Here is a 57,671-nt window from a genome sequence, read left to right on the forward strand (position 1 = left end):
TGGAAAAATATTCAAAATTTCAGGGGATAAGTGTAGCGCCCACGATTTTTTATCCACAGTGTCAGGTTTGATGCATGGCTAGTGCAATTTCTGAACTTAGTTACTAGGAATTGCGGCGGCACGCGGCGGTTCGCGACGCCTCTCAGCGGTTCGCGGCAGCATGCTGCGCCAAGCAGCGCCGCATCGCACCCGCAAGCGCCCATTCCCGCCAGAACCCATTGTACCATTTCTCGCCCGCATACGCCGCAGCTGCCAGCCAAAAGTAAAAACTTCCCTCGCGATCGAGCCATAAGTTTATGCTTTCGGACCGTATGCTCTCTGACCGTGTACATTCGGACTGTATACCTGCGAACGTTCGAGGTGAATGCCTGCAATCGGCCGGGGCGCAAGCCGGCGAACGATCCGGCCGGCTAAGACGACAGCGCCCCCTCGAGCCGAACCAGCTCCGGAGGGAGCGGGGCGTGCCACTCCATCCGCTCGCGCGTGATCGGATGCGTGAAGCCTAGCGTCTCCGCATGCAGCGCCTGGCGGCCGGCGGCCTCCTCCCACGCCGCGACCGCGCCCTCCTCCGGCCCGTACATCTTGTCTCCGATGAGCGGGCAGCCGATATGCCGCATATGCACGCGGATCTGATGCGTCCGGCCCGTCTCCAGCTTAAGCCGGACCGCGGCGGCCAATTCTCCGTCGGCGGAGACGAACCGCTTCGCCGTCTCGTAATGCGTCACCGACGGATAGCCCGCCGGCGTCACGATCCGCACATGCGGCCGGTCCGGGTCGCGGTCGATCGGCGCGTCGACGGTGCCGGCGGCCGGGTCCGGCGCGCCGTACACATACGCGCGGTACAGCTTCAGCACTTCGCTTGCCTGCATCTGCTCCGACAGCTGCTGGTGCACGTAGGACGTCTTCGCGACGGCGACGAGGCCCGACGTCTCTTCGTCCAGGCGGTGCACGGGACGGAAGCGAACCCGCTCCCCTTGCCGCCGCCAATGGTAGACGACGCCGTTGGCCATCGTATCCGTGTAATGGCCATGCGTCGGATGGACGATCATGCCCGCCGGCTTATTGACGATCAGCAAATGCTCATCCTCGAATACGACTTCGATCGGAATCGGCTGCGGCAAAATATCGTCCGATTCCTCCCGCAGCATCCGGACGCGAATGACGTCCCCCTCCGAGACCGGGGCCGTCGTGTAGACCCGCTTCTCGTTGACGGTCAGGCCATGCTCCGTCAGCTTCACCTGCGACAGAAGCTTGCGGGAGACGCCGAGCTGCCGCTCCAGCACGGATCGGACCGTCTTCCCGTGCTCCGCCGCGGAGACGACCGCTTCAAGCGGTTTATAGTATAAACGGTCTAGCGATTCGCTCATTTTTTCTTCTTACGAAATACTTCCGCGCTCCGTACGTATTCAATGTCCGGCACGCCGAGCTTCGCGTTCGCCGCTCTGGCCGCCGCGAAGAAGAAGTCGGACAGGCGGTTCAAATACACCTGCACCTCCGGGTTCGCCGGATGCTCCGCCGCCAGCGTCACGACGCGGCGCTCCGCCCTGCGGCACACCGTCCGGCATACATGCAGCAGCGACGCGACGGAGCTTCCGCCGGGCAATATAAACCGCGTAATTTCCGGCGCCTCCGCGATGTAACGGTCGATCCAGCCTTCCAGCCGCACGGCCGGCTCTCCCGTTATTTTCAGCGGCGCGCCTTCCTTCGCGTACGCGAGATCCGAACCGCAGTCGAACAGCTCCTGCTGGATATCGACGAGCCAGCCTGCCAGCTCCGCGAGCTCGGCGTGCTTCGCCGCCTCCGCCGCCGCTTGCCCGACGAAGCAGTTCAGCTCGTCGATCGTGCCGTACGCCTCCACCCGGATATCGTCCTTCCGGACGCGCCCGCCGATAAGCGAGGTTTGTCCTTTGTCGCCTGTTTTCGTATACAATCTCATCGATCGAATACCCCTTTCCCCACCATCCGTTATTCGCCTTCCTTCATGCAAACAGCAGGCCGGATGCGCTCCTGACCTGCTGCTGCTTGCCGGCTTCTAGCCTTCTTGCTTCACTTTATGCACGAACTGTCCGATCCGCTCGAGCGCCTCGGTCAAGTTCGTCACCGAAGTCGCGTACGAGCAGCGCAAGTGCCCTTCCCCGCCGAGACCGAATACGTCGCCCGGCACCGCCGCGACGTTCGCTTCGTCCAGCAGCCGCTGCGCGAACTGCTCGCTCGTTAGCCCCGTCGACGCGACGGACGGGAAGGCGTAGAACGCGCCTTGCGGCTCGTGGCAGGTCAGCCCGATGTCCCTGAATCCTTTGACAACGAGACGGCGGCGCTGATTGTACGCCTCCACCATCCGGTCCTTCTCCTCCAGCCCGTGCTGCAGCGCTTCGAGCGCCGCGTGCTGCGCCATGATCGGCGCGCACATGACCGTATACTGATGGATCTTCAGCATGGCGGCAATCAGATCGGTATGCCCGCAGGCATACCCCATCCGCCAGCCGGTCATCGCGAACGCCTTGGAGAAGCCGCTGACGAGAATCGTGCGGTCCTTCATCCCGGGCATCGCCGCGAAGCTGACATGCTTCGAGCCGTACGTCAGCTCGGCGTATATTTCGTCAGAAATGACGATCAGGTCGTTCTCTTCGACGACTTTGGCGATCGGCAGCCAATCGTCGTAAGTCATGATGCCGCCCGTCGGATTGCTCGGATAACAGAGGATAAGTACTTTGGAACGCGGCGTAATCGCGGCCTTGAGCGATTCCGCCTTCAGCTTGAAGCCGTCCTTGGCGTACGTTTCGATGCCGACCGGCTTGCCCCCGCTGAGCGCGGTAATCGGCGAATAAGAAATATAGCACGGCTCGGGGATGAGAATCTCGTCCCCGGGAGCGATCAAGGCGCGCAGCGCCAGATCGATCGCTTCGCTGCCGCCGACCGTGACGATGACTTCATTCGCGGGATTGTACTCGACCGAGAACCGGTCGCTCAAGTAGTGGCCGATCGCCCCGCGCAGCTCGGGCATGCCGGCATTGGACGTGTACTGCGTCTTGCCCGTCTCGAGCGAATAGACGGCCGCTTCCCGCACATGCCACGGCGTGACGAAGTCGGGCTCGCCCACCCCGAGCGTGATGACGTCCTTGCGCGTGCTGACCAAATCAAAAAACCGACGGATTCCCGACGGTTTGATGCCCCGCACGAGCGGCGACAAATAATCGGCCATCGATTGACGCCGCGAAGATGCGGAGGGTTGCTTCTGTTCGTCTTTAATCATATGCGATCACCCTTCGTTACGGCGACACCATCAGCCGATGGTCACCTTCATGCTCTTCGAAGATAATGCCGTCCTGTTTGTATTTTTTCAAGATGAAAAACGTCTTGGTCGAGAGGACCGCGTCGATCGGGGACAGCTTATTCGATACGAACGAGGCTACCTCTTTCAAATTTTTGCCTTCCACCTCGACCAGTAGGTCGTAAGCCCCCGACATCAAATAGACCGATTTCACTTCCGGATATAAATAAATGCGCTCCGCGATCCCTTCGAATCCGCGTCCGCGCTCTGGCGTAATTTGCACCTCGATCAGCGCCGTCACCTTCTCGTCGTCGACCTTGCTCCAGTTGACGACCGTGGCGTATTTCACGATAATATGCTCCTGCTCGAGCACCGCGATGGCCTGCTTCACGTCCTCGATCGGCACGCCCAGCATCGTCGCGATCAGCTCGGCATCCCTGCGCGCGTCTTCCTTCAGCAGCTCCAATACTTTCAATTGCAATTCGTTCATCGTAAAACTCCTTCCGGTTCGCCTCGCGATTATAAAGCATATTTTACAACTTTTTCGCCTATCCTGCAAAGAAAAAAACGGAAGGCCGTGGTGGTCATCCATGCAAGTTGCGGCTTCGTTTCGGCCGGCTATTCCTCCAATTGGCCCGTGGTCAAATCGAACTTTCCGGAATGGGTAAGCTCGAATTTCACGTCAACCGTCAATTGATCCGCCCGGGGCAGCCACTCGCCCGAAGCCGCGAGCCGCTTCCACTTCGAATGGTGATACCGGTATAAGTGATGCTCCAGATCGAGCAGATCCAATTCGCGCGCAAGGCCCGTCGCGTACGCGTCCTCGATTTGCTCCTTTACCTGTCTCTCGATGCTTGCGGCGATCTCGGCTTTGCCGATATTCCCGTCAAGCTCCGCCACATCCCCCTTCAAGCGGACCGTCATCGCGAATTTCGGCCGCCCCCCTTCGAAGACGACTCTCAGCTTGTCCCGGGACGACTTGACGCCGACCGTCGCCTTGCCCCGATCGCCCGCCGCCTCGACCATGAAATGTTTAAAATCGGGATCGGTCCAGCGCAGCCCCTTGATCGAGTCTTCGGGAAAATAGCCCTTGTACTTCAGCTCCTTGAAGACGAAGACGCCGGATACGATTTGGATTTTCATCGGCTTCTTGCCCTGCTTCCAGTAGGCCTCGCTGAGCTTCAGCACAGGAAGCTTCGTCGTCATCGCCGGCTCCTTCAAGGTCTGCACCGCGAGCTGCATTTCCCGCGGCCGTATGAAGGTGTACTGCGCCTCATGCGGCAGCGGCGTATACAGGATACTGTTAATCGGAGACTGGTCGAAAAACGTTTCGCTGTTAAAGATGTCTTCGATCGGGTCCTTCGTTCCGAACAGCCAGGTCGTATACCGGGCTGCCCGCTGCCGGTTCAGTCCGTCAAGCGCCTCGTCTAATCTGCCCAGCGCCCGCTCGTGGACGACGATCGTTTTCAATTGCTCGATATTGATGCTGGCTTGACCTCCTCGCGTCATATCGTGCAGCGCAAGCAGCGCCGTGTCGCCCGTCCCCTTCCCGATCCATACCGGAGAAGGCTTCTGCTCGGGCGATTCGTTTTTGGCCACTTGCGCAAATTTGATCAATTGCCCGTACAGGTTGAATTTCCCGTCCTTGTAGTCGATCCCGATCGCGGACACGTAGCTGACGTCCTGCAAATTGACTTCGTCCCAGCAGCCCGCAATCAGACAGGCGGACGCCAGCGCGGCAAGCAGCATCCCTCCCTTCCGCAGCAGGCGCGTAACGGACCATCGGCGTTTCATGGCCGTCCCCTCCTGCCTTTTCTAAGCGCCCAAGGCTTCTGAAGCAGGGCCGTCACGAGCCGGCGCGGCTTGATCGGGGCCAGCGGCTCCAGGTAGGAACGGCCGAACGATTCCATGCTTGACAAATAAATGATAACGGCAAACACGCCTACGAAAAATCCGAATACGCCAAGCAGCGAGGAGGTAAGCAATATGCCGTACCGGATGATGGTTACCGAACCGTTCAGTGACTGGTTAACCAGGGTGAAGGTCGCCACCGCCGATACAGCCGCGACGACGAGCATCGTCGGCGAGGAGAGTCCCGCGCGGATCGCCGCGTCTCCGACGATGAGTCCGCCTACGACCGACACCGTCTGGCCGACGGGACGCGGCAGGCGCACGCCCGCCTCCCGGAACACCTCGAACAGCGTCAGCATAAGAAACATTTCCATCGTCGCCGACATCGGCAGCCCGATTCGCGAGATCGTTACCGTCGCGAGCAGCGAGAACGGCAGCTGATCGGTGTTGTAGGAAGAGAGCGCGATCCAGAAGCCGGGCAGGCACAGCGACAGAATGAGGCCCAGAATGCGGAGTATCCGCTCCAGCGCAACGAAATAATAAGGCAGATGCGCATCCTCAGGCGATTTGATCAGCAGCGTCAAATTGCCCGGCGCGATCAGTGCCGCCGGCGTCCCGTCGACGATTACGGCGACTCTGCCGTTCATGAGCGACTGCACGACGTAATCCGGCCTGCCGATATAGTCCAGCTGAGGAAACAGCGCGTACGGATGGTCGGCCAGCAGATCCTCCAGCTCGCCGGCGCCGTGAAGCGCCGGGACCCGAACCGCCTCCAGCCTCCTGCGCGTTTCCTCTACGAGCTCCGGCTTTGCCTGTCCCGCCATATAGAGCAGCGCGATTTCCGTCTGCGACTCGGTGCCGAGCTTGCGGTACTCGACGTGCAGATGGGGCGTCCGCAGACGCTTGCGCACCAAGGCCAGATTAATGGCCAATTGCTCGACGAAGCCGTCTCTCGGCCCTTTGAGCGACAGCTCCATCGTCGATTCCTCCGGCTGCCTGCCGGGCTGGTCGGCGATATCGTATTCGTAGAAGCCGGGCCGGGCCGAGAACGCGATCACGACGCTGCCCGCGAACAGGCGGGCGTACAGATGGCGGTTGTCCGGACCGTTCTTGATGCGCATGAACAAGTCGACCGTCCGTTCCGACTCTTCGCCATCGCTTTCCGATAGCGGCGCGGATTCGTCGCTCCATCTCTTTAATTGCGGAAGCAGCCCGAGATGGAATTGCTGGTTGTCGACCATCCCGTCGCAATAGAACAAATGAGCCGTCACCCGTCTATTCTCGCCTGCGGGCACGCTATACGAGTTAACGTCGTTGCATCCGCGCAGACTTTCCTGGAACTCTTCGAGCGTCAGCTCGTCATCCTCTTCGTGATCGCGAATCAATTCATGTTCCCTTTCCTTGCCGCTGCCGCGAGTCATCCCTTCATTCCCTCCTCCGTGCCGCTATGACGGCGCTTCTTCCCGCCCTTGCCCCTGGCCTTGAGAAAGCCCGCCGCCCACACCAGGACGACCAAGCCAAACGCGATTAATCCGACCTTTTCGAAATGCCATTTCAATAGATCGCGGTAAGTCATCATGTTATTCAAGCCGAAATATGTAGGTACGATTAATAGAACGCCCAGGAGGGAAGGAAAAATCCAATTTCTCTTCAGCCTGCGAAGCGGTCCGAATTCCTCTAAAATTTGCAAGCAGAGCGAGAGACGGATAAGCGCTCCCGCCAGCCACTGGAACACGGCAAAAAAATCGACATGCTCGAAATAGCGGCCGATCGAAACGAGCCTCCATTGCGTGAACGCGGGGTATCGCATCTTTTCGGCTTCGATCGGACCGAATTCCGCAACCGCCCCGATAACGGGACCTATCGAAATAAGCGCAAGAAACAACGCCAGCAGGACGAGATTCGTTCTTGTCAGCGTACGTTTCATGTGATGTTGAATAAATAACAGGACGAACAACTCGCTGAAGGCGGTAACCGAAGTGAGGGACGCTTGGATCACCGGGCGCACGCCGCGCTCGAGCATGGGAAGCAGATAGCGGTAATCTTTATGCGGCATATTCGCCGACATGACGAAATCGCCAAGCAGGACGACGAGAGGCAGGAGGATGCAGCTCGTGTAGGCGATGGTCCGAAGTCCCGAGACGGACGCGAACAAGCATAAAGCCAGAAATACGGCCGCGATGACGATCGGAGGCGTATTCGGCAAATACGTCGTTGCCGTCCACGACGACGTGATGATTAACGTACTGAGCGCAATTATAAACAGGATAAGCAGAAAACAACCTAGCAGCGCCCAGGCAATTGCCGGGTGCAGCCGCTGCAGCAGCCATTTGTCGATGGGCATCCGGTTCATTTTTTTCAAGACGCCGTACAACGGGATCGCTAGCCATGGCAGTATGAACAGTAAAGCGGCCAACACGCTCATCCAGGAATCGCGGAAAGCGACGTCGAGCAGCAGCGGACCGGCCAGTACGTGATTGATAAGTCCGACCGATAAGCACATGATGGCGATAGCCGGCAGTCTGCCGAACGGTTTGATGATCATTTGTCATTCACTTCCTCGCTACCTAATGTTTCCCGAAACCGGGATCGAAATGCATGAGGCGCGAGCCTAGGCTGAACGGACAAAAAAAGACCGACTCCAAGCTTCCAAGGCAAGCTAAGAGGCAGTCCGGCCGGCTTAAGGAATGTGCACCGTCTTGACATGATCAAAGTGCAAAAACACGGAATTGCCGTTTGCGTTCGCAAGCTCGATCATGCTTTGGCCGACGTTTTTGAGCACGCCGATTTTGTTCGGATTCTCGCCCAGGTCCAGGACGACGAATTCGCCGATCAGCTTGCGGAGCTGCTGGTCGAACGTTCTCGACAGCGTAAGAGGCGAAGGCTTGAGGGGAAATTGCTCGGGCGTCAGCGTGTACGGCGTTGCGTTCGGGTTGTAGGGGATCAAATATTTCAAGTGCTGAAGCGAAATAATGACGGTATGGTAGACGGGCGAATAAAAAACGAAAAAATCGTTCATGACGGTCGTTAAATATCCGTGAACGGATTGGTTGCCCGTTATATAAATCTCGGAGAACATGCCTTTGGCGTTCATTAACATCTTGCGGTAGGATACCGGTTCGTTATACGGCTCGAAGGGCATCTCGGGCACTTCGATCATTTCCCGATCGTTCGTCGAAATCCGAAGCTGCTGCATATGAATGAGCGGAACGTACAAAAACTGCGTTCCGTTATGCATGACCAGAATATCTTGGCCGATCTCGATCAGCTTGCCCCGGATGGGCGCCGACTTTCCGGAAATCTCGAGTTCGACCTGCGAGTCAAGCAGCGGATGGCGATTTTTCATGCTTCCTGCCTCCTTTCATCCGGTTATATAGTAGAACCGGGCAACGGCCTGCACCTTTGCCCGGCAATGGTCTAACTGTCACGGGGGACGATAGGTAATATATTTATATGTATCCCATTCGGCAGCGGTACTAGATTACTATCTATTTAATGGAGATTGCGCTTTTAACCCGTTGCGGGTAATAGAATCGGCTCATATCTTGTAATATCTCATACTGGGAGGGGTAAATTTGGCCAATAGCAAAAGCGGCAAGAAAAAATCCGGGAAAGGAAGGAAGCGGATGCAGGCAGAACGGATCGGGGACAACCGGATGGGCGGCAACCAGACCGCCGGCAACCGTACAGCAGGCAGTCGCTCACCCGGAAACGATACGGACGGCAACCTCACCGCCGGCAAACGCACCGCCGGCAACCGTACAGCAGGCAGCCGCTCACCCGGAAGCGGTACGGACGGCAACCTCACCGCCGGCAGCCGATCGCCCGGAAACCGTACGACTGGCAACCTCACTGCCGGCAGTCGCTCGCCCGGAAACGATACGGACGGCAACCGCACTGCCGGCAGCCGCACGGAAGGAAACCGCTCGAACGGCGGCGTGCCGATCGCCGGGCAGATCCCGGTCGCCTGCATGAGCGGACCGGTATGGCAGTTCATCCTCGAGAGCCGGAAGTAACCATCTGGGCTATAGCCGAATATCGTAAAGAAGATCGAAAGCCTACCGTCTAACGGTAGGCTTTATCTTTTGCCTCGGGAGATGGTGAGATGGCTTCTATTACATTGCCTGTCCGGTCGATTGCCATTAACGCTACGGATTTGCTCGATATTCAAGGCAACGCATGGGGAAAGGACTTCAGGCCTGCGGAGCTGACGCTCGAGGGGCAAAGCCATAAAGCGGTATTCGGCCTGAGAGGCGGCCATACGCGCAATTATTTCAAAAAATCGTACGAGGTGCGGCTGGACGACGGAAGAACGCTTCATTGGAACGCCGAGTATGACGATCCTTCGATGATGCGCAACGCCCTATCCTTCCATTTTCTGAATCGGATCGGACTAACTTCTCCGGAAACGAACCATATATGGCTCGTCATTAACGGAACGCCGCAAGGCGTATACTTGGAAATCGAAGCGGTGGACCGGTTCTTCTTCCATCAGAGGAACATCGGCTTCCGCTCGCTCATCTACGCGGGAAACGACAGCGCCGACTTCAGTCTGACCGATCCGGAAACGAAGGGGCGCAAGCCTTCTTTGTTCGACGGCTACGAGCTGAGGAAGGGAGGCGCGGGGGCAAAACGCAGGCTGGTCTCGTTCGTTCGCGGCATTAACCGCAAATCCGGCCGAAGCTTCGGTTCGTTCGTCGCCCGCAGGCTCGACGTTCCGCAATATTTGCTTTGGCTTGCCGGCGCGGTGCTCACCGGCAATTACGACGGCTTCGATCAAAATTACGCGCTCTACGAGCACCGGGCCAGCGGGAAATACCGAATCATTCCCTGGGATTACGAAGGTACCTGGGGCAGAAATTGCTACGGCAAGCCGTGCGGCAGCGACCTGGTCCGCCTGCAGGGCTACAACGCGCTGACGAAGAAGCTGTTCGCGTTTCCTTCATGCCGGATGAAGTATAAACGCATGATGGAGCAGCTTCTGCGGACAGCGTTTACGCCGGACACGCTGGAGCCGGTCGTCAAGAAGATGCATGAGCGGCTAGCGCCGGCGATTCGCATCGATTATACGCGAAAAGCCGGCTACGATACGTTTCTATCGGAGCCGGCTTTTATCCAGAAATACATTATGGAACGACGTCAGCTATTGCTTGACGAGTTGCAAAGCTGGAAATGACCGCGAAAGCATTCCCTAGAAGATATCCATGCTCATATATCGCTCGCCCGTATCCGGCGCGATGCACAGCACCCGCTTGCCCGCGCCGAGCTTACGTGCGACCCGCATCGCCGCCCATACCGAGGCGCCGGACGACGGGCCAAGCAGCAATCCTTCGCTTCTGGCAAGGCTTCTCATCGTCGTCAGCGCATCCTCGTCGGATACTTGGATGATCTCGTCGTATACCGACGTATTGAGAATGGCCGGAACGAAGCCCGGACTCGTGCCGACAAGCTTGTGCGGGCCGGGCTTGCCGCCCGACAGGACGGGCGAGCCCATCGGCTCGACGACCGCGACATGCAGATGCGGCAGCAGCTCCTTCAATGTCTCGCCCGTACCGGTAATCGTGCCGCCGGTGCCGGCCGTCGCGACGAAGGCGTCGAGCTTCCCGTCCGTCTGCCTCATAATTTCCTTCGCGGTCGTTAACCGGTGAATACGGGGATTGGCTTCATTCTCGAATTGGTTCGGGATGAAGCTCCCGGGCCGCTGCGCCTGCAGCTCGAGCGCCTTGCGGATGGCGCCGGGCATCCGCTCGGCGGCCGGCGTCAGCACGACCTCCGCGCCGTATGCCCGCAGCAGCTTGATCCGCTCGGCGGTCATGTTGTCCGGCATGACGAGCACCATCTTGTACCCTTTGGCCGCCGCGTTCATCGCAAGCCCGATACCCGTATTGCCGCTCGTCGGTTCGATGATCGTGTCGCCGGGGCGTATAAGTCCCCGCTCCTCGGCGTCGCGGATGAGCGAATGGGCCGCGCGGTCCTTCACGCTGCCGCTTGGATTATACCGCTCCAGCTTCACGCATACCTCGGCGCTGCCTTCCTCCCGCATGCGGTTAAGCCGAACGACCGGCGTATCCCCGATCAGCTGCGTAATGTCCGTAACGATTTTTGGCAATCGTTTAAGCCTCCTCTCCCTTTATCAAGTCGGCTGCCGCTGCCTCTGCTGCTGCTCCAAAAACGGCCGGATAAACCACCAGCCCGCGATCGGCACGACGCCGACCGCAAACAACAACCACGTAATGGCGGCAGCCGAATGGTTCATCGGCAGCACGATCAAATACGACGTCAGGCCGACCAATCGCCCGATGACGAGCCCCGCTTCGCGCAGAACGATGAACTCCTCCCGCTCCCGCGCGCTTTCCTCCGATTGTCCGATCAGATCGAATACCCTCGACGTCATCGGAATCGTATACAGCGGAATGAACAGCGACGTCCCGATGCCGAACATGAGCAAGGTCGTATACGACACGTTCCAGAACAAGGGCAAAATAACGACGGCGATCATAATAACGCCGATCAGCATAACGATTTTGCGGTTGTTCTTCTTCAGAAGCTTGCCGACGAGCCAGAAGCTGACAAGCGCGACAAGCGACGTGATAAGCGAGTACGTGCCGAGCTTGCTCTCGTTCCTGGTCGCGGTATATACCGTCAGCCCGACCAGGAACATGAATACGCCTTCGCGCACGCCCTGCGCGGCAATGGCCGGGAACATGCGCCGCCACGGATTTCCCTTCTCCGCCAGCTGCCGCACGCCGTGCTTCCATTCATACGTGCCATGTCCGTGCCGTTTCTTCAGCCAGAAGCTTAATACGACGCTGATCGCGAAGATGACGAGCGATATGGTGAAGATGAGCCGGTAGCCCTTCTCGCCCTGCAGCGTCGTGATCAATAGGCCCGATACCCACGGCGCGATAATGCCGGCCGCCGAGCCGAGCAGACCGGCCCAGCCGTTGAACCGGTCCCGGTTGTCCGGATCCGTCGCTTCGAAATAAACGACATTGAACGCGAGCCAGAAAAATCCTTGTGCCATGCCGTTCAGCATGCCGAGCGGCACGCCGTACGATTTGGCCTGCTGGCCAAGCAGGAGCACGGTGAAATAAAAGACGCCCGACAGCACGATGCCGGCGCGCAGGCTGTTCATCTTGTTATGTTCCTTGACCCATTTTCCGGCAATCCAGAATGTAAGTCCGCTCATGACGTATTGGCCAAACGTAAACCAGCCGATCAGCGAATACGACTGGCTCGCTTTCCACAAATACACCGGTATGAACGTTCCGGACAGCGCGTTCGCAATTCCGTATAGAGCCTGGACAATAAGCAGTAGCACGCATTGTCCGCCTAGAGCCGCTTTTGCCAAAACGTTGTTCCTCCTGCATGATCATCGCAGCCGGCGCAACCATCCGCCGTTTGCGTAGTTAGCCGTTCGTTTTGTAAGCTTCCCCTATAAGCGGCGAGCCATGCCCGTCCAATATTACCAGCATAACGTCAGTCTCTCGGCGTAAGCCGCTTGATCATTTGCTCGCGGTCCTCGCGGCTCAGTACGGATGAAGTATGGAAGCAAGCCGGACATACGTACAGGACGAGCGTAAAAGGAGCCGTCAGCACCGGGCCGTTAAGCGACGGGGCGATTCTGGGCTCGAACTGCCTGTCGCTTACCGTCTGCGTGCCCGCTTCCAGCATGAACTCCCTGCAGGCCGGGCATTCCGGCGCTTCGGCCTGATCGTCAGTAATGCCGCGTACCGCATGCTCCACGGCGAACCAGGATCGGTCGGCGCTGCGATAGTCGCCCTGCTCCAGCCAGCTGCTGCGGCGGTCGCTTTCCTCCTCCTCGTCGTTCCAGGACGCCCGGTTCTCCGCGGCCGCTTTCGGGCGGCGATCCTCCGCCGCTTCCTCCTCTTCGCCGTAGCCGAGCTCGATCGTCCGGTAAGCGCTCAGCTCGTTCTCACAATGCGGACAATGCTTCTCCGGTCCGATCTCTTCATCCCATACGATTTCCGTCAAGCACCACGGACACATCACTTGCTCCTTCATGCCAAGTCTTCCTTTCTAATTGTTCATTAAATAAACGATGCCGAATATGAAAAAAAGCACGGATACGATCATCAAGACCTTCCATAAATACTTCATCGTGGCTTTCCTCCGCTAAATAATGACTGTCGCGCCGATCACGTAGGACAAGGATACGGAAATGATCATCGCGGTCAACCCCACCGCGCGGTTATCGCGAGCGATTTCGTCGTCGATCCGGAATACGGGCGTCAGAAACTCGAACAAAAAATAGGCGGCCAATAAAATAACGTAGCCATACGCGCCCCAAATGAGGCTCACGTACACCGAGTCGTTCGACTCGATCGAGAAGCGGAAAATATTGCAGATCCCGAATATTTTGCCGCCCGTCGCCATGGCCACCGCCAAATTGCCCTTCTTGATCTCGCTCCAGCATTTGTACTTGGTGACGAGCTCGAACAAAGACAAAAAAACGATGAGGGACAATACCGTAACCGATACGTAGACGAGCGATGCGGCATACGGGTTGCTAAGAAGCTTGTCGACTTCATGATCCATATCGTTAACCTCCATCCTCTAGCTGGTCCTGGTTAGGCGCCGATGCCCGCGGGCGTTACTTGAGCTCCGCTACCGTAACGCCCGCCCCGCCCTCGCCGTAGTTGCCCAGACGGAAGCTCTTCACATGGCTATGCTTCCGCAAATACTGCTGGATGCCCGTACGAAGCACGCCGGTGCCTTTGCCGTGAATGATCGCGACCATGCCGAGTCCCGACAGGAACGCTTCGTCGAGGAACCGGTCGACTTCCATGATGGCCTCCTCCAGGTTCTCTCCGCGCAGGTCGAGCTCCATCTTGACGCTGTCGTCGCGCGACCGCTTCAGGCTTGCCGCCTGCTTCGGCTGCTGCGCCTTGACGGCCGGCGCCGATTTGATCAGCTCCAGATCGTCCAGCGCCACCTTCATCTTCATGATGCCGAGCTGTACCGTGGCTTCGGAGCCGTGAAGGTCGACGACCGTTCCTTTTTGATTGAGGCTGTACACCGTTACTTCGTCGCCCGGTTCGATCTTCGCAGGCTTCCGGACCGTCCCCGCGCCCGTTCGCTTCGTCTTCTGCAGCTCCGGCGCCGCCTCGTCCAGCCTACGGCGCGCTTCGATCAGCTTATGCTCTTTGACCGAAGCGCCTTCTTCCATCGCAAGCTTGCGCAGATCGGCGATGATTTGCTCCGCTTCCCGCTTCGCCTTGGCGACGGCTTCGCGCGCTTCTTCCTGCGCTTTCTGAAGAAGCTTCTCCTTCTGCTCCTCGAAGCGCCGCCGTTCCGCTTCATGCCGGGCGCGCAGCGCTTCCATTTCCCGCCTAAGCGTCTCAGCGGTTTGGCGTTCCGTCTCGGCGCCGATCCGATTCTCCTCCAGGGAGGCGATCATATTTTCCACCCGCTGATCTTCCTCGCTGACTTCTCCGCGCGCATGCTCGATAATCGGCCGGGCTAGGCCGAGCCGTTCCGCGATGGCGAACGCGTTGCTTCGGCCGGGAACGCCGACCAGCAAGCGATAGGTCGGACTGAGCGTCGCGACGTCGAATTCCATGCTTGCGTTGATGACGCCTTTTCTATTGTAGGCATAGGCCTTCAGCTCGCTGTAATGCGTCGTCGCCACAATCCGGCTGCCGAGCGCATGGACATGCTCCAGGATGGCGATCGCGAGCGCGCTTCCTTCCGCGGGATCCGTACCCGCGCCAAGCTCGTCAAGCAGCACCAGGCTCTTGGAGGTCATCGAGCTTAGGATGCGGATTATGTTTTTCAAATGGCTGGAGAACGTACTGAGACTTTGTTCAATGCTTTGTTCGTCGCCGATGTCGGCATAGATCGCGTCGAAGACGCATAGCTGACTGCCGTCCTCGGCCGGAACGAACAGGCCCGACATCGCCATCAGGCTGAGCAGGCCGATCGTTTTGAGCGAGACCGTCTTGCCGCCCGTATTCGGGCCCGTCACGATGATAGCGGTATAGTTGTTGCCGAGCTCGACATCGATCGGAACGACCTTGTCCGCCGCGATTAAAGGATGCCTGCCGCGCTTCAGCTTGAGAAAGCCCCTGTCGTTCATGCGCGGAAGCGTCGCCTTCATTTCGTGTGCGAGCCTCGCCTTCGCGTATGCGAAGTCGATCCTCCCGAGCAGATCCAGGTTCAGAAGAAGATCCTCGACATCGTCTGCGGCAAGCGCCGTCAGCTTCTGCAAAATTTTCTCGATCTCGCGCTGCTCGCCCGCCTTCAGCTCCCGGAGCTTGTTATTCATGGCGACGATAGCCTCCGGCTCGATGAACAACGTCGCCCCGGACCCGGATTGATCGTGCACGATGCCGCCGAAGTGCGACCGGTACTCCTGCTTCACCGGGATGACGTATCGGTCGTTGCGCAGCGTGATGATCGCGTCCTGCAGCATCTTTTGCACCGAGGAGGAACGGATCATCTGCTCCAGCTTCTCGCGAATGCGCGATTCGCCGTTTCTAAGCTCGCGGCGAATGGAAGCCAGCTCCAGGCTGGCGCTGTCCATCACTTCCGCCTGCTCGTCGATGCATTCGAAGATCGCGTCCTCGAGCGGCTTATGCTCGAGGATTTGATCGGCCAGGCTTGCGAGCATCGGGATCGGGTGATCCTCGTGCAATCCGCCCACATGCTTTCTCACGCGGCGGCCACCGCGCGCCGTCTCGGCGATTTCAAGCAGCTCGGCTGGATTCAGCGTGCCTCCGATGCGCGCCCGATGCAGGGCGGCCTTAATGTCGACGATGCCGCCGAAGGGCGCGCTCCCCTTCAAGCGATCCGCCGCATACGCTTCATCCGTCAATTGCAGCGTGTCCTTCACCGTTTCCAGGTCGGATACCGGCTGAAGCGCTTCGGCCGCCGCTTTGCCGAGCGATGTAGCCGCGTGCTGCGACAATCTATATATGATTTTGGGATATTCAAGCGTGGCCAAAATTTTCGTGTCCAACATTTAACACTCCTCTCGCCTTCCTATTATAGCCGAACCGCGGACGCGTTGCACGGCTGCCATACATAAATCATGCTCATCTGGTCACAATATTAATGATCGAACCGCCTTACAAAGTCGCTTTTGCAATACCATTCGAAAGTTCACGTTAAGGAGGGTTTAAAATATGAATTTTTTGGGCCATGTCGTCCGCTTTATCGTTTCCGCTTTAGTTCTGATGCTGGTCGGGTTCATCGTACCGCAATTTAGCGTAGGCGGATTTTGGAGCGCGCTGTTTCTCGCTCTGGTCATCGCGGCGCTCGGATGGATCGTCGAAGCCATGTTCGGCAAAAGGGTTACGCCGTTCGGCCGCGGCATCGTAGGCTTTCTGGCGAGCGCGCTGGTCATTTGGGTCGCGCAGTTCATCGTAGGCGGCGTAGACGTCACGCTGCTCGGCGCCATCCTGGCGGCGCTCGTGATCGGGATTATCGACCTGTTCATTCCGGTCAGTACCCCTTATGAAGCCGGACGCCGCGATCGCGCTTAACGGCAAGCAGAATCGGCAGCCCTTGACGGCCTTCTTGGCCGTCAAGGGCTGCTTGCTGCGTTTGCCCATTTATTCATAAGTTTGTCATAGGCTCGTCAAACATTCCGAATCCGTATCGGTTACAATAGAATCGAGCTTTAACCTGTAAATTTGCGCCATCGCCATGCGTTGGCGGACAATCGAAAGGGGCAATCGTACCAATGAAGAAATGGCTACTCTTTGCAAGCGCAATGTGCCTGGTCATCGTCCTTGCCGCATGCGGGGCGAACAGCGCGAACAACCCGGCGAACGACGCGGAAGCGAACGCCGAGACCGGCGCGGCCGTCGACGAAGGCGCGGCATCGTCCGAGCTTGTCATTACGGCATCCAACTGGGAGTTCGATCAGAAGGAATATAAGATCAAAGCGGGCGAAACGGTCAACGTCAAGATCGACTCCATCGACGGCTTGCACAGCGCGAAAATCCAAAAAACCGACTATGAAGTCAAGAACGGCAAAGCCGTCGCCGTCAACATCGCCGAACCGGGCAGCTACGAGATCATTTGCAACATTCCGTGCGGCCAAGGCCATCGCACGATGAAATCCACGCTTGTCGTGGAGTAAGCGAATTCGAATGAAGGACCGCCCAGGCGCAGCCGCTGGCTGCCGAAGGGGCGGTCCTTTCCTGTCGTCAAACCGTCGCGTGCCGGTTATAATGGATTCTTTGCCGTCCTTTCAATAAAACTGATGAATGATTCGCTTCCCCTGCCGTCCCCGCTCTGTTAATATATTCACAACACCAAAGAAACGGAGGAATGAACGATGGGCGTGTTAGACAATCGGGTCGCCATTATTAGCGGTGCCGGAACGGGACTCGGCCGGGCAGCATCCATATCCTTCGCCGCGGAAGGCGCGGAGGTCGTTCTTCTGGGGAGACGCAAGCCCAAGCTTGAGGAAACGGCGCAGATCGTCAAGGAGCGCACCGGCAAGGATGCGCTCGTCCTGCAGACGGACGTCTCCGACGAGCAGCAGGTTCAGGAAGCCGTGGCCGCTGCACTCGGTCATTTCGGCGGGATCGATATTATGTTGAACAACGCCGCCGTATTCGAGCCGGGCACCGTCCTTGAGCTGACGAAGAACGAATGGCAGAACCAAATCGCCGTTAATCTCACCGGCCCGTTCCTGCTCACCAAAGCCGTCCTGCCGGCTATGCGCAAAGCGAAATACGGCCGAATCATCAATATTACGTCCGGTCTTTCCTGGAACGGCGCGGGCGGCTATGCCGCTTACAGCGCGGCCAAAGCCGGCCTGGAATCGTTGACCCGCACCCTCGCGGACGAAGAACACGAGCATGGCATTCTCGCCAACCTTTACAATCCCGGCACGCTCCGGACGGAGATGCATGCCACCGGCAAAGACCCCGCGATCGTTACGCCGGACCTCGTTCGTCTCGCCAGCCTGCCTCCGGGCGGACCGACGGGAACGATATTGTCGTACGGTTGACGGGGAGCAAAGAAAACGGCACCTTCCTTTTCTCGAAAGGACGGTGCCGTTTTCTTTCCCGCCAAAATCGCCTCATTCCGCCTAGCCCTCGCCTGGCGGCATCAGCTCTGCTCGATCAGCTCGATCCATTCGTTGTATTCGGTCTGAAGCTTCGAATACTCGTTCTTCAGCTTATGATGCTGCTCGAGCAGCTGCCTATGATCTTCGGCCAGCCGCTCGGCCGAACGGGCGGCTTCCTCTCTCTCGTACGTCAGCGCTTCCGCCGCGCTCGCCGCTTCGTCCCGCTCGGCGGCAAGCTTCTCGGCTCTGCGCCGCGCTTCATCGCGCTCGTCCGCAAGCTTCGCGGTATGCCCGTACAGCTCCTCTCGCTGCTCGGTCGACGCCGCCGCCTCCCGCATCGCCCGCTCAAGCTGTTCGCGCAGATCCGCCTCGGCCGTCTCACGGTCTTGCATCCGCTGCTCAAGCCGCTTCAAGTCGGCTTCGGTCTGCTCCGCCTGCCGCTTCTCCGTCTGCAGCAGCTCGCTAAGCTCCCGCTCCCGCGCCGCCGCCGCTTCGAGCTGCTGGGCCGCGATCCGCTCTCGCGCGGCCGTCAGCTCAAGCTGCTCGGTCAGCAGCCGCTCCCGCTCCTCATATTGCTCAAGCTTCGCCTTGAAGCTCTGTTCGCTTTCCGCGGCGGATGCCGCAATCTGCTCGATCTGGTCGAGCTGCTCCTTCAGCTTGCCGATGGTCGTCTCGTAATCGTGGCGCTGCTGAAGCAGCAGCTCCTCCTGATTCACCGCCAGCTGCTCCAGCTTCTCTTCGTGCTCGGCGGAGAGCTGGCTCAGCAGCTCCTCGTGCTCCGCCGCCAGACGCTCGGCGTCGGCTCTCCGCTGGGCGTCCGAACGGTTCCGGCTCTCGGACTCGGCCTGCTTCAGCTGCTCTTCATGCTCGAGCTCAAGCTCGATGAGCCTTTCTTCGTAACCGTCGGCTTGCCGCTTCAGCCGCTCTTCGCGATCGGCGGCAAGCTCCCCAAGCTGCGCCTCGTGCTCCGCCGCTTGACGCTCGGCATCGGATTTGCGCTCTTCTTGCAATTCCGCCATGCGCGCCGTGCTTTCCGCGGCCAGCCGCTCAAGCCGCTCTTCATAAGCCGCTTCCTGCTCCAATAGACGCTCTTCGTAGCCGTCGGACAGACGTTTCATCCGCTCTTCGCGATCGGCGGCAAGCTGCTTCAGCTGCTCTTCATGCGCCGCGGCAAGCCGTTCGGCATCCGCCCTGCGCAAGGCTTCCGACCGCTCCAGGCGCTCCTTGCTCTCCGCGTCCGCTAGCTGCAGCTTTTCCTCGCTTTCCGCTGCGGCCAGCTTCAGCCTATCTTCGTACTCCGCCGTTACTGACCTCAGCTTCTCCTCATGCTCTGCAGCGGCTTGCTTCAGCTTCTCCTCGTGCTCCGCGGCAAGCTGCTTGAACAGCTCGTCGCTCTCCTCTTCGGCCAGCTTCAGCCGCCCCGCCTGCTCGAGCTCCATCCTGCGCGCAAGCTCCGTCTTCTCCTGTTCGAGCGCTTGCAGCTGAAGATGATACAATTCGTCCATTTCGTCCCGCTGTTTCTCGAGCTCGGCCTGCAGCGTAATTCGGAATTGCTCCCTCTCGTTCGTACGGGCATGCTCCGCTTCTTCCTGCTCCAGCTGCAGTTGAAGAATAAGCTCCTCCTGCCGCTTAAGCCGTTCTTCGAGCTCAAGCCGCTCGGTCTGCTTCTGCTGCTCCCGCTCCTCCGCTTCCTTCAGCCGGTTCAGCAGCTCCGTTGCCCGCTTGTCCGCGGCCGATACATGACTTCGCTCCTGGGCAAGCTTCTGCTCCAGCTCGCCGACCTGCGCCGACGCTTCGCCGCCTGCCTCCCGCAGCTCCTCGAGCTCCCGATGAAGCTCGCCGAGCTTGCCGTTTGCCAGTTCCAGCCGGTGCTCATGCTCGATTCGCTCCTGCTCCAGCTGCGCGTACGTCGTCCGGAAGGACTCCTCCTGCTCCATCGCCAGGGCGAGCTGCTCGTCCGCCTCGGCGATGCGCCGCTCGAGCGTTTCCTTCTCGGCCGTCCAGCTTTGCTGAAGCTCGGCGATTTGCGCTTGCAGACGGCCTCTCTCTTCCAGCCAGCCGTTTCGCCTGCGCTCCAAGTCCGCCCGGTAAGCCTGTTCGGTCTCCGCCGCTTGCAGCTGCCAAGCCTGCTCCCGTTTCCCGTTCAGCCGCTCCTGCTCGGCTTTCGCCGCCTCGGCCTCCGCAAGCCAGGCTTGCTCCCGCTCGGCCCATTTGCTCCGCCAGTTCTCCTCCGCTTCGGCAAGGACGGCCTCCTTCTCGGCCGCCGCCGCTTCGAGCGCGGCTTCCCGCTCGGCCATTGCCGCCGCAAGCGCCTCCTCCCGCGACTCCGTAAGCGACGCGGCCAGCTCTTCCTTGCCGCGCTGCAGCTCGGCACGCTCGGCGTCGAACGCCTGCAGCCGTGCCGCCAATTCCTCTTCCTTCGACCGTGCCAGCTCATCCAGCTGCTCCTGCTTCTCCTTCGCCAGCTGTGCAAGCTGCTCGTCCTTCTTATTCCGCAGTGCGGCAAGCCGGTCGACATTTTCCTGCGTCAGGCGCATGATCGTCTCTTCCTGCGCCTTAAGCGCTTCGGCAGCGGCGGTTTGCTGCGCGGAAGCCTGCTCCGCCGCGAGCGCGAGCATTTCCGCCAGCTCCGCCTCCGCCGCGGCCTTCGCCGACGCCAGCTGCTCTTCCGCGGAGCGCCTCGCTTCGGCAAGCTCGTCCTGCAGGGCGGCAGCCCGCTGCTGAATCTGCTCATGCTGCCGCTGGATCAGATGCAGCTTCGCTTCCTCTTCCTGAAGCCGCGTATTGTCCCGCCGCAGACGGAACACTTCCTCCGTGATTTGCACGGCCGACAGCACCGCCAGCTTCGGCATGTCGAGGCGCGGATACCCTTTGGCGAGCTTCTTCATGCTCTCGTCGATCGAGCTGGCGACCCTTTTCATATAATCGACGTTGGAATGACCTTTCAGTTTATATTGAACCCCATATATATCAACCGTAACGACCGTTTGTTCAGCATCCATTAAGGCGAATCCTCCCTTGTCCGTGTAGAGCCAAGTGTAAACGGCTGGCGCCGGCCTTTGGCGGCAAAAGCTCGTTTCGCGATGAAATAGAAGCAAGTCTATAATGGCTGATCCTATAAGCGCTTCTATTTCAAGTGTAAACGGCTGGAGCCTGCCTCATGCGGCATAAAGCTGCGTCTCGCGGCGGTTTCCATAGCCTCGGCATCATATAAAAAGCCGCATCATAGCTCACTAGGAACTATTTCGATGCGGCTTGAAGGGTTTCCTGCCTACTTGCGCAATTCCGCCCCAAAAGATTGTTCGAAATTCGCGACGACTTTGCCGTGCAGCTCGGCGACCTCTTCATCGGTCAGCGTACGCTCGCCGTGGCGGTATACGAGCGACAAAGCGACGCTCTTCTTGCCCGCGCCGAGCTTCTCTCCCGTATAGACGTCGAACACGCGAACGGACTCCAGCAGCTCGCCCGCCGTCTCCCACGCCGCGCCGGTCAGCCCCGCCGCCGCAACCTCGCTGCCCACGACGACCGCGATGTCGCGCTGCATCGCCGGATAGCGCGGAAGCGCCTTATAGACGATATCCGAGTTCGCGAGTTCGTAGAGCAAGTCGAGGCCGATCTCGAGCACGTACGTATCCGCGAGATCCGCTTCAAGCTGAAGCTGCGGATGAAGCTGGCCGACGTAACCGATCACTTCCGGTCCGCGCGTCGTCTCAAGCACGACGGCCGCCGTCCGTCCCGGATGGAAGTGCTCCGGCTGCGCCGCCGCGTAAGATACCTTATCGGCAACGCCAAGCACCGCGAACACCGTCTCCAGAATGCCCTTCGCATCGTAAAAATCGACCGGAACCGCCTTGGCGTTCCACTGCGCCTCCGTCCGGCTGCCCGTCAGCAGCGCCGCGAAGCGGTGCTTCTCCTGCGGCAGGCGCGTCAGGCGCTCCTCGTCCGTATGGAAGACGCTGCCGATTTCGAAAATCGCCGCCGATTCGTTTTTGCGGTTGCGGTTATAAGCCGCCGTCTCGAGCAGCTGCGCGACAAGCGTCGTCCGCAGCACGCTGCGGTCCTCGCTCATCGGCATCGCGAGCCGAACCGCCCGCGCCTCCTCGGCGAGGGATGGGAACTGCGCCGTCCGGGCCGGGCTCGTGAACGAATAGCTGACGACCTCGTGAAGGCCCGCGTCCGTAAGCCGCTTGCGCAGCTCGCGCCTAATCGCCTGAGGCTTCGTCAGCGCGCCGGGCACCGCGTCGCCGTGGATGAGCGTCGTCGGAATTTCATCGTAGCCGTGCAGGCGCGCGACTTCCTCGATCAGATCGACGGGGCGCGTAATGTCGCCGCGGCGCGACGGCACGCCGACCGTGAACACGTCGCTGCCGGACACTTCATGGTCGAAGTTAAGGCGGCTGAAAATCGTCTGCACCTCGAGTCTCGACAGGTCGGTTCCGAGGAAACGGTTAATCCGCTCCAGCGATACGTCTACTTGGACCGGCTGGACGTCCTTCGTTCTCGCTTCTACGATGCCTTCCGTCACGAGGCCCTGCGCCAGCTCGGCAATCAAGGATGCCGCGCGGTCGAGCGCAGGAATGACGCGCGCCGGATCGACTTCCTTCTCGAAGCGGATGCTCGCGTCGGAGCGCAAGCCGAGCTGGCGGGACGTCTTGCGGATCGTGCCGCCGTCGAACCTCGCGGACTCCAGCAGGATGTTGACGGTCCCGTCCGTAACCTCGGTATTCGCGCCGCCCATTACGCCCGCAAGACCGATGGGAGAGTTGCCGTCGGTAATGAGCAGCATATGCGGCTCCAGCTTGCGCTCCTGATCGTCCAGCGTCACGAGCGTCTCGCCTTCTCTCGCCAGGCGCACGTCGATGCGTCCGCCGGGAATGCGGTCCGCGTCGAAAGCGTGCAGCGGCTGGCCGTATTCCAGCATGACGAAGTTCGTCACGTCGACGACATTGTTGATCGGACGCACGCCCGCCGCCATCAGGCGGTTTTGCAGCCATAGCGGAGACGGGCCGACTTTGACGTCCTTAATGTAACGGGCCGTATAATGCGAGCACTGCTCCGGCGCGCTGATCGTAACGGACACGAGCCCTTCCGTGCGAATCGCCGCATGGTTCACCTCGCCGCCCGGCAAGCGGACCTCGCGTCCGGTGAGCGCCCCGATCTCGTACGCCGCTCCCAGCATGCTGAGACAGTCGGAACGGTTAGGCGTCAGATCGAGCTCGAGCACCTCGTCGTCGAGCCCGAGCAGGTCGACGACCGGCGTGCCGATCTTCGCCGTCTCCGGCAGGACGAGAATGCCCTCCTGCTGCTCCTTCGGCAGCAGCTTCTCGTTCAGGCCCAGCTCCTTCGCCGAGCAGATCATCCCTTGCGATTCGACGCCGCGAAGCTTCGCCCGCTTGATTTTGAAGTCGCCCGGCAGGACGGCTCCGATGACGGCGACGGGCACGTGCTGGCCGGCGTCGACGTTTTTGGCGCCGCAGACGATCTGGAGCTCCTCGCCAGTGCCGACGTCCACCTTGCACACATTCAGCTTATCCGCGTCGGGATGCTTTTCCTTCGATTTCACGAAGCCGACGACGACGCCGCTTACGCCTTTGTTGCGGGATTCGACGGCGTCGATCTCGATGCCGCCGCGCGTCATTTTTTCCGCCAGCTCCGCTCCCGTGTAGCCGGACAGGTCGATATATTCGCTTAGCCATTTATAGGATACGTTCATGTCTCTCTTCCCTTCCTTTCCTCTTCGTTCACATTCTCGCGAATTGGTTCAAGAACCGCAGGTCGTTCGTGTAAAAATGGCGGATGTCGTCAATGCCGTACTTGAGCAGCGCGATCCGCTCGACGCCCATGCCGAACGCGAAGCCGCTGACCTCCTCGGGATCGTAGCCGCCCATTTCGAGAACGCGCGGATGCACCATGCCGCAGCCGAGAATTTCGAGCCAGCCCGTCTGCTTGCACATCCGGCAGCCGCGGCCGCCGCATTGCACGCAGGTCACGTCAACCTCGGCGCTCGGCTCCGTGAACGGGAAGAAGCTTGGCCGGAGGCGGATTTGCGCCTGCGCCCCGAACATTTGCTGCACGAATTGCAGCAGCGTTCCCTTCAAATCGCTCATGCGGATGTTTTTGTCGATGACGAGCCCTTCGATTTGGTTGAACTGGAACGAATGCGTCGCGTCGTCGTCGTCGCGGCGGTACACCTTGCCCGGGCAAATGACTTTGACGGGCGTCTTGCCGTTCATCGCCTTCATCGTGCGGACCTGCACGGGCGACGTATGCGTGCGCATCAGAATCTCGTCCGTGACGTAGAACGAATCCTGCATATCGCGCGCCGGATGGTTCTTAGGCAAATTAAGCGCCTCGAAGTTGTAATAGTCCTCCTCCACCTCGGGACCCTCCGCGATCGAGTAGCCAAGCCCGATAAATATATCCTCGATTTCCTGCGCCACCTTGTTCAGCGGGTGAACCGCCCCCGTCGGCAGCGGCTTGCCCGGCAGCGTAACGTCCAGCGTCTCCGCCAGCAGGCGGTTGTTCGTCTCCGCTTGCAGGAACGCCTCCTGCTTCTCGTCAATGACCGCCTCGATCGCCGAGCGGACGTCGTTGGCCACCTGCCCGATCAGCGGGCGCTCTTCGACGCTAAGGCCGCCCATGCCGCGCAGAATCTCGGTCAAAGCGCCCTTCTTGCCCAAATATTTGACGCGCAAATCGTTCAGCTGCTGCGGGGATTCCACCTTCTGAAGCTCTTGAAGCGCTTCGCCGCGCAGTTGTTCCAATCTTTCCTTCATCTCTGTTCGCCTCCGTATCTTCATCATGCTTTGGAAAACAAAAAAGGCCCTTTCTCCCAGAAGGGACGAAAGAACCGTGGTACCACCCTAATTCGGATTGCTTCGATTCGCGCGTGCTTAACGGCGCGGCGCGCAGCGTATGCGGCTTGCCTGGCCAATCGGATCGCAATCCCTTTATCCCGTAACGGCGGGAACCGGACCTTCCCTACTTGCGCCAATCGGCGGTTCAGGCGTCTGCTCCGGAGCGAACTTCGGCAGCCTGATTTCACGAAGACGCTCTCAATCTGCGGCGTCTTCTCCCTGTGCGAAAGCACTGCTTACTTTTCTCCATCGTCGCTTTGCTGCGTATATGGAAACATTAATCTTTATTATATGCAATCTGTTGCAGCGTTGCAACCGTTAAAGGTTCACGTATTCCTATGGCTTGCCGGCTTATCCGTCCACCAATTTCAGAATCCAGTCTTTGATGTCAACGGTTCGCAATGTTTTGGGCCGGGAATTCGTTCCGGTTACGATTAATGGAACAAGCGAATCCAGTTCATGCAGCGAACCGTGGGCCCCTCCGTTGATATGGGTAGGAGAGCTTTCGCCGACGATTTCATATCCCGGCTGCGCCGTGACGACAACGTATTTTCCTTCATGAGAATTCATGGAACCGTATAGTCTGGCAAGTACGTCGGGATACCTTCCATACTTGATCCGGTTGTTCGTTATTGAAATATCCAGGACGTCGAGGTCGCCCGACACCGTCCACGTTTGCCCATATTCATCCTCGTATTTTCCCCGGGGACGATAAACAAGCGTTTTGCCGCTTTTCCCTGCGGCGACAACAATATTTTTATCGTCTTTCATAGCGATGATATCGAGCTTTTCCTCGTTTTTCAAAAGCTTCGCGATGTCGGTTAGCTCCACCTTGGCATCTATCGAATAAACATAAGCCATCCGTTCGTTGGCGGCGATCGCAATTTGATCCCCGGTCCTTACAGGTTGATTCAATTTTGCTATACGGTACCGGTTCAAAAGCGGCCTTAAATCGACAGTGGCTGCGTCCCGATCATCATATACATAGCTTTGCCCGCTGTCTCCCATGACGATCCAAATGGCTTTTTTTGTGGCTTGATCCCATGAACCGAAAGCGCCCAGCACCTCCTGCAGCGCTCGATCGGCTTTTTCGATCCCTCTGAGCTCGGAAGGGCCTTTTCTATGGAGGACGTGATCATTACCGGGAAAATAAGTTATCGTGACCGTTGGAAGTTTATTTTGTTTAATAAGATAAGCGGTTTCCCGCGCGGAAAATTCGTCGTTCATCCCGTATTTTTTCCAGACTGCCGTATCCAGGATATGATTCGAATCTTGCTGCGCAAGCGCCGCATAGGATAACCGTTTCGGTCCTGTTACTTTGATTTGCTTCGGCAAATGCGTGCTGGCCGCCATCATCTGCGGCACATTCAAGGTATGCTCCGTTTTACCTCTGAATACCACGGCATTGATCGATGCGGAGTCCTTCCCTTTTTCAGCCAGCTCTTCGTGGATCGTCTTCGTTTTTTTGTTCAATTGAACTTGATTCAACTGATAGACGGCATCCATCAATACTTGCGGCTGATCGATCTTTAACGCTTCCTTGGCGCCATTGCCGTAAAAAATCATGCGTCCTTCTTTGCCGCTGTACCAGACGAGTCCAGGTACTTTATGCCGGTCTGCATACGCTCCCGTTAATATTGTGCTGTCTATCGTCACGGACATCGTGGGGAACGAACTGACGACCTGCGGATAATAGTTTCCATTATTGAGCAAAAACCGCAAAGCGGGAGCGCGTCCTTCTTGAATCGCCTTACGCAGAGGCTTGTCCATTATAGAATCAATGATAATAAAAATGACAGGTTTGCCATTTTGATTTGCATTGATACCGGATTTGGCATTCAGTTGATTGATCCGCCGTCCGGATTCCGCGTTGCAGCCGGCAACAAGCAAACCCGCGCATAAGATTAACGCGATGATCATTTTTCCTCTTGCTCGCATAGGATTAACCATCCCTTTTTAAAACCGGGTCGACTACGGTTGCTTTAACGGTAGTCGAACCGACGTCGATTCCGATGATGATATCGTCCGAAAGCTTTGCATTATTTTTCATCCTGATGCTCCTTTATCCAAAATCATATTTATATCCTTCGTATAGGTTAATCAATCCATACAAAACAGTTATTGGAGACGAATACTCGAGGAAGAATCCGGAAATCGGTTACTGGCGGGACATTATATTGAGTCGCCTTACGACAAATAAGCGGCTGGGCAGTCGGGCTGCCTAGCCGCTTGTTTGTCATTCATCGATTTTGCTTAGCTGTTCGCTATTCGATTGCAGAAATCATGAGTCGATCCTCATCATCATTTCTTCCAGCAGGCGGATGCGGGCGAACGAAGCCCTCAGGAGGCCGATGCCGATCTCCGGGTAGAGCCGGATTAGACGGGATACGTTCTCGCCCACGAGCTTCAGCACTTTGACGTCCCCGAGCAGCGATTGGGCCGTAACCGTCGATGCGGTACCGTCAAGCGCCGACGTGACGCCGCATACTTCGCCGCTGCCGAGCACGCCGATCGTTCCTTCCCAGCCCGCCGCGGAGACGCTCGTCAGCTCAACGTTGCCTTCAATGATGACGTACATCGCCTGATGCGGCTCTCCCCGTTTCAGCAGCGGTTCCCCGTCCAGGCATACGCGCTCCTCCGCGATGCCGGCGATTAATCCGAGCTCCTCGAGCGACAAGTCGGCGAAATAAGGAACCTGCCTCAGGAACACAACCTTGTTCAGCCTGCTCATCATTTGCTGTTCGTTCGACACGCTCTCGTCCTCCTCCGTTAAAGCCGCGGCCGCAATCTCCCGCCACCAGTCGTCGCTTCCTTGCAGGGCAAGCCGAAGCGACGAACGCGCTTCCTCGTCGTCGCCGGCAGGCTTCCGTTCCTCGCCCCGCTCGAGAGCGGCAAGCAGCTGCTGCGACAGGCGGCGCTCGCCCATCCCTTCCGCCAGCACCTCCCACGCGTTGCCGCGAATTTCCTCGTCGTCGTCCGCCGCGGCCCGCTTCACCGAATCGGCGACCTGCTCGTCGGCCAGCCTCGCCAATATCGACCAAGCGCCGTCGAATACGAAATCGCGGACCTCGCGCCATCGAAGCATCGCCAGCTTGGACAGCTCCTCATGGCCGAGCCGGCTCAAGGAACCGGAATACGCCGACGCCGCATCAAGCGCCTGAAGCCGCCGGAGCGCCGATTCCGCAAGGACGGTCCTTGCCCGCTCTTCCGGGAGCAGGGCGGACAGCGCGGTCACGATGGACGTCCAGCTTTTTGGCGGCGCCTCTTCCAGATGGTCCGTCAGCGGCGCGATCGCCCCCTCGCCGATTTGAATGAAGCTTTCCGTCGCCGTCCGCAGCATTTCCTGATCCATCGTCGGCAGCCGCCGCAGCAGCTTCGGAACGATCGCCGCATGCCCGAGCCGGCCAAGGCACGCGGTCGCCGCTACCCGGGCGGCCGCATGCGCTTCGTCGACCAGCTTCTCCACCTTCGGGACGAACGCCGTCAGCTTCAGCTCGGCCACGACGCGGCATATATGAACGGACGATTCGCCGCCTTCGTCCAAAATCCGGTCGATCGCCTCCGCGCATGCCTCGCGGCTCGGCGCATGGTCGAACGAGTACATCGCCTTGACCGCTTCCGCCACGACGCTCGGATGCCGGTCAAGCAGCTTCTGCCGAAGGAAGTAGAAGGCCTGATGCTCCATATGCTTCATTCGGGCGATTTGCCTGACTCCCTCGGCACGCATCTCGTCGTCGGGATCCTCGAGGAAGGCGGCTACCTTAACCAACGCCTGCAAATCCGCCTTCTCGAGATTCATTGCCCTGACGGCGGCGACCCGGATGCGCGGTTTCGGATCGTCGATCAGCGCCAGCAGCTCCGGCACGTCCTGCGGATTTTGCAGGCGGCCGACGATTTGCAGCGCAATCTCGCGCGCGGAGTCGAGCGGATGCTTCAGCATCCGTCGGATTTCCGCCATCGCCGCCTCGTTCCGGCCGATCTCGTCGAACTGCTCGGCGAGGTCGAAGGCGCCGCTCGCCTGCACGCTGCCGACCAGCTCCCGCATGTAGTAACGTCTGCCGAGCCAGGCCAGGACGAGCAGCACGGCCGCCCCGGCCAGACCGACGACGGACAGCAGCGTCCAGGACAGGCCGAAGCCCGAGTGAAGAAATTGCAGGCCGGCCCCGATCAGGATGCCCGCGGAAGCGGCGATTCCCTGCGCCGCGTAACGGTAGCTGTCGCGCTGCGCCAGCGGCAGCGTCTTGAAGAACAGCTGATAGGACGGCTCGGCGGAATAATAGAGCAGCAAATAGAGCAGCATGTAGCCGATCGAGATGACCGGAAGGGCGGCTGCTCCCCCTACGAATAGAACGGCGCCGGCGAACGAGACGACGTACACGCCGGCGATGGCGGTCAGCATCTGGCTTGCACCGAGCCGCGCCATCAGCTTGCCCGATACGGTCTGCAGCAGGAAGGCGAGCACGAACAGCACCATCGTAATCATGCCGAAAAACCGGCTGAACGACTGCTCGTCCGGGAACGAGGTCTTCGTCACGTTCAAAAACTCGTATTCCATCAAAAAATAGAGCGCGGGCATGAGCGTCATCAACAAAATGACGGTAAGCAGAAACGGGGAGCGCAGCGCATGCCCGAACACCGCCGCCGTCGAGACCTGCTCCTCTTCCGCCGCGCTCTCCTCCAGCTTCAGCGACATCGGCACCAAATACCGGGCGATCACCTTCCGGTAGTTTCCCCAGGCGATCAGCAGCAGCGCCCCTCCCGCCGCGTAAACGACGGCCGGGCCGAACGCGAGGCTGATGAGCTGGGCGAGCAGGCCGGCCGCCACGCCGCCGAGCGTAGCCGAGCCGACGAATACCGGCATAAGCCGCTTCGCCTGCTGCGTCGGGCATAGATCGATCGCCAGGCTCCACAGCAGGATCGTCTGCTGCCGAACGACGAAGTTCGAGGCGACGAACAATACCGGGTAATACCATCGCAGCTCGATTCCGAAGCTTTGCAGCCCGAGCAGAATAAGCGCGTTCGCTACGACGATGCCGAGCAGCAGCGCATACAGGACGCGCATCAGCCTCGGCTTCGGAAGCTTGGCCGAGAGCCAGGAGAGCAGCCATGCCTCGAGCGGCAGGATGATCGCCTCGGCCGCGTAGACGTAAGGCAAATATTCGCTTCCGAACCGCTGGTTGAACAGCGTCATGAAGCCGTTGTAATTCAGCATTTCGGCAATGCCGCAAATAAAAAAAACAGGCGCCATCAGCAGCAGCTTTCGCTGGTCCTCTGGACGGGCGCCGACGGCACGCAACATGGTTTCGATCTTCATTTCTTCGTTAAACCAGCTTTCGGTAGTAGATTAACCGGTCTTCCCCTTTGTAATAATAGTCCGGGCAGCGGCCGACGAGCGCGAACCCGTTCCGCTCGAACAGCTGCCTGATGCGGGAATATTCGGGCAGATCGCATGTATACGTGATGATATAGCGGGCCCCCGCCGCCTGCATATGCAGGAACATCTGCTCGATCAGCGACGCCGCGACGCCACTTTTGCGATAATGCCGGTGCACGACGATGTAATCCCAGCTGAAGCCGCCCGTCTGCTGTTCGTTCTCGGCGACGCAGTTGATGCCGACGACCTGTCCGCTTGCATCCTCCGCATACCAGAATAGCAGCTCGCCCTTCAGCGCCCGGTAGGGGAGCTCGCGAAAGTGAACGAGCTCGCCCGGCGTGTAGCGGGTGTCGTCGAACGAATGGTCCGATAATAAAAATGCGACGATGCGTTCCGCTTCCTCCGCCGTGGATACCTGATTGATCCGGAATTGCTGGGCCAGCATGCCAGCCGCCTCCTTCTCGAAGTGATAGTTGTGGCCTATACGGCGAGCGTGCCGTTCCAGCCTTCGGCAGCGCCTTTCTGGTAATATTCGTCGCATAAATAGAAATAGAGCTTGGCCGCTTTATCGAATCGGTTGACCTTGATCACTTCAATGAATGTCTCCCTCGCGTCGAAGAAGCGTCCTTCCTGGCAGAGCTCGATCCCTTTCTCGAACAGCGCCTTCGTGCGGTCCTTCAGCTGGCGCGCGGGTTCCGGATCGCCTTCATAGACGTCGACGAGCTCGATCGGCTCGTCCTTGCCGTCGATGCGGACGCGGCCGAGCATCCGGAAGCGGAATCGCTCCGGCGAACGCAGCTGGTCGAAGTAGGTGCGGGTGACGAGAATCGACGCGCCCATCGTATCGGACATGCGTTCGAGGGTAGCCGTCATATTGACGTCGTCGGAGATGACGTTGCCCTCCATCCGCTGCTCCTCGCCGACGATGCCGAGCATGAGCGGCCCTTTGTGAATCGCCATGCCGAGATCGACCGGCGCGAGGCCGGACGCCGCAAGGCTCTCGTTATACTGGACGAGCTCCCTGCGAATGGCGACGGCCGCCCGCAGCGCGTCCTCGTTGCGCGCGGGGAACAGCGCCATGAAGCCCGCTCCCATATATTTGCTGATCAGCCCTTCCTCCGTGCGGACGTAGGGGCTGAACCGCTTCAGGAAGCCGTTCATGAAGTCGAAGTTCTGCTTCGGCGACAGCTGCTTCGACAGCTGGTGGAACGAGCGGATGTTCGCCACCATGACGGCCATGTTCTGCTGAACCTGATCCCCGAGGTGGATATCCGTAATGCCCTTCTTGCCCAAGTATTTAAAAAATTGCTGCGGCACGAACCGGTGGGAAGCTTCGCTGAACGACGTAATGTCCTTGATGTACGTACGGATATGAAGCGCCATCCGGTTGAACTGCTCGCCGAGGTCCCCCACTTCGTCCTGCGAGCGGATGTCGACCTTCACGTCCCAGTTCCCGTTTGCCATCTCCATGACGCTCCTGCGCAGCTTCCGCAACGACGAGAGCAGGTAATAGGTAACGGCGAGCACGAGAACGATCAGTCCGATGCTGATGATGCCGATGTTCCGCATGATGCTCTTGTAAATCGTTCTGTTCGATTCGTAGAGTACGTTCAGGTCGCGGCCCGTCTCGTATATGCCGACGACCGCGCCGGACGAATCATAGACGGGGCCGATCGCGTACATCCATTTGCCGGTGGCGTCCTCCCATAGGTTGGTCTGGATCTCCCCCTTCTCGAGAACGAGCAGGTTCTCCTCGCTAACCGGAAAAGGCTTGTACATATTGACGCCGTCGTCGTCGTCCATAAGGATGAACAGCTCGCCGTTCTCGTATTTGTACAGCGTGCTGTACAGCCCTTTGCGGTTCGCGTCGTCCTCGCTTTCGAACAGGGCGTTTATTTTGCCGTAAATAGCCTCGTAATCCTCGTTCCGGTAATCGTCCGGCGACAACAGGCGCTTCAGCCGGTCGCCGTCGATGAGGTTCTCGCCGTTGCGCGCCAGCAGCGACAACTGCCGCAGCATGTCCTCTTCCATCCGGCTCGAGAAGCTGTCGTAGATGAAGTTGGATAACAGGAACATCGCAAGGATCAATAGCGGCACGATCGCGAACACTTGCTTGAAAAAGAGCGAGACTCTCCGCTTCAGCACATGCACATAGACAAGCCGCAGCACCGCGATCGCAATGACGAGCAGCGCGGCCGCGGCAATCCAGGCCAGCCAGCCGGCTACGGAGGAGCTGCGGTCGTACGCGAGCTTCGTCAGGACGCCGTCTCCGGATGGATCCGCTCCGAAGGCGACGATCCGATCGTCAAGCGCAACGATCATTCTGTCGTCCGCGCCCAGTGTCAAATCCATTATTTCCAGGCTTTCGGCATCCTTCGCCCGCTCCTTCAAGGAAGCTTCGTCGATTTCCGTCCGCAGGCCGCTCGAATCCGCCGCCGTCATGCTGACGACCGAATTGACGAGACGGTCAATAAAATACAAACGGCCGTCCGCGCCGAGCTGAAGACCTTCGGGGAAGTTTTTGCGGGTGCGCTCCATCCCTACCAGCGGATACGCCATCGCGCTCGAGCCGTCCGCGCCGACGCGGAACACCGCTCCCCGCTTCGTCGAGTAATAGATGCCTCCCGGCTCGTATCCGACAATTTCCGACAAATACCGGTCGGCAGGCAATTGGAAGCTCAGCATCTCCTCCGGCTCGCCGTCCTGCGGGGCAATCCGGTACAGCCGAACTTCCGTCTCTTGATTGATGTAGAAATAAACGCTGCCGCCCGCCGCTTGAAGCCCTTTGATCAGGCCGACGCGCTTGTTCGTGCCGTTGCCCTTGAACGCGTACAGCACCGTTTCTTCCGAACCGTCCGCCGGATAACGGACGATCCGCTCCTCCTGCACGTAGAGGCCGTAACCGTCCAGAATCGTGTCCAGCGCATAGACCGAGCCGTCGTCCCCTACCGCAATGTCGGTAAAATCATGCCTCGCCCCGCTCGCGGCCTCCTGGACGATCACTTCTTCAATGGCGCCTTCCCCGCTTATCCGCACGATCTCCTGGCGGGAATCGCCGATCGCGATCAAGCCGCCGTCCGGCCCCGCCGCCGCTTTGGACAAATACGAGAGCGGCCTGTCCTTCGCGTAAGGAAGCACCTCAAGACGGCCGGCGTTCGGATACAGCCATAGACCGGTGCCGATCGCGATTACGAGCAGCAGCGCAATACCCCATAAGGACCTTCGCATGTTCACCATCGCTTTCTAAATGCTAAAATCTACTATTTCCATAGTACTACATGTTAAGCCGTTTGACACCCCTCAAGCTTGTAGAATCCGATCAAATCTTAGCGAATTCGCCATGTTTTTGTTGATGGCGATTTGGCCATATAGTACTATGAATATAGTAAAAAATAGGAGGGGCCGATGATGCGCGCCCGCTCTTCGAAAGGATCTCTATGGGACAACTCGTATGCGGCGGAGCCATGCTGCAATGCTCCTTCGGCGCCGCCCCGGGCACGCTGGTCGTACTGCCCGAGAAGCGCGTCGTGAACGCAATGCCGGCCGCCACTATTATGGACAACAAACCGATGGTCAACATTATGCCTTTCGGCATGTGCAGCTCGCTGGCGAATCCGACGGTCGCCTCGGCTACGGCGGCGGCTTTCGGCGCGCTTACCCCGATGCCCTGCGTGCCCGTCACAGCCGCGCCGTGGGCGCCCGGGTCGCCGACCGTGCTGATCGGCAACATGCCGGCGCTGAACCATTCATCCAAATGCATGTGTAACTGGGGAGGCGTCATTCAGGTCGTGAATCCGGGCCAAATGACGATACAGGTGCCGTAACGATGATCGAACAACTATTGAAGCCGATTTTCAAGCCGATCCAGCGCATCATTCTGCGCCCGCTCAAGCAGGCCAAGACGCTGCCGAAGCGGCTGCTCGCCGCCTTGCGCAAGTGGCTCGTCAGCGCCATATTCGGTCCGCTCCGCTCGCTTAACAACTATTTGCGGATCGGAAGCTACTATATCGCCAAGAAGCTGATCGCCTTGATCGTCGTCCTAACGCTGATCATCGTTTATTTCGGCTTCATCAGCCCGCCGGCCTTCGTGAACAAGTGGTTCGGCCGGACGCCGCAGCTGGAAGCCTCCGCCGCGGCAGCCTCCGGCTTCACGGGGACGGCGGCCGTGAAGGACGCGGACGGCAAGCTGTTGTACGAAGGGCCGCTGGCGGGCGGCCTGTACGAAGGCGCAGGGAGGCTCTATTACCCCGGCGGCACGCTGCGCTACAGAGGCGACTTCGCGAAGGGCATGATGGCGGGTACGGGCGAGCATTACGCCGAGGACGGAAGTCTTCTCTATCGCGGCGAGTTCATGGACGACCGCTATGCCGGCGCGGGTGCGCTGTTCTACCCGGACGGAACGCCGAAGTACGAAGGGCAGTTCGCCGGGGGGATGTACGAAGGCGCAGGGACGGCATACAAGGAAGACGGCAGTCTCGTCTACGCCGGCAATTTCGTGAAGGGAGCCTATAGCGGCGACGGCAAGCTGTACGGCGAGAGCGGAAAGCTTCTATACGAGGGACAGTTCAACAACGGCGTCTACGAGGGCGCGGGCAAGCAGTTCGACGGCGGCGGCGCCCTGCTTTATGAGGGCAATTATTTGGCGGGCAAGCTTTCCGGAGCGGGCAAGGAGTACTTCCCTTCGGGCTTCGTCAAATACGACGGCGCCTTCCTGCTCGGCGGCTATCACGGCACGGGGAACCTGTACAACGAAATGGGGACGCTCGTCTACGCAGGCTCCTTCGCGAACGGCCTGCAGAACGGCGCCGGGCAAGCGTTCAATGCGGCGGGCGGCGTCGTCTACGACGGCAAGTTCGTGAACGGCAAATACGAGGGCGTCGGCTCGCTCTTCGACGCGGACGGTGCGCCGCTGTACAAAGGCTTCTTCCGGGCCGGCTCCTTGTACGCGGAAGGCTTCATGAACCTCTCGCTGGCGAAGCTGCAGGAGACGCTGGGCGAGCCGGACGCGCCGCCTCCGGCTGCCGAAGAGGAGAAAGCGTCGGCGGCCGAAGACGCAACGACCGGCGAGGACGCGGCGACCGGCGAGGACGCGGCAGACGAGGAAGCGGGGACGCCTTCCGGCGTCGCAAATCCGGAAAGGCAGGCCGGGCAACCGTCCGGCGACGCAGCGGCGTTGCCGGCCCCGCAGGAGAGCGCCGGCAACGCCGACGGCGAAGTGCGGACTTTATCCGCCGGTGCGGAGGATGTGGCCGACGGAGCGGAGGCGGTTACGCCGGACGACGGGGCCGCCGCGGCCGATTCCCCTGCAGGGGATGGCACTGGCGAAGACGTGCTTTCCGAGACGGACGGTACTGCGGGAGAGGCTCTGCCTCAGACGCTTACGTTCGGCGCGATGCAGATGTCGTTCATGCTCGAGCCCGACCCCGACAACCCGGAAGCCTTCTACGTGCGCAAGCTGACGACGTGGAACGCCGCCGTAATGGAGCAGTCCTATGCCAGACTGCTGGCCGCCAAGACGGCTTCAACGAAGGAAACGCTCGAGAACGGCCGGACAAGCGTGCGGTTCAAATCGGGCAATGCGCTTCTAACGTTTCTTATGAACAAGGACAAGCCTGTCAGGCTCGAGATGGACTATATCGTACCGAAGCAGTAAGCAGGCATAAGGATAGAAGGAGCTGTCCCAAGTCATCGCTAGATGACGGAGGAACGCTCTTTTTCCATTTTTCAAACAAGCTAAACGCAAAGCCTTCGATAGGCAGGCTTTGCTATATCGATGTGGTAGCCGAAAAGAAAGCCTGCTTAAGTGCAGGCATTTCAGCACGTGAGCCCCCTTTTGTGCGTACTAAGCGAAAAAAGATGCACATTCGCAGCCATTTGCTTCGCTGCTCGCATGAAGCGGCCGGAAGCCTGCACATATACAGGCATCTGCATAAGAGGCACTGCCCGGAGGCAAATCACGCGATGGCTTGGTGTGCGAGACGCACAGCCCGATAATGAAAAATGGTGATGCAAGGATAACTCCTTAGCGTCACTATTTTTCTGTTGCACAAATTACATTCCGGCCGCCGAACAACCCTGTCGCGGTTCAAAATGCGACATGGGCACTAAAGCAGCATTTTCTCTCTTCAATTGCGATCTCGACCAGCCTCGCTACGCTCTCAGCAAGCTTCTTCCCATCAGCCATATGTACAGGCCCGTTGCCCATAAAATCAGCGCGGAGTCTAATCCGACAATGGACATATAGGCAATGATTTCATGTCCGGACACCGTCACCTTTTCGGGAAAAACAAGCCAAGTCGCGATCGCCACCACGCAAAGGAGCGCGCCCGTCAGATGGTACATCCTCACGTTGAACAGGGGAGCTAGCGGAAAAAAATGAATGCCTACAATTAGGGCGATTATTATCGGGATGAGGTCCGTTCGGTCGATGGCGTCGCAGACGGCTATCGCAACGGCAATCGCCGCGCCCTCCGCCGCGAAAATAAGGTTAAACCGCAATCTCGTAGATTTCCCGAGCCTTGGATCCGACGTCGCTGCCGCATCCGGCAGCGCGCGCGACGCGCGAACCAGTCCGACGCCCCCGATAATGAGCGCGGCGCCGGGGACTTGCCCTGTTGGTTGTGTCATTATGATGAAACTCCTTCCGGTTTCAAAAATAGCCCCCTCTCCATTCACAGACGCAGAGAAGAAGAAATGGTTGCGGGGGCCGGCAGGCAGACAGCGGAAAAGCAGCTTTGCCGTTCGCAAAGCTGCTCATGAGCCGCGTCTCTATTCTCACTACTTGTCCTGCTCGGAAGCGGCCGCCTCGGCAAGCGCCGACTCCAGCCGGTCGTCCTCCATGGCCGAGGCACCCGCTTTCGCCGCGCCAAGGCTCTTGAAGGCCCACCAGCGGACGGCAATGACAGAAGCAGTCGTCTCGGTCTCCCCTTGCAGCTTCATCCCGATCCGGAACGTACCCTTCTCCGGGTAAACGAGCGTGCCGAGCGACACGTTCGGAATGTCCGGTTCGTGCTCCGTTCCTTTGAATACGTCGCTTTGGCCGTAGTACACCTTTTTCTTGGCCGCGTCCTTCTCTAGGGAGAGAGAATGGTCGATTTCCTCCAGGCCGACCACGACCGTAACCTGCCCTTCGCCGAGCCCGTGCCGGATTTCGTCCGATACGTAATTTTTTTTGCCGCGGGAGAAGAAGAAGCCCCCGGTTTTGCCGATCGATTCGAGCGCGACTTCCATCGTGCCCGTCGCGATTTCGTCGTACAGATGCTGCGGACGCGGAATGCCGAGATCGAATCCGAATTCGTTGCGGTCGGGATGGTACTGCACGTCGAGCGTCGGCTTGGCGTCGAATTCCAGATCATAAGTCCGCGCAGTGGCGTAGAACCGGTTAAGGGCGGCGGAACGGCCCGACTGCCCGAGCCGTTGAAGAAGCGCCGTGCTCTCGATATATTCGCCGAATGGCACGCGGTCCACTTTCTCGATCATGTACGTCGGCCCCATTTGGAGCAAGCCGATCTTCGCCAGGCAGATGCTTTGGTCGGACGAGCCGTCTACCGCCTGCTCGAGGCTGCGTTCATGCCAGTCCTTCAAAATCCGGTCCGTAACCGGCTCCTCCAGCACTTCGACGACATGCTTCGCGTTCGTGTCGAGCGGGATGACGGCATCGCCGATCGTCAGCTTCGCCGCGCGGTTCGGCACGGCAAGCTCCGCCATGCCCCCGGCCGCCTGCGGCGCTTTGACGTGGTAGCTGACCGTATATTCGGTCTCCTGCGCGTTCCCGGGCTCCGCGAACGTCACCTTGTTCTTGTCGCTGCCGAGCGGCGCGAATCCTTGCGCTTCATAATCGAACTGCAGGGCGATCCGCGGCGTTTGCAGCGTCTTCTCTACGACAAGCTTCACTTCGACGACTTCGCCCGCGTTGACGTACTTCGGCATGCGCTGCGTAATCCGCACGTTCGCATCCTCGTAGATCGTCGCGACGTTCTCGAGCAATTGCACGAATTCGAACGATGCCGGCGCCGGAGCTTCTTCCACGATGAACAGACGGTACGATTCCAGCACCCGGTTATACTCGCTTACCTCATCGTTGCGAATGCTCGAGTTGCCGACGGAATGTACGGGCTCCTTCCCCTTTTCGTCGTACGCGACGCATAGGTATACGTTCTTTTTGTATTCGTTGTTCATGAAGCCTTCGATCATCGACAGCTTGAGCGTGACCGGGGAAGGGATGACGATTTCGCGTCCGATGTAATCGATCGCAACGCCCATTTCCACGGAAATCGTCTTGTCGTCGACCGCTACGACCTGCATCCCCGACAGTACGCCGCTGCCGTACAGCAGACGGTTCAGCAGCCTTCTTTTGTCGTTGAAATATTTCTGCTCCGATTCGAAATCGCGCACCGTCAGCAGCTTCCCGTAAAAATAACGGTTTCTCTCGAACGGATACAGCCTCGATTTTTTCACCTGTACCACTCCTTCGCGTTCCATCTGTTATTCCAGCTCGGAATCCATTTCCAGCCGGGTATGAACATCCATGCGCTTCTCCATCCCGACATCGACGATCAGCGTGTCGTTGGGCATCGAGCTGTCCGGATTCAGCTTCAGCAGCGACGGCTCGGTAAGCACCGTGTTGATGCCCAGGTACGTGTGCAGATCGAGGTATATCCAAGGCTGCAGCAGGACAAGCTTCGCTTCCGTGAAAGCCGGCTTCTGTTCGTCCAGAAGCTGCTCGATCACGACCCGCTGCTTCTCGGTCGGAGCCTGCTCCGGCCTCAGCAGAACCGTAAAGGTATACGGATCGCCGCCGTATAGCCGATCGGACAGCTCCCGCAGCTCCGCGTGGTCCCGCATCGCCTTCGTCTGAAAATGCTCGACGATGAGGGGCGTTATGCCGGTGTAAATTTCGATCGTTTTCATCAAGCCTTGGCGCGTTCCGCGGTAGCGGTACAGCTCCGGCGCCGCTTGGATGAACGCACGAACCTGCTCGTCCGTCCAATAATCGTCGGTTTCCAGACCGACCCAGGCGGCAAGCCAGCGCAAATGCTCGCCGGTTGCCCGCCGAGGGTCGATGTACCGGGACAAATCCGCTATTTCATCCTCGATTCCGTTAAACAGCGTGCCGAATAATGACAGGAAACGCTCAAGAAAATCACGGCTGGCCGGGTCTTCCTGATAGACGGCCGGCAAATAGGACAAGTAGGTTTCCCTCGGGAAATAGATGCGCATCGACTGCAAAAGCGGCGTATAGCGCTCCGTTGCGATCCATTCGATCTTCAGCCATAAATATCTTCCTGTGGCGCCGAAGAACAAGGCGTCCTCCGGATTGATCACCGGCGCGGACCAACGGCTTGCAAGGCCGGCCGCCTTCTCCCGGTAAGGGATGTGCGGGTCCGCAAGCCAGTCGTCGACCTTCCGGTAAACGCCGCCTAGGAAGAGGCTGTCCTCATTCAGGCTGAAGTAGGAGACTCGCAGCTGCGTGCCGTCGGGCACGAACGCGTCCAGCGTCATTTTGTGCCAAACCGTGTCCGCTTCCGTGCTGTCGTACGCGCTCGAGAACCAGACGCCCTCGGGTACGCCGGTCTCCTTCATCGGCAGCGTCTGCGGCTGCAGGCCCAGTATCGTGACGACGCCTTCTTCGCCGTCCAGTATGTACATCCGGTCCTTCTCGTCGACCAGCAGCTGGTCGGCCTTGCCGCGGAAGCCCGTCACGCGGCCGGCGATTTCGCCTGCGGCATTCATCTGCACGATGAACCGGTCATCCTCGCTCACTTGATCAAGCTGGCGCGAATCGCCCGCGTAAAGCTTGCCCTCGCCGTCCGCGCACAAGCCCGCGTACGGCAGGGACGGCAAGTCGCGCTTGAAGCCCATTCGGCCGTCCGCACCGAAGCCGAACAGCCTGGCGTATAGCGTATCGAAGACGTAAAGTCCGCCCGAAATCGCGGCCGTCATGAAATACGTCCGGGTCAAATGCCGCAGCTTCGCCCGCGCATGCTGGCCGAAGCCGGGATCGCTCCATACGCCGGTCAAGGCGCCTCCGTGCGTAAATTGGATAATGCCGAGCTTCGCTCCCTCCCGCACCGCAGCTTCGCCGCCCCCCGTATCCAACTCGAGCGGCGTAAGGACGTAGACGTATCGCGTGTCCGCCGCGATCGCGAGCGGATGGAGCGGCATGCCGTCCGCTTCGCCGCCCGTCCGCGACCAGAGCGTCTGGCCGTTGCCGGTATGGTACGCGGCCAAGGTCCGCTCGCCCTCGCGGTCGGCGACGAATAAGAGCTCTCCCGAAGCGGCCAGCCTCGCGTCAGACGTGAAAAGTCCGTGCCCCTGCGCAAACAGGCGCTTGTGGTCCGCGTTCCTCCGGTCGTAAATCCACAAGTCTGCCCTCTCGTCCAGCAAATACAGATGCTCATGCCGCGAAACGGCAATCTCCATGACCGGCGCGGTGCCGGCCAGCTCGCGCAGCGGCAGCGTGCCGGCGATTCCGTACTTGTTGTCGCGAAGGACGCCGCAGCCCGCAAGCTCCGTCCCGACGTTGTAGCCGGTGCCGCGCCCCCAGTCCTCCTCGCGGTTAATCGAGAAAAAAAGGTTCTGTCCCCTCATGCCGTCCCTCCTTTGCTGCCGGTTCGCCGCATGCTACAGATGCGTGCGGCTGATGAGCCGAATATCGTGCTGCCCCGAGAAGACGAGGCCGTGAGGCGGCAGCATGATGTCGCCGCCGGCGCTCTTCTTGACGTTGGGACCTTCCGCGTCGAGCCATAAATCCTGTACGTAGACGACTCCGCTTCCTTCGCTGAGCGCGCTGTAGATGTCGCCCTTGTATACGCTGCGGCCGAACGTCCAGCCCTTGGCGCCGTGCTCGCCGTCGAGCGGCCTCAGCAGCCGCCGCAGCAGCTCGGCCAGGCGCGGCCCTTCGTCCACGAACGCCGGCTCGACGACGACGACCGCGTTAACCGTCACTTTGACGTAGACGGGCGGGATAACGTGAATTTCCGTCGTTACGAGGCGCCTCGCGTCGAGATGGCGCCTCACCGTTTGCAGAAATCCGGGGCTCGGCGCCGGCGTATCGCTTAAGCTGTGCGGAACGACGACGACCGATACTTGGCCCTCCGCCTTGTCCCGCGGATAGTCGGCGAGCCCCGGCCTGAAGAGCGGAATCGCGTGCACCCGCGCCACGGCCGCGCCCGGCGTCTCCTTCGCGATCGCTTCGTAATCCTCGCTCGTGACGGCCCGGAACCTGTGCGCCAGCTCGGCCTGCGCCCGTCGCAGCGTCTCCTGCAGCGTCTCGGCGTCCGCGCCGCCCGCGGCGTATTCGGGATTGTCCGCCGTCAGCCGCAGCGCCCGCTGCCTGTCGTTCACCCATTCCGAAATCAGTCCAGGCTTCACGTTGCCTCTTCCGCCGCCTCCCAGCACGCAGCCGATCAGCATAATGTTCGCCTCCGGCCAGGCCGGGGGGACGGCTCCTCGCTCGCCGTTGCCGAAGAAGAGCAGCCGCTTGGCCGGATCGTAGACGAAATGGCGGTCGCCCGGTCCCGAGCGGTCGAAGTCGTCGACCCGGGTCCAGTCCTCCCATTGCAGACCGCCGTCCGCCGCCTCCACGCCGACCTGCAGGCGAAGCGCGTCGCTCTTCCTGCAGGGCAGATGGAACAGCTCGAACCGCTGGCCCGGCAGCCCGTCGCTGCGTCCGACCAAGCGATGCGGCTCGAAGCCGTCCGTCCCGGCAATAATCCGTACGTTCCGTCCCGCGGGCGGAATCGCCCCGATTCTGCCGTCGCCGAACCGGACGGTCGCCTCGCCCTTCGCTTCATCGATAGCGAGCTCGTAGACGTCCCGCGGAGGAGAGCTCTCCTCCTCCATCTTCCCGTCCGGCGAATCCGCTTGCCGCCAGAACCGCCAAGCCCCGTCCGCATTCCGCACTTGGACGCTTACCCGGCCGTACAGGGCCAAATACGTACCGATTCGCACCGATTCGTTCGGCTCGCCCTTGACGGTATACTCAACGGCTTCGCATAACGTATCCTGCTGCTTCGCGCCCGCGGTATGAAGCAGAATGCGCTTGATCCTCGGCGGCAGCTCGTAGCCCGCTTCTTCCACCGTGCAGCATATCCAATACCGCGGATGCTCGTTTGCCGGGTGAACGGTAACCGGTCGCAACGGCGCTTTCACACGGAACGCAAGCTTGCCGCTGAGTGTCAAATGAATCGTCTCGTCAACCAGTAGTTCGACCGGCATCCAGCCCGGGGAGCCCGTCGCCTCGTCCCAGCAATAAGCTTTCCAGGAGAGCCGGGCCGACGGGGATACGGCCGCGCGGTCGATGTCCGTCATCCGTCCGGCCGACTCGCCCGAACGCCCCTCCTCCAGCAGCTTAATCGCGATCGTGACCGTCTCGTCCGGGCGCAGCTCGCGGTCAAAGGACAGATACAGCCTCGAGGCCGGCCTCGCCTCTTTGCCGAAGGCATAAAAAGCGACGTTCGCGTGCTCGTTCGACGACGTGACGTCGTTGGCCTCCCGCTCCGTGCGGGTTACGATCCTCTCCAGCGTCAAGGGCTGCAGGGAGATCGACGCATCCGTCTCGAACACCTGGTCCTCCGCCATTAGCTTCGTGCCCCGCGGCAGCGTGACCGGGTTCGCTACGTTGCCGAACCGGACGACGGCTTCCGCCGAGCGCGCGTCCGCCGGCTCGATCCCGAGCAGCTCGAGAAATTTGCGGCGGTTCCGGTCGGGCACGCGGCCGATGTAATAACGCTGCATCTCCGTGAGCCATGCGAACAGCTCGATGAACGTTATGCCCGGGTCATGCGCGTTCTCGTCCGTCCATTCCGGAACGCGCTTCGGGATGAGCCTTCTGGATTGCTGGACGATCTCCGCATAGGTACGGTCGTCGAGCGGCAGCCTGGGCAGCATACGCGGTCTCCTTTCCAAAATCAATGATAATCGGTCTTTACTTCGGCGCCTCGACGACCGTGATCGAATGGCTTCCGTTCACGACGATGCCGTGGATCGCCTCGCCCATGCGGGCCGGATCCCATTCGGAGCGGACGCCGTTTTCGACCTTCACGACATGCAGGTACAATCGTTCGATATAGAGCAGCGAACGGACGCCGTGGAGGTGCGAATGAAGCACCGAAGCATGCAGCGCTTCGCCGATGTTCCAGCCTCTCCCGTCCGCGTTGCCCGTAAGAGGATGCAAGAAAGCGTTCAGCTTCGCGAGGCATGCCATCTCGACCGGAAACAGGTCGTCCGCCGAACCGGCCGCCACCGTCGCATGGACGGATATTTCCAAATACGCCGGCTCGATGACGCCGATGGCGCCGCCGAGCGCCGTGAGATTAGGCGCCGAACGCAGCAGCGCGCGCTCGACCGCTCGCCGCAGCTCCGGGAACTGGGCCGCGCTGGCAAGCCCTCCAGCCGGATAAGCGACAATCGTCACGCAGCCGGGAGCCCGCTCGAGAAGCGCATTGCGGTTGCTCAGGCACTTCACCTTCGCCATTTGCGGATACGCTTCGCGCGCGATCCATTCCGCGTCCTTCGCCGTCACGGCTCTGCCGCGGTGCTTCAAACGCTGCGGTCCGCGCGCCAGCACCTGCTCGATCCGCTCCGTATCGCCGCCGCCGACCGACGGCGCCGGATTGCTCACGCCGCTGACGAAGGCATACGGCACGATCATGCCCGTTATTTGGCCGGCCTCCACTTGGCCGCCCGCGCCCGCCGTCGTCTTAAAGCTGACGCGCACCGTCTCCGCGGTTTCGGCCGAAGGCAGCTTGCCCCGTACGCCATCGCCGAACTGCAGCGTGCCGCCGGCATGATCCGGGCAGTAATGGCGGTCGACGGGACCCGATTCCGCAAGCGAGCTTACCGCCTCCCAGCGAACCCAGAACCGCTGGTCGTTGCCGTCTCCGTCCTTCTGAAGCTTATAGCGGTCGGGATCGGCATCCGCCAGGACGTTCCGATCCCCAGGCGGGACGCCGTCGATTTCGTCGACCCACACCTCTTCCTCGATGAAGGCCGAAGGAGACAACGGAACGAACCCGTTAGGCGGAATGGTCAGCTCCTTCTCCAGACTGACCTGCTGCCTGACGGACACGGCGTTCAAATGCATGCCTGCGGCTACCGGATTGCGAGGATAGGCGTCGCCAAGACTGCCGTCCCGATTGACCGCACGTATCCAGTACCTCTCGCGCCCGAACAACCGGACCTGCGCCATCGACGAAGGCCCGACCCATTGCAGCTCGCCGTTGATCGTGAAGGAATCCGTCGTATCGGCCGCCTTCAGGGGCTGCCACGTCAATCTCCCGCCTTCCCGGCAGAGCGCCTCCCATTCAATCCAAGGCGGCTGCGCGCGGGCGGCGAAACGTCTCTCCAGCTCGATATGCAGCCGGATCGGCCCTTTGCTCGGCGACGATAGGAAGGAAGCGTATAGCGACGGATGACTTGCCGGAATCGGCTCGAACAGTGGAAAGGCGTTCTCGCCTTGCCGTGCGGAATCGGTCCGGTCGGAATCGTCGGCGTTGCTTCTCGCGTAGACATGCTCCGGCATGAACAGCTTCTGCGACGGATGCGCGTACGAGAGGGAAGGCTTCGCAAGCCACGGGGACATATATTCCACGACCGGCGCGAGAATCGGATCCGTCTGAAGCACGCGCGCGCGCACCCAGAAATCGGGCGCCCCATTCACGTACGTTTGGGCCATGTTCTCCGGGCACTCGAATTCGAGCGTGAACGATTTCGCTTCATGCTCCGGAAGCTCGGCGAACAGGTCCGCGTAAGGCTCGCTGCCGGGCAGCCTCGCCCAATTGCTCCCGTCCCAATATTCCCAAATGACGCTTCGGATGCGGACCCTCGGAGGATCCTTCTCCTCAAACTCGGACGTGCGCATGACCATCTTCCACTTGATTTCCGGATCCGGCGCCATCCGAAGCCGGTTGGCCACCGCTTTCGCCGAGAAGGTCAGCTTGATTCTGGCTTCGCGCTTCGTGAACGCTTCCTCACAGGACAAATAAAAGACGGAATAAGGAACGAAATGCTCGCCGAAAGGGTAGAAGCCTTCGGTCAGCAGCTCCGTATCGTTGAAATGCAATGCGCCCGGCGGAATGCCCGCTTCGTCGCCGCCGGCGTCGTGCGCCGCCCGAATGCGCAGCTTGTCCATCTTCAGATGCTTGGATAGCAGCGGCGAAGCCTGGTCGTCCAGCTGCTTCGCGGTACACCGGATCCACCGTCCGGCAATCCCTTGATGCTCCGTAATCTCCAGCTTTCCTATCGCGCTTTTATGGAGAACGATCATGTTGCCGGCCGCCGTGACCGCGTCGAACTTCACCCAATCGCCGTTCATCGGATAGCTCCACTCGACCCATTCCGAGGCGAGGGATGCGGCGAGCTCAGGCTCCGTATATCTTTTTTCCGCATGATAGACATGGAGGTAGAAGCGGCTCGGCCTCTCCGCCAGAAACAGCTCGTCGTGCCGGATGAAGAGCGCGTGCTCCTGCTCGTTCGGAAGCGAGGCCGTGTCGAACAGGCTTACCGGCTCCGCGAGGCTGCCGGCCAGCCTCTCCCCGTAATTCGCGGCGGCAGTCGCGATGCGGTCCTTACCGGGGTGCACGTTAATCCACTCCATCAGCCTCGCGGGCGTCGCAAGCAGCGCCTTCTCAGTCTCGAATACGAGCGGCTCGCCGCCGGCCGGGTTCGGCGCGGTCAGCGCGGTCCCCGCCGGCAAATAGACCGGATCCGTCGCGCCTTCGCTAAGCCGGAAGACGACGGAAGCGCGCGCGGGACTCGGCGGCTGCAGCTTCACCTGGATGAGATCGAGGAACGAGAGAAAATGGTTCAGCGGCGCTTGATTAAGCCGCTCTACCGTGTCCTCGAGCATCTCGGCGGCCAAATAGGCGAGCCCCGTCCCCGCGTCCGGATCGTCAGGCGAGAACCGCCATTCCGGCGTGTAATGCGGCGCCATCTCCTTCAATCGAGCTATGAAAGAGGCCAGATTATGATGATTGATTTTTGGCGGACGGTTGTCACCGCCTCTGCTTCCCCCGTGGTTCATCTCGTCGTTCGCTCCCGTTATTTCGTGCCTTCCTCCAGATAGAAGGGAAAGACCTGATTGAATAAATTGTTCGTCGACCGGACGGCGTACGTTACGCTCATGAGCACGCGGCCGTTATTCAGCCGATCGGGCTTCACCTCGACGTCGACGTCCTTGACGCGAGGCTCCCAGACGCGGATCGCTTCCTTCACGTCGCTGGCGATAAGCCGCAGCGACGTTTCGTCGGTCGTGCCGAACACGAAGTCCCGCAAGCCGCAGCCGAAGTCGGGGCGCATGAGACGCTCGCCCTTCGAGGTGCGGATGATGATCCGGATCGATTCCTCGATGTCCTCCTCGCCTTCCGCCATCCGGATGCGGCCGGTCGTCGCGTCGACCTGCACCGGAAACTTCCACCCTTTGCCCAAAAATGAAGCCGCCATCCCCGCTGCTCCTTCCGTTGCTAGTTGATTTTGACCATTGAGCCTTTCAGCGACAACACGCCGTTCGCCTTGACCTCCAGCATGCCGTTCGATTGCAGCGTAAGCGAGGCGTCCGCCTCGACCTTCACCTGGGCTCCCTTCACCGTCACCGATTTCGTGCCCGTGAGCTTGACGTCGCCCTGCGCGGTCATCTCGAGCGTGGACGTGCCGGCCTTCGCGGTAACCTTCTTGCCGGTTTCGTCCAGCTTCAGCGATTGCTGCTTGTCCTGCGTTTCCAGCGTGATCGTCTTCCCTTGGTCGTCGAGCTTGATCGTATGCCCTTTGGTCGTTTTAATGGTAATCGAACCGGCGTTGTCGGCGTCGTCGAAGGTGATCTCATGGCCGGACCTTGTTTTGATTTTGCGGATATCGTTTTTTTCGTGCGGCGCGGGAGGTTTTTTCTTCTTGCTCCACAAGGAACCGATCATGATCGGCTGGTCGAGCCTGCCCATGAGGAACGCGATCAGCACCTCGTCGCCGACCTCGGGCAGGAACAGGGAGCCCATGTCGTTGCCGCCCATCAGCGTCGCGACGCGGATCCAATCCGTCTGCAGCTCGCCTTCGCGCAGCGGGAACTTCACCTTCACGCGGCCGAGCTTCTCGGGATCCTTGTTGTCGGTAACGATCGCGTTCCATACGCCCGACAACTGCTCGGACTGCATGGAGCGCTCATGCCGGTCGAAAAAACCGCCATGCAGCCTGTTCATATCGCGTTCCCCTCCGTCTCGAAATAAGTCGTATAGCCGTCCTCGGCGTCAAGTCTGTGGACGATCTTCGTCAACCGCATCAGTTGATCCAGGTTGTCGCTGCCGAGGCCCTCGATCTTGATCAATTCGCCGGGTTTGAACTCCGGCATCCCGATCGACATCCCGCTGCCCGCTACGAGCTCCCGCGACAGCCGCTCCAGCATCGCCTTGGCGAGCGCCGTCGCCTCGTCCACCGAAGCGGCTTGGGTGTAGACGATCTCGACCTTCTTCGAAGAGAGCTGGCTCGCCACGCTCGGGCCGCTTTTCGGCCTGCTGCCGATAATGGTCACGGAGCTTGCGACATGCTCGACGGCTTCCATCTTATCGACGTCGTAGCCGCGCACCTTCACCTGCGACGCCTGGCTCGAGCCGTCCACCTGCAGCGTGAACCGCATCAGGCTTTGCCCGTATTTGAGCGAAATGAGGGGGTCGCCCGACGTCTTGGGCTTCTTGAAATAAAGCTTGGAGCCTTCCACGTAGAAAAGCCGGTCGTTGTCGATCGCCAGCGAGCGGATAAAATGATAATCGCTGATCCCGATTTGCTCGATCGTCTTCTTGGTGACGGTCGTATCGTCGATCTCGGCCGACAGTCCGTAATCGCCCGCGATTTGCCTGACCACGTCGGTATCCTTCATCTGGTTCCAAACCTTGGAATGCGACGACTTCATGAGAAGGAAAGAACGGTCCATGGCCGTCACGACGATCGTCGGGCTTCCGTCCGACGGGAAGTCGACCGTGTAGCCGGTGATGATGCCGTCGAACACCTGCGTTTTTTTGTCCGCGTAGCCGAGCTTGACCTGCAGCTTCTTGCCTACGGCAATCGTCGAGCCGATCCACTGCATACGGGACTCGCTCCAGACGTACCCGTTCGAGACGGCAAAGCGGGCGATGTCGGCCTGCGCGTCCGTCGACAGCTCGACGTCGACCCATTCGACGGCCATGTTCGCCTGTCTCGCGATTTGGCCTTCGATGACGATGTCGGCCTCCGGCGCCTTAAAGCCGTCGTACTTTTGCTCCAAGCTTGAAAAGGAGTTCCCGGGTGCCATGTATTCACTCCAGTCTCGGAATCGTCAGAGACGAGCCGGCCGTCAGCATGCGAGGGTTATCGATGCCGTTCGCTTCGGCGATATGTCGCCACGCGCCCGGGTCCTCGTATTCGTGGGCCGCGATCGACCAAAGCTGGTCGCCCTGCTTCACCGTCTTCTGCTTCGTGCGGTCGGCGGATTGCCGCGGGATCTCCTGGTACTGCTCCTTCATCGTCTGCGAGCTGAGCATCGTAACGGTGAGGGAGGCGCGGACCGGTACTCCCGTCTCCAGGAACATCGTGTATTTTTGCGATATATTGGTGATGACCCCCTTGAAATCAAGCGAGCCCCAAATAAATTTGCAGGTAGGCGGCGTATGCAGGTCCGAATCGACGTCGAGCATGCCGACGATCTTTGAAGTATGCGTCCGTACGTCAACGCCCGCCTCATACGTGTCGAAAAACAGGTTGAGCGTCAGCTTCGTCTGGTCGCCTCCCGTATATTGGGAGAGCGGCGTCTGCAAGCCCGGAACCTCTTTCTCCGAATATTGATTGCCGGAATCCAGCTCGTACTCCGTCGGGTTGAACAGCACATCGATCTTCTCGGTTTCGCTGCTTCTGAAAATCCAAAATTGCGCTTTGCTGAGTGCCATCCGCCACTTCCTCCAAATCGGTAATTCCTAGTAGCCGCGTCTCCGCTGCTCCAGCTTCATCTTTCTCTCCAGCGCTTTATAGACCTGATCCGCGATTTTCTCGGGCTGCAGCTGCGGCATTCGCATGATCATCTTCTGCAGCTTATCGGGGTCGAGCTCGCGCGGCGCTTCGACCTGCACTTGGCGCGGCGGCTCCTGAGCCGCGGCTTGCTTCGGCAAGTGATGCGCCAAGGCGGGCATGGCCGTCCCGTCCGAGAAAGGGCCGGCGGCCATCTGGCCGGCGCCGGCGCCGGCCGGATTCGGCCCCCGTCCATGCGGCACCGCATAGCTTAGGCTCCGGCTATCGCCCGCAGGCGCGGACGGGCCTTGCGCAAGCGCCCGCATCGGACCGATGCGCGCGGCCGTCGTCAAGCCGGTTGAAGCAGTACCTAGCAAGGCTGCTGATAAACCCGGGCGTATCGCGGCTCCGGGCGCGACGCTTCGTCGATGCGCGGTTACCGCGCCCGGCGTCGGACCTCGCCGCATACGGCCCCGCATGTCCGCGTCGCTCATCGCGAACGGGGACTTCGCCTTGCGCAGCCCGTACTCCGGCGTGTTGAGCGGCGCCCCGGCGCCTGTCGTTCCTGCGAACGGTTCGGCGCTTATTGGCGGGCTCGCCGCGTCCTTGCGACGGACAAGGGCGGTCGTCAAAAGATTCGCCGGCGTTCGCCGCGCCGCAACGGCGTTTCGTCCCGGGCTTGCCGGGGTCTTGCGCAGCGTGCTGGCGTTAGGCGACAGGCCTGCGGCGCTAGGCGTCCTGCCCGCCGGTGCCTGCGGCATCGGCTTGGCGGTTCGCGCCGGACTCGCAGGCGATCGGTGCAACGCGCTTGCACTTGGCGCTTGAGACGCCGGCGTTCGGTGCGACACGTCGGCGCTCGGCGTCAAAGACATCGGCGTCCGCCGCGATAGGTCGGCGCTCGGCGGTACAGACGCAGGCGTTCGGCGCGATAGGTCGGCGCTCGGCGTTACAGACATCGGCGTCCGGCGCGATAGGTCGGCGCTCGATGTTATGGATGCGGTCGAGCTGCGAAGCAAGCGGGCGCCTTGCAGCCGGTCCGCCGGTGCCTTCGGCAACGAACGGGCGCCATGCGATGGATTCGCCGGTAACCGGTCATTGGCGCTCGGTACCGTGGACGGAGATGCCTTGAGAGCCGCAATTGCGCTTAGCGACGGATTAACCGCTGCTCGTTGAAGCGCATCGGCGTTTCGTGCCAGGCTCGCAGAAGACTTGTGCACCTTGTCGGCGCTTCTTGTTCGCTTCTCCGTTGTTCGGTTCCGCCCATCGGCATCCGGCTTTCGGATGACCGGGGCTTTTCGTACGGTGTCGACGAGCTGCCCCCGGTTTGCCGGTGCCGAGCGCAGCTCATCCGCATTCGTCTTAAGCGATGCCTGCGCCTTGCCTGCCGCATTGGCGCTGCGCCTTCGCGCGGCCAGCGTCCCGTTCAGCCATTCGGCCTTGCGAGCCGGTGATTTATGTAATGGATCGGCGCTTCGAAAAGGGTTCGCCAAAGTCCAGGTAAGCCGGCTGGCCGACGGTGCGATTTTTTCCGGTCTCGATCGGCCTTCCTTCCCTGCTTCGACGCCGGCTATCGCTCGCACTCTGGATGCGGTCGGCAAGCGATGTATCGCACGTTCGGATTGAGACGCGCCCGAAGGGAACGACTCCCGGATTGACCCGGCCGAGTAGCGGCCGTTTCCTTGCTCCGCCTCTCTTCTCTTGGCCGCTGTCGCCTGCGGCGGCCCGTCCTCAACTTTTCGATGCGCTCCCTTGACGAGATTCGGAGCTGCCGGCATTCGGCGAAGTTGAACCCTAAAGTCTGCCGATCTTCTATTAACGTTGCCCGTATTGCCTATCAACCGCCCGCGGGCTACTGTCAGCGGCCGTTCTTCTCTGCCGTTGAGGGGCTGCGAAGGTCGAGCCTTCGCAAACGAACCGTCAGGCCGCCCTCCACTGGCCTCATCGCTCGCGGCGTTTACGATGCTTTCCTTATGCAGGTTAAGCGCATTTGCGGAATGCCGGTGAAGGATGGCCCTCCTGCCGCTTGCCGCAGGTCTTTCCGCGTTCGGCAAGGGCGATGCGGCTGCCGATTGCCCGCCAACGCCGCTTCCGGGGCGTCCCGGCTTGCCGCTTATCGGCCGGCTTTCTCCGACATGCGTCCCGACTGAGGGCGGATTCCCGAACCGGCTCCGAAGCTGCCTGCGCAATAGGGTCATCGGCGGATTCGTCTCCGGAACCCGCCGGCTTATTAATGCAGCCTTGACCGGCGCACGCGATTCCCGGCCCGCCGGCTCATTTCCGGACGTGCTGACCGGCCCGGCGGCGATTGACCGGGACTTCGGCTCGTTATTGCCCCGGGACGACGGTCTGCTCGGCCCAGCCGATTCAACGTCGGTATTGCGACCCGGCTTAAGAAGGTTGGAATCGTCGGCCGGTTGACCGCCATTCGCGACATAGTCCCGATGGACAAGCCGCTTGGCATGGATCGCCGGGCGAATCTCGTCAGGTGGAACGGCCTTCTCCGGGCTCCGCTTCAGCGCAAAAGAATGCCCGCGCCGACTTAGCCGTTCGTGATACGAAATCGTCCTCATCATCGCCAATCCCGCATGGCGGTCACGGCTTGCCTCGATCAGCCTGCCGCCGGCATCGCGCTTGTCCAGCCCGCTGCCGGCCGTTTCGGACGCCGGATTCGCCGAGTGTAAGCCGGGCTTCTCCGATTCCCGCCGCCGTTCTCCCGTCTCGCGACTCGTCCCTGCTGCTTCCTGCCGCTTCTCGGGTTCCGCGCTCTCGCGCTCCGCCCGCTCGGCTTGTTTCACCGCTTCCTGCCGCCGCTTGCCGGCAGATGCCGTCCGCTCCTCCGCTTCCATGCGCTCGCGCTCCGCCCGCTCGGCTCGCTTCTCCGCGCCCTGCCGCCGCTTGCCGGCAGCTGCGGTCCGCCCCTCCGCCGCCCGAGCCTCCTGCCTCGCGCTTTGGAGCCGGCTTGCCGCGTCCAGCAGCTCCTGCCGCATATTACCGCCGGCATCGCCCGGCTCCCGATGCGAAATCGCTCGTCTGGCATTCGCAAGCTGCATGGGCGGACGGCTGCTTGCCGATTTGCCCGGCTGCGCGAGGAGCCGCACCCGTTCCTTCGCCATCTTCTTGTGCAAACGCTCCAGCTTTCGGATCGCTTGGATGACGATGCCCGGCTTCACCTGATCCTGCTGCCGTCTATATTCATCCGCTCGCTGGGCGTTTCTCCCGGAAGGAGCTTCGCCCGGCGTTAACGGCGGTTCCGTTCGATTGGGATATACACGCTTTGCGGCGCCATTCGGATCGATGGCCTCGCTCATGCGCGAGGCTTGCTCCTTCGTCCGCTTCGTTACCGTTCCCGCGGCTTCCTGCAAATTTACGGGATGCGTAACGGCAAGCTCCCTTGCCGTCCGTTGCTCCCGAATGACGCGGGTAACATCCCGTAAAACGATCGTATGGCGTTCGACGATCACCTTTTCGCGCTCGATCGTCCGCTCAACCGTTCGCTCGGAGGGCGGCGCCGCTTTCCGATTCGGGCCGGCGCCTCCCCCATCGGGAGCCTTCGGCGCCGTCACCTTCACGTGAACGGCTTGCTGTACCACGCTCGGCTCGCTTCGCCTGGCATGCGCCAGCGCCGCCTTGCCGAAGCGGCTATGAGGCGACGCTCCCGCCTTATATTTATTTAAGATGCCGCCGGCAAACGGCTGAACCGACACGGGCGGCGTAAGCGCAGCTTTGTTCATGCGGTCCGAGTCCCGTTTCATCCGACGCATCCTCCTTTTCGCATTTAAGCCGTTCCTATAATGGAAATCGGGCAGTATAACGACTGCTTTTCAAAAAAATAACGAGCTAACCTGTATTTGATCCAGCCTGACCGGCTGCAATCGTCTCATTTGATGCCTTCTGGCTTTTTTTACTGGATGAAATCCAATATAGACCCCACTACTACACATTCCCCGCAACGACGGCCATTGCCATCACAACCTTCTGCCGGCCGGCGCTTACGCCTCAAACTCGCCGTACAAGCCGTTGTGCACGATCTCGATCGTCTCCACCGCCACGTCGCTCGTGCTTGCGTTCAGCTGCGGCCCCGTCCATTTGACCGGATACGCGTCGTAAAAATTCCAGCGCCCGAACTCCGTTCCGTCCGCGGATTGCAGCACGATCGCCCCGGTCTTGCGTTCGATCGTTCCGTCAATCGTGCTCTCGTACCAATTCCAAAGCGCGGGCGATTTCGTCATCCCTTTGCGAAGCACGAGGTTCGGAAACCGTACGCCCTTCGGCAGCTTATGCACGTAGCCGTTGACGCCGCCTTCGCGGTATTCCTCGATTTCCGTCTCCGCCTCGAGTCCCGACACCTCGGAGAAGCCCGCCACGAAGATGTCGTCAAGCTCCACCCAGAACTTGAACGTCGTGGCCACGTCGTGAAAGCGACCTTGCTCTCTTCCCCTCATAACGGCCATAGCCCTTCCCCGTCACCTCTTCCCGAATACGTCGAAAATGTTTTTCTTGCCTTCCGTTTCGTCGTTCAATTTGCGGTTGATTTTGGAAATCTCGTCACACCAGCGCCTGCGCTCCGCATGCTCCATGTTCATGATGTCGTCGTGCGACCAGTGAAAATAATACGCGACGAAGCCTACCTCCTCGTACAGCCGGTCGGCCGGGTAACCTAGGAGTGGGCCTCCGTTAAGGACAAAAAATCGACGGCCACCTCGAAGTCGTGGTCGCATTTCGGACAGGCGGCGAGCACCTTCGGCGCTTCCAAATCGTTGATTTGGCGATACAGGTTTTGCAAATAGGCCAGATCGGCCGTGAACAGCTTCTCGATCAGCTTCGTGTCGATGTGCTTGACGTCGCCGAGCCTGGTGATGACTCTCGCCATCAAAATAACGGTCAAATAACTCGGATTGGACTGGACGCGAGGGTCCTTCATCGGCAAAATCTCGTCCGCCGCGGTAGCGAGCCGCATGACGCCATGGCGGTGGAGATTGCCCTGGTCGTCGACGTATCCGCGCGGCAGCTCGAATTCGTATTCGGTTTGAAACGCCATCGCTTCATCTCTCCCTGTCGGTTATTGAAGCGTAAAAACAAGAGAGGAGCAAACGAATAACCGCTTGCCGCCATCCCTTGTTTCGCTTCTGCCTGCCTCTAATTGCCGTGCTACGCCGTGCGCGTCAACCCTTCGTGCGCGAACTCGACGAGCTCCAGCGCCACCTCGTTGCCGGTACCGTTAAAGGTTGGCGCGGTATATTTCACCGGCCACGCTTCAATGACCTGCCATGTCGCGACGTCGCCGCCTTCTTCGTCGAGGGCGATGATCGTAATCGTCTTGCGCTCGACCGTGCCCTCCGCGCATTCCTGAAGCCATTCGTACAGCTCCATCGACTCCGTCGTGCCCCATTTCAGCGTAATGTTGCCGTATTTGATCAAGCCCGGGAGCTTGCGCGGCGTAATCAGCTCGTTGCCCTCGCGGTATTCCACGACGTCGAAGGTCGCTTCGAAGCCGGATACCTCGCTGAAGCCAGCCTGCTCCAGCCCTTCTATTTCAACACGAAACCTAAAATTGCGGTATGGATCAATACGATCTCCTGGCATGTGAATCCCCTTCCGTTATTCGTTATGGAAGCCAATGATTATTCCGAACCTGTTTTTTGCGTGATGCGGAACACGACGAACTCGGCCGGCTTCACCGGCGCCACGCCGATCACGCAGATCAGGCGTCCGTTGTCGATGTCGTCCTGGGTCATCGTCGAACGGCCGATATCGATATAGAACGCTTCGGACGGGCTCGTTCCCGCCAAGGCGCCGTCGCGCCATACGCGCGTCAGGAAGGCGTCGATCGTCCGTTGGACGCGGGCCCACAGCTGCTCCGTGTTCGGTTCGAATACGACCCAGTTCGAGCCGTTCTTGATCGAGCCCTCGAGGAAGATGAACAGACGGCGCACGTTAATGTATTTCCAGAGCGAGTTGGAGGAACAGGTGCGCGCTCCCCAGACGCGGATGCCTTGGCCGGTAAACGCGCGGATCAGGTTGACGCCCGCCGGATTCAGAATGTCCTGCTCGCCGTTGTTATACTGCACGTCGAGCCCGACGACGCCTCGAAGCGTCTCGTTGGCAGGGGCTTTCTGCACGCCGCGCGTCGTATCCGAGCGGGAGTAGATGCCCGCGATCGTGCCGGACGGCGGAATGAAAATGTTCCGCTTGTCGAGCGGATCGAATACTTGCAGCCAAGGATTGTACAGCGCGCAATAGCTCGAATCGAACAGGTCGCGGTGCGCGAGCACGTCTTGCACCTTCGTCGCTTCGCGAGGGAGATCGAGAATCGCGAAGCGGCTGCCGAGGTTCTCGCAGTGCGCGACGAGCGAGAGCTGCACGTTCGGGTCCGTTACGCCGGGAATGGCCATGATGCTGACGACGTCGTTGTCGATGAACGACTGGATGCCGGTACGCTTGCCCGGTCCGAAGTCTTCCCCGATGAAGTCGCCCGCGGACAGGCTTTCCTTCGTGCCGTCGCTGCCGCCGGACAGCAAAATTTCGAACGGGCCTTCGCCTTCGCCGGCGATTTGCGCGAACGGCGCGACGATGCCTTCGCCTGCGCCCGCGACGCGAACGTCCACGAGGGCGGACCGGCCGGCCAGCTTTTCCACGTAGTTCGGCGCTTCCGGATTAAGCGAAGCCTTCTCGTACGTTTCCGATTCGGTGCCGTAAACGACGCTGAGCGTAAATTCCGCGGTGCTGAGCGATTTGGCCGGGACAAGCGCCGTGTCGACCACGTCGCCGCTAAGCGGCTCCGCCAGTTCGATGACTTGATCGTGAACGGACACGACGCGGTTGTATTGCTTGTCCGCGCCGTCCACGAAGACGACGATGTCGCCGGGATAGAAGCCCGAAGCGTTCTTCACGCGGTAGCGGTTGCCCTCCCCCGCTTCATGGATCGGGGTTTTCGCTTTGCTTGCCGGAACGGCGACGACGCGGATTTGGTTGCCCCATGCGCCCGGATTTTTGGCTTGGACGGACAGAACGGACGCTTCCTCCGATTCATTGGAAGCCGTCTTCGCGTCCGATGGCGCTACGCGCATGACATAGCAGCGCGAGCCTCCGTTCGTGAAAAACTGGTTGACCGCGTAAGCAAGATAGCGGTACGAGCCGAAAGCGTTCTCGGACAAATAATTGCCGAAGACGCGACCGAAATCCGCCGGGCTCGTAACGAGCTGCGGCAAGCCCTCGACCGGTCCGCGGGAAGCGAGCCCGATGAAGCCGGCCGTGCTGGTGCTTACCCCTTCGAGTGGTTTGGCGCCGCTCTCGAATTCTTCCACGTAGACGCCTGGCGATAAATACTCAGCCATGTGTGATCTCCTCTCTGGAACTATTTATGTATTAGGCGGCGCCGGGCTTGTATGCAGCGGTGCCGGCCGTAAGACCGAAATGCGAACGCTCCGGCCGCCCTACTTCTCCCGGTGAAGGGTTACGGGCGGCGCGGCCGCAACCTGACCCGCTTTCGCCGCGAGCGAAGCGCTGACGGCGGCTTTCCCGCTCGTTGCGGACGCTTTCACCGTAAAGCTTGGCGGAAGCGTACCCCGCAGCGGCAGCAGGACGGTGCCGTTCGGCGCGCTGACCGTGCGGACCGCCGGCAGCAGCACCGCTCCTCTGCGATAGCTTTCCTTGACCGGCTGCCGAAAGCGGAGCCCGCCGCCCGGCAGCGTCTCGGCGACGCGAACGAGCTCCTCCTTGCCTTGTCCACGAAGCAGCAGGCTTTCTCCCGCTACGGTCTTCCCCTGCAGCAGGCCGATCGAAGCGGACCATGCGCCCGCCTCCAGCGTCTCCTGCGCAAGCCGGCCGCGGGCGGCAGAATCGTCGTCGATGTAAGCGTCGACCGGCGCACCCGGAAGCGGCCTTCCGTCTTCGCCGCATAGGAGAAAAGTAACGCCCGTCGCCGAAGGCGGATACGCGTAGCCGGGACCCGGCATGAGCGGCACCGTTACGAGCGGGCTTAGCGGATCGAGCTCCGAGGTCACGATCGTCTCCCAGTATGGCAGGAAGAACGGGGACGCGACCTCGAGCGCGTAGCTCCCCGGGGGCAAGTCAAGAAACAGGTAGGTGCCGTCCGGCTTCCGGATCGGCTTCTTCTGTACGCCCTGAAGGGAAACGCTTAATGCGGACGGCGCCGGAAGGCGCCTGGTCCATACGTCGACGGGAGAAACGACGAGCGAGCAGCGGGTTACGCTAACCGAACGTTGCCGCGTCACGGTCAGCCACCGTCCTTGTCTTCAAGCACGATATGGCGCTCGACGACGCGGGCGACCGGTTTGACTCTCGTCG

At 60.1% G+C, this 57,671-nt stretch carries 44 protein-coding genes (1 of these 44 running past the window's edge); 7 read left to right on the forward strand and 37 right to left on the reverse strand.

All coding sequences use genetic code 11. The features are described 5' to 3' along the window. Positions 1 to 410 precede the first annotated feature (410 nt). The 8 genes from IDH41_RS03110 to IDH41_RS03145 form a co-directional block, all read right to left on the reverse strand. Positions 411 to 1,367, reverse strand: coding sequence for an RluA family pseudouridine synthase (locus IDH41_RS03110; protein WP_190858215.1), 957 nt, complete (start codon positions 1,365 to 1,367; stop codon positions 411 to 413). Next, entirely contained in the window at positions 1,364 to 1,936 is a 573-nt protein-coding gene (locus IDH41_RS03115) for a cob(I)yrinic acid a,c-diamide adenosyltransferase (RefSeq protein ID WP_190858217.1), read from the reverse strand. Before IDH41_RS03115 ends, IDH41_RS03110 begins: the two co-directional genes overlap by 4 nt. Positions 1,937 to 2,032: 96 nt before the next feature. Next, positions 2,033 to 3,253, reverse strand: coding sequence for an aminotransferase class I/II-fold pyridoxal phosphate-dependent enzyme (locus tag IDH41_RS03120; RefSeq protein WP_190858219.1), 1,221 nt, complete (start codon positions 3,251 to 3,253; stop codon positions 2,033 to 2,035). A gap of 16 nt (positions 3,254 to 3,269) precedes the next feature. After that, positions 3,270 to 3,761, reverse strand: coding sequence for an Lrp/AsnC family transcriptional regulator (locus tag IDH41_RS03125; protein WP_190858221.1), 492 nt, complete (start codon positions 3,759 to 3,761; stop codon positions 3,270 to 3,272). A gap of 128 nt (positions 3,762 to 3,889) precedes the next feature. Then, complete coding sequence (locus IDH41_RS03130) at positions 3,890 to 5,065, reverse strand: Ger(x)C family spore germination protein (protein ID WP_190858223.1); 1,176 nt, start codon at positions 5,063 to 5,065, stop codon at positions 3,890 to 3,892. Then, positions 5,062 to 6,543 (reverse strand): spore germination protein, encoded by a 1,482-nt coding sequence (locus IDH41_RS03135; protein ID WP_190858225.1) that lies wholly within the window; start codon positions 6,541 to 6,543, stop codon positions 5,062 to 5,064. The genes IDH41_RS03130 and IDH41_RS03135 overlap by 4 nt, the downstream gene beginning before the upstream one ends. Beyond that, on the reverse strand, positions 6,540 to 7,667 hold the full coding sequence (locus IDH41_RS03140) for an endospore germination permease (protein WP_190858227.1): 1,128 nt from the start codon (positions 7,665 to 7,667) through the stop codon (positions 6,540 to 6,542). The genes IDH41_RS03135 and IDH41_RS03140 overlap by 4 nt, the downstream gene beginning before the upstream one ends. 135 nt (positions 7,668 to 7,802) lie before the next feature. Continuing rightward, complete coding sequence (locus IDH41_RS03145) at positions 7,803 to 8,468, reverse strand: DUF2642 domain-containing protein (protein WP_190858229.1); 666 nt, start codon at positions 8,466 to 8,468, stop codon at positions 7,803 to 7,805. Between the two features lie 229 nt (positions 8,469 to 8,697). Between IDH41_RS03145 and IDH41_RS03150 the strand changes: the two genes are divergently transcribed. Beyond that, entirely contained in the window at positions 8,698 to 9,138 is a 441-nt protein-coding gene (locus IDH41_RS03150; RefSeq protein WP_190858231.1) for a hypothetical protein, read from the forward strand. 89 nt (positions 9,139 to 9,227) lie between these two features. Next, positions 9,228 to 10,298 carry a CotH kinase family protein gene (locus IDH41_RS03155; protein WP_190858232.1) on the forward strand — a complete coding sequence of 357 codons (1,071 nt, stop codon included), beginning with the start codon at positions 9,228 to 9,230 and terminating at the stop codon, positions 10,296 to 10,298. Between the two features lie 15 nt (positions 10,299 to 10,313). Here IDH41_RS03155 and cysK read toward each other — a convergent pair whose 3' ends face one another. From cysK to IDH41_RS03180, 5 genes are all read right to left on the reverse strand, one after another. Next, positions 10,314 to 11,231 (reverse strand): cysteine synthase A, encoded by a 918-nt coding sequence (cysK, locus tag IDH41_RS03160; protein ID WP_190858234.1) that lies wholly within the window; start codon positions 11,229 to 11,231, stop codon positions 10,314 to 10,316. 24 nt (positions 11,232 to 11,255) lie between these two features. Continuing rightward, complete coding sequence (locus tag IDH41_RS03165) at positions 11,256 to 12,473, reverse strand: MFS transporter (protein ID WP_190858236.1); 1,218 nt, start codon at positions 12,471 to 12,473, stop codon at positions 11,256 to 11,258. 128 nt (positions 12,474 to 12,601) lie between these two features. Next, positions 12,602 to 13,147, reverse strand: coding sequence for a hypothetical protein (locus tag IDH41_RS03170; RefSeq protein WP_190858238.1), 546 nt, complete (start codon positions 13,145 to 13,147; stop codon positions 12,602 to 12,604). A 111-nt stretch (positions 13,148 to 13,258) separates the two neighbouring features. After that, a complete protein-coding gene (locus IDH41_RS03175) occupies positions 13,259 to 13,681 on the reverse strand; it encodes a DUF350 domain-containing protein (protein ID WP_190858240.1) in 423 nt (140 codons plus the stop codon). Between the two features lie 55 nt (positions 13,682 to 13,736). Then, positions 13,737 to 16,103: an endonuclease MutS2 gene (locus tag IDH41_RS03180; RefSeq protein WP_190858477.1), complete on the reverse strand. Its 2,367-nt coding sequence runs from the start codon at positions 16,101 to 16,103 to the stop codon at positions 13,737 to 13,739. 166 nt (positions 16,104 to 16,269) lie between these two features. Between IDH41_RS03180 and IDH41_RS03185 the strand changes: the two genes are divergently transcribed. From IDH41_RS03185 to IDH41_RS03195, 3 genes are all read left to right on the forward strand, one after another. Continuing rightward, positions 16,270 to 16,629 carry a phage holin family protein gene (locus tag IDH41_RS03185; protein WP_190858242.1) on the forward strand — a complete coding sequence of 120 codons (360 nt, stop codon included), beginning with the start codon at positions 16,270 to 16,272 and terminating at the stop codon, positions 16,627 to 16,629. Positions 16,630 to 16,829: 200 nt separating this feature from the next. Beyond that, positions 16,830 to 17,231, forward strand: a complete 402-nt coding sequence (locus IDH41_RS03190; RefSeq protein ID WP_190858243.1) for a cupredoxin domain-containing protein — start codon at positions 16,830 to 16,832, stop codon at positions 17,229 to 17,231. A 198-nt stretch (positions 17,232 to 17,429) separates the two neighbouring features. Continuing rightward, the gene (locus tag IDH41_RS03195; RefSeq protein WP_190858244.1) at positions 17,430 to 18,110 is read left to right on the forward strand and encodes an SDR family NAD(P)-dependent oxidoreductase; all 681 of its coding nucleotides are present in this window, start codon (positions 17,430 to 17,432) and stop codon (positions 18,108 to 18,110) included. Between the two features lie 101 nt (positions 18,111 to 18,211). Here IDH41_RS03195 and zapA read toward each other — a convergent pair whose 3' ends face one another. From zapA to IDH41_RS03230, 7 genes are all read right to left on the reverse strand, one after another. Continuing rightward, complete coding sequence (gene zapA / locus IDH41_RS03200) at positions 18,212 to 21,172, reverse strand: cell division protein ZapA (RefSeq protein WP_190858245.1); 2,961 nt, start codon at positions 21,170 to 21,172, stop codon at positions 18,212 to 18,214. A gap of 269 nt (positions 21,173 to 21,441) precedes the next feature. Next, positions 21,442 to 23,883: a phenylalanine--tRNA ligase subunit beta gene (pheT, locus tag IDH41_RS03205; RefSeq protein WP_190858246.1), complete on the reverse strand. Its 2,442-nt coding sequence runs from the start codon at positions 23,881 to 23,883 to the stop codon at positions 21,442 to 21,444. Positions 23,884 to 23,911: 28 nt separating this feature from the next. After that, the gene (pheS, locus tag IDH41_RS03210) at positions 23,912 to 24,946 is read right to left on the reverse strand and encodes a phenylalanine--tRNA ligase subunit alpha (RefSeq protein WP_190858247.1); all 1,035 of its coding nucleotides are present in this window, start codon (positions 24,944 to 24,946) and stop codon (positions 23,912 to 23,914) included. Between the two features lie 432 nt (positions 24,947 to 25,378). Beyond that, positions 25,379 to 26,965, reverse strand: a complete 1,587-nt coding sequence (locus IDH41_RS03215) for an alkaline phosphatase family protein (RefSeq protein WP_190858248.1) — start codon at positions 26,963 to 26,965, stop codon at positions 25,379 to 25,381. Positions 26,966 to 27,308: 343 nt separating this feature from the next. Beyond that, on the reverse strand, positions 27,309 to 30,326 hold the full coding sequence (locus IDH41_RS03220; RefSeq protein ID WP_190858250.1) for an Npt1/Npt2 family nucleotide transporter: 3,018 nt from the start codon (positions 30,324 to 30,326) through the stop codon (positions 27,309 to 27,311). Between the two features lie 22 nt (positions 30,327 to 30,348). Continuing rightward, positions 30,349 to 30,846 (reverse strand): GNAT family N-acetyltransferase, encoded by a 498-nt coding sequence (locus IDH41_RS03225; protein WP_190858251.1) that lies wholly within the window; start codon positions 30,844 to 30,846, stop codon positions 30,349 to 30,351. Positions 30,847 to 30,881: 35 nt separating this feature from the next. Next, positions 30,882 to 33,629 carry an adenylate/guanylate cyclase domain-containing protein gene (locus IDH41_RS03230; RefSeq protein WP_190858253.1) on the reverse strand — a complete coding sequence of 916 codons (2,748 nt, stop codon included), beginning with the start codon at positions 33,627 to 33,629 and terminating at the stop codon, positions 30,882 to 30,884. A 209-nt stretch (positions 33,630 to 33,838) separates the two neighbouring features. Here IDH41_RS03230 and IDH41_RS03235 point away from each other — a divergent pair, with 209 nt between their 5' ends. Further along, entirely contained in the window at positions 33,839 to 34,225 is a 387-nt protein-coding gene (locus IDH41_RS03235) for a DUF4280 domain-containing protein (RefSeq protein WP_190858254.1), read from the forward strand. 2 nt (positions 34,226 to 34,227) lie between these two features. Next, the gene (locus IDH41_RS03240) at positions 34,228 to 36,054 is read left to right on the forward strand and encodes a hypothetical protein (RefSeq protein ID WP_190858255.1); all 1,827 of its coding nucleotides are present in this window, start codon (positions 34,228 to 34,230) and stop codon (positions 36,052 to 36,054) included. Between the two features lie 497 nt (positions 36,055 to 36,551). Here IDH41_RS03240 and IDH41_RS03245 read toward each other — a convergent pair whose 3' ends face one another. From IDH41_RS03245 to IDH41_RS03325, 17 genes are all read right to left on the reverse strand, one after another. Continuing rightward, complete coding sequence (locus IDH41_RS03245) at positions 36,552 to 37,028, reverse strand: DUF7010 family protein (protein WP_190858257.1); 477 nt, start codon at positions 37,026 to 37,028, stop codon at positions 36,552 to 36,554. A 150-nt stretch (positions 37,029 to 37,178) separates the two neighbouring features. Next, complete coding sequence (locus IDH41_RS03250; protein WP_190858258.1) at positions 37,179 to 38,858, reverse strand: hypothetical protein; 1,680 nt, start codon at positions 38,856 to 38,858, stop codon at positions 37,179 to 37,181. A 27-nt stretch (positions 38,859 to 38,885) separates the two neighbouring features. Continuing rightward, positions 38,886 to 40,991 (reverse strand): phage tail protein, encoded by a 2,106-nt coding sequence (locus IDH41_RS03255; RefSeq protein ID WP_190858259.1) that lies wholly within the window; start codon positions 40,989 to 40,991, stop codon positions 38,886 to 38,888. A 33-nt stretch (positions 40,992 to 41,024) separates the two neighbouring features. Further along, complete coding sequence (locus IDH41_RS03260) at positions 41,025 to 43,292, reverse strand: putative baseplate assembly protein (RefSeq protein WP_190858260.1); 2,268 nt, start codon at positions 43,290 to 43,292, stop codon at positions 41,025 to 41,027. A gap of 37 nt (positions 43,293 to 43,329) precedes the next feature. Further along, entirely contained in the window at positions 43,330 to 46,425 is a 3,096-nt protein-coding gene (locus IDH41_RS03265; RefSeq protein ID WP_190858261.1) for a baseplate J/gp47 family protein, read from the reverse strand. Positions 46,426 to 46,442: 17 nt separating this feature from the next. Continuing rightward, positions 46,443 to 46,844 carry a GPW/gp25 family protein gene (locus tag IDH41_RS03270; RefSeq protein WP_190858262.1) on the reverse strand — a complete coding sequence of 134 codons (402 nt, stop codon included), beginning with the start codon at positions 46,842 to 46,844 and terminating at the stop codon, positions 46,443 to 46,445. Positions 46,845 to 46,864: 20 nt separating this feature from the next. Then, positions 46,865 to 47,590 carry a phage baseplate assembly protein V gene (locus IDH41_RS03275; protein WP_223829406.1) on the reverse strand — a complete coding sequence of 242 codons (726 nt, stop codon included), beginning with the start codon at positions 47,588 to 47,590 and terminating at the stop codon, positions 46,865 to 46,867. Further along, positions 47,587 to 48,675 (reverse strand): phage late control D family protein, encoded by a 1,089-nt coding sequence (locus IDH41_RS03280; protein ID WP_190858263.1) that lies wholly within the window; start codon positions 48,673 to 48,675, stop codon positions 47,587 to 47,589. Before IDH41_RS03280 ends, IDH41_RS03275 begins: the two co-directional genes overlap by 4 nt. 4 nt (positions 48,676 to 48,679) lie before the next feature. After that, on the reverse strand, positions 48,680 to 49,306 hold the full coding sequence (locus tag IDH41_RS03285) for a CIS tube protein (RefSeq protein ID WP_190858264.1): 627 nt from the start codon (positions 49,304 to 49,306) through the stop codon (positions 48,680 to 48,682). A gap of 27 nt (positions 49,307 to 49,333) precedes the next feature. Beyond that, a complete protein-coding gene (locus IDH41_RS03290) occupies positions 49,334 to 53,116 on the reverse strand; it encodes a hypothetical protein (RefSeq protein ID WP_190858265.1) in 3,783 nt (1,260 codons plus the stop codon). 237 nt (positions 53,117 to 53,353) lie between these two features. Next, positions 53,354 to 53,815: a phage tail protein gene (locus tag IDH41_RS03295; protein WP_223829407.1), complete on the reverse strand. Its 462-nt coding sequence runs from the start codon at positions 53,813 to 53,815 to the stop codon at positions 53,354 to 53,356. A gap of 12 nt (positions 53,816 to 53,827) precedes the next feature. Next, positions 53,828 to 54,082, reverse strand: coding sequence for a DUF6760 family protein (locus IDH41_RS31895; protein ID WP_190858267.1), 255 nt, complete (start codon positions 54,080 to 54,082; stop codon positions 53,828 to 53,830). Beyond that, the gene (locus tag IDH41_RS03305; RefSeq protein WP_190858268.1) at positions 54,022 to 54,402 is read right to left on the reverse strand and encodes a phage tail assembly protein; all 381 of its coding nucleotides are present in this window, start codon (positions 54,400 to 54,402) and stop codon (positions 54,022 to 54,024) included. The genes IDH41_RS31895 and IDH41_RS03305 overlap by 61 nt, the downstream gene beginning before the upstream one ends. A 110-nt stretch (positions 54,403 to 54,512) precedes the next feature. Next, entirely contained in the window at positions 54,513 to 54,947 is a 435-nt protein-coding gene (locus IDH41_RS03310; RefSeq protein ID WP_190858270.1) for a phage tail protein, read from the reverse strand. A 38-nt stretch (positions 54,948 to 54,985) separates the two neighbouring features. Beyond that, complete coding sequence (locus IDH41_RS03315) at positions 54,986 to 56,698, reverse strand: phage tail sheath family protein (RefSeq protein ID WP_190858271.1); 1,713 nt, start codon at positions 56,696 to 56,698, stop codon at positions 54,986 to 54,988. A 99-nt stretch (positions 56,699 to 56,797) separates the two neighbouring features. Further along, positions 56,798 to 57,598, reverse strand: coding sequence for a hypothetical protein (locus tag IDH41_RS03320; protein WP_190858273.1), 801 nt, complete (start codon positions 57,596 to 57,598; stop codon positions 56,798 to 56,800). A gap of 2 nt (positions 57,599 to 57,600) precedes the next feature. Then, on the reverse strand, positions 57,601 to 57,671 hold the 3' portion of the coding sequence (locus IDH41_RS03325; RefSeq protein WP_190858275.1) for a DUF4255 domain-containing protein. The gene runs 508 nt beyond the window's last position; 71 of the gene's 579 nt are visible here — the last part of the coding sequence; its start codon lies off the right edge, out of view; its stop codon occupies positions 57,601 to 57,603.

The organism is Paenibacillus arenilitoris, assembly GCF_014705655.1.
In the GTDB taxonomy this organism is placed as follows: Bacteria; Bacillota; Bacilli; order Paenibacillales; family Paenibacillaceae; genus Pristimantibacillus; species Pristimantibacillus arenilitoris.

Bases quoted from the DNA above. Each gene is read 5' to 3' on its own strand.
- IDH41_RS03110 (WP_190858215.1), bottom strand. From the start codon at position 1,367: ATGAGCGAATCGCTAGACCGTTTATACTATAAACCGCTTGAAGCGGTC.
- IDH41_RS03115 (WP_190858217.1), bottom strand. From the start codon at position 1,936: ATGAGATTGTATACGAAAACAGGCGACAAAGGACAAACCTCGCTTATC.
- IDH41_RS03120 (WP_190858219.1), bottom strand. From the start codon at position 3,253: ATGATTAAAGACGAACAGAAGCAACCCTCCGCATCTTCGCGGCGTCAA.
- IDH41_RS03125 (WP_190858221.1), bottom strand. From the start codon at position 3,761: ATGAACGAATTGCAATTGAAAGTATTGGAGCTGCTGAAGGAAGACGCG.
- IDH41_RS03130 (WP_190858223.1), bottom strand. From the start codon at position 5,065: ATGAAACGCCGATGGTCCGTTACGCGCCTGCTGCGGAAGGGAGGGATG.
- IDH41_RS03135 (WP_190858225.1), bottom strand. From the start codon at position 6,543: ATGACTCGCGGCAGCGGCAAGGAAAGGGAACATGAATTGATTCGCGAT.
- IDH41_RS03140 (WP_190858227.1), bottom strand. From the start codon at position 7,667: ATGATCATCAAACCGTTCGGCAGACTGCCGGCTATCGCCATCATGTGC.
- IDH41_RS03145 (WP_190858229.1), bottom strand. From the start codon at position 8,468: ATGAAAAATCGCCATCCGCTGCTTGACTCGCAGGTCGAACTCGAGATT.
- IDH41_RS03155 (WP_190858232.1), top strand. From the start codon at position 9,228: ATGGCTTCTATTACATTGCCTGTCCGGTCGATTGCCATTAACGCTACG.
- IDH41_RS03170 (WP_190858238.1), bottom strand. From the start codon at position 13,147: ATGAAGGAGCAAGTGATGTGTCCGTGGTGCTTGACGGAAATCGTATGG.
- IDH41_RS03175 (WP_190858240.1), bottom strand. From the start codon at position 13,681: ATGGATCATGAAGTCGACAAGCTTCTTAGCAACCCGTATGCCGCATCG.
- IDH41_RS03185 (WP_190858242.1), top strand. From the start codon at position 16,270: ATGAATTTTTTGGGCCATGTCGTCCGCTTTATCGTTTCCGCTTTAGTT.
- IDH41_RS03190 (WP_190858243.1), top strand. From the start codon at position 16,830: ATGAAGAAATGGCTACTCTTTGCAAGCGCAATGTGCCTGGTCATCGTC.
- IDH41_RS03195 (WP_190858244.1), top strand. From the start codon at position 17,430: ATGGGCGTGTTAGACAATCGGGTCGCCATTATTAGCGGTGCCGGAACG.
- zapA (WP_190858245.1), bottom strand. From the start codon at position 21,172: ATGGATGCTGAACAAACGGTCGTTACGGTTGATATATATGGGGTTCAA.
- pheT (WP_190858246.1), bottom strand. From the start codon at position 23,883: ATGAACGTATCCTATAAATGGCTAAGCGAATATATCGACCTGTCCGGC.
- pheS (WP_190858247.1), bottom strand. From the start codon at position 24,946: ATGAAGGAAAGATTGGAACAACTGCGCGGCGAAGCGCTTCAAGAGCTT.
- IDH41_RS03215 (WP_190858248.1), bottom strand. From the start codon at position 26,965: ATGCGAGCAAGAGGAAAAATGATCATCGCGTTAATCTTATGCGCGGGT.
- IDH41_RS03220 (WP_190858250.1), bottom strand. From the start codon at position 30,326: ATGTTGCGTGCCGTCGGCGCCCGTCCAGAGGACCAGCGAAAGCTGCTG.
- IDH41_RS03225 (WP_190858251.1), bottom strand. From the start codon at position 30,846: ATGCTGGCCCAGCAATTCCGGATCAATCAGGTATCCACGGCGGAGGAA.
- IDH41_RS03230 (WP_190858253.1), bottom strand. From the start codon at position 33,629: ATGCGAAGGTCCTTATGGGGTATTGCGCTGCTGCTCGTAATCGCGATC.
- IDH41_RS03235 (WP_190858254.1), top strand. From the start codon at position 33,839: ATGGGACAACTCGTATGCGGCGGAGCCATGCTGCAATGCTCCTTCGGC.
- IDH41_RS03240 (WP_190858255.1), top strand. From the start codon at position 34,228: ATGATCGAACAACTATTGAAGCCGATTTTCAAGCCGATCCAGCGCATC.
- IDH41_RS03245 (WP_190858257.1), bottom strand. From the start codon at position 37,028: ATGACACAACCAACAGGGCAAGTCCCCGGCGCCGCGCTCATTATCGGG.
- IDH41_RS03255 (WP_190858259.1), bottom strand. From the start codon at position 40,991: ATGAGGGGACAGAACCTTTTTTTCTCGATTAACCGCGAGGAGGACTGG.
- IDH41_RS03260 (WP_190858260.1), bottom strand. From the start codon at position 43,292: ATGCTGCCCAGGCTGCCGCTCGACGACCGTACCTATGCGGAGATCGTC.
- IDH41_RS03265 (WP_190858261.1), bottom strand. From the start codon at position 46,425: ATGAACCACGGGGGAAGCAGAGGCGGTGACAACCGTCCGCCAAAAATC.
- IDH41_RS03270 (WP_190858262.1), bottom strand. From the start codon at position 46,844: ATGGCGGCTTCATTTTTGGGCAAAGGGTGGAAGTTTCCGGTGCAGGTC.
- IDH41_RS03275 (WP_223829406.1), bottom strand. From the start codon at position 47,590: ATGAACAGGCTGCATGGCGGTTTTTTCGACCGGCATGAGCGCTCCATG.
- IDH41_RS03280 (WP_190858263.1), bottom strand. From the start codon at position 48,675: ATGGCACCCGGGAACTCCTTTTCAAGCTTGGAGCAAAAGTACGACGGC.
- IDH41_RS03285 (WP_190858264.1), bottom strand. From the start codon at position 49,306: ATGGCACTCAGCAAAGCGCAATTTTGGATTTTCAGAAGCAGCGAAACC.
- IDH41_RS03290 (WP_190858265.1), bottom strand. From the start codon at position 53,116: ATGAAACGGGACTCGGACCGCATGAACAAAGCTGCGCTTACGCCGCCC.
- IDH41_RS03295 (WP_223829407.1), bottom strand. From the start codon at position 53,815: ATGGCCGTTATGAGGGGAAGAGAGCAAGGTCGCTTTCACGACGTGGCC.
- IDH41_RS31895 (WP_190858267.1), bottom strand. From the start codon at position 54,082: ATGCGACCACGACTTCGAGGTGGCCGTCGATTTTTTGTCCTTAACGGA.
- IDH41_RS03305 (WP_190858268.1), bottom strand. From the start codon at position 54,402: ATGGCGTTTCAAACCGAATACGAATTCGAGCTGCCGCGCGGATACGTC.
- IDH41_RS03310 (WP_190858270.1), bottom strand. From the start codon at position 54,947: ATGCCAGGAGATCGTATTGATCCATACCGCAATTTTAGGTTTCGTGTT.
- IDH41_RS03315 (WP_190858271.1), bottom strand. From the start codon at position 56,698: ATGGCTGAGTATTTATCGCCAGGCGTCTACGTGGAAGAATTCGAGAGC.